Annotated in this window: 48 protein-coding genes and 2 pseudogenes (1 of these 50 cut by a window edge); 25 read left to right on the plus strand and 25 right to left on the minus strand. The window is 67.3% G+C overall.

Annotated features, from left to right (window positions below; translation table 11 throughout):
• A pseudogene (locus tag CAL13_RS11485) lies at positions 1–1,049 on the plus strand (cryptochrome/photolyase family protein) (it extends 348 nt beyond the left edge of the window).
• Between the two features lie 33 nt (positions 1,050–1,082).
• On the opposite strand, the gene CAL13_RS11490 reads toward CAL13_RS11485, so the two are convergent.
• Positions 1,083–1,850 carry a CerR family C-terminal domain-containing protein gene (locus CAL13_RS11490; protein ID WP_086072459.1) on the minus strand — a complete coding sequence of 256 codons (768 nt, stop codon included), beginning with the start codon at positions 1,848–1,850 and terminating at the stop codon, positions 1,083–1,085.
• Between the two features lie 84 nt (positions 1,851–1,934).
• On the opposite strand from CAL13_RS11490, the gene CAL13_RS11495 reads away from it, so the two are divergent.
• From CAL13_RS11495 to CAL13_RS11510, 4 genes are read left to right on the plus strand one after another with little or no spacing between them, the layout of a single operon-like run.
• Entirely contained in the window at positions 1,935–3,092 is a 1,158-nt protein-coding gene (locus tag CAL13_RS11495; protein WP_086072460.1) for an HlyD family secretion protein, read from the plus strand.
• Positions 3,085–4,653, plus strand: a complete 1,569-nt coding sequence (locus CAL13_RS11500; RefSeq protein WP_086057517.1) for an MDR family MFS transporter — start codon at positions 3,085–3,087, stop codon at positions 4,651–4,653. The genes CAL13_RS11495 and CAL13_RS11500 overlap by 8 nt, the downstream gene beginning before the upstream one ends.
• 8 nt (positions 4,654–4,661) lie before the next feature.
• Complete coding sequence (locus tag CAL13_RS11505; protein WP_086072461.1) at positions 4,662–6,161, plus strand: efflux transporter outer membrane subunit; 1,500 nt, start codon at positions 4,662–4,664, stop codon at positions 6,159–6,161.
• Positions 6,162–6,185: 24 nt separating this feature from the next.
• A complete protein-coding gene (locus CAL13_RS11510; RefSeq protein WP_269768165.1) occupies positions 6,186–7,334 on the plus strand; it encodes a DUF1615 domain-containing protein in 1,149 nt (382 codons plus the stop codon).
• Positions 7,335–7,338: 4 nt separating this feature from the next.
• Here the strand turns inward: CAL13_RS11510 and CAL13_RS11515 are convergent, their stop codons facing one another.
• From CAL13_RS11515 to CAL13_RS11530, 4 genes are all read right to left on the minus strand, one after another.
• Entirely contained in the window at positions 7,339–8,715 is a 1,377-nt protein-coding gene (locus CAL13_RS11515) for an MATE family efflux transporter (protein WP_086057520.1), read from the minus strand.
• A 108-nt stretch (positions 8,716–8,823) separates the two neighbouring features.
• Positions 8,824–10,368, minus strand: a complete 1,545-nt coding sequence (locus CAL13_RS11520) for an argininosuccinate lyase (protein WP_086072463.1) — start codon at positions 10,366–10,368, stop codon at positions 8,824–8,826.
• Positions 10,369–10,543: 175 nt separating this feature from the next.
• Positions 10,544–11,461, minus strand: coding sequence for a DMT family transporter (locus CAL13_RS11525; protein ID WP_086072464.1), 918 nt, complete (start codon positions 11,459–11,461; stop codon positions 10,544–10,546).
• Positions 11,462–11,828: 367 nt separating this feature from the next.
• The gene (locus CAL13_RS11530; RefSeq protein WP_086072465.1) at positions 11,829–12,809 is read right to left on the minus strand and encodes an NADP-dependent oxidoreductase; all 981 of its coding nucleotides are present in this window, start codon (positions 12,807–12,809) and stop codon (positions 11,829–11,831) included.
• Positions 12,810–13,040: 231 nt separating this feature from the next.
• On the opposite strand from CAL13_RS11530, the gene CAL13_RS11535 reads away from it, so the two are divergent.
• Complete coding sequence (locus CAL13_RS11535; protein WP_086072466.1) at positions 13,041–13,808, plus strand: SDR family oxidoreductase; 768 nt, start codon at positions 13,041–13,043, stop codon at positions 13,806–13,808.
• Between the two features lie 62 nt (positions 13,809–13,870).
• Here the strand turns inward: CAL13_RS11535 and CAL13_RS11540 are convergent, their stop codons facing one another.
• From CAL13_RS11540 to CAL13_RS11580, 9 genes are all read right to left on the minus strand, one after another.
• Positions 13,871–15,526, minus strand: coding sequence for a TRAP transporter large permease (locus CAL13_RS11540; protein WP_086072467.1), 1,656 nt, complete (start codon positions 15,524–15,526; stop codon positions 13,871–13,873).
• Between the two features lie 19 nt (positions 15,527–15,545).
• A complete protein-coding gene (locus CAL13_RS11545; protein ID WP_086073615.1) occupies positions 15,546–16,136 on the minus strand; it encodes a TRAP transporter small permease subunit in 591 nt (196 codons plus the stop codon).
• Positions 16,137–16,171: 35 nt separating this feature from the next.
• On the minus strand, positions 16,172–16,945 hold the full coding sequence (locus CAL13_RS11550; RefSeq protein ID WP_086073616.1) for an ABC transporter permease: 774 nt from the start codon (positions 16,943–16,945) through the stop codon (positions 16,172–16,174).
• The gene (locus CAL13_RS11555; protein ID WP_086057523.1) at positions 16,938–17,783 is read right to left on the minus strand and encodes an ABC transporter ATP-binding protein; all 846 of its coding nucleotides are present in this window, start codon (positions 17,781–17,783) and stop codon (positions 16,938–16,940) included. Before CAL13_RS11555 ends, CAL13_RS11550 begins: the two co-directional genes overlap by 8 nt.
• On the minus strand, positions 17,780–18,832 hold the full coding sequence (locus CAL13_RS11560) for an ABC transporter substrate-binding protein (protein WP_232467645.1): 1,053 nt from the start codon (positions 18,830–18,832) through the stop codon (positions 17,780–17,782). Before CAL13_RS11560 ends, CAL13_RS11555 begins: the two co-directional genes overlap by 4 nt.
• A 64-nt stretch (positions 18,833–18,896) precedes the next feature.
• Positions 18,897–20,138 (minus strand): xanthine dehydrogenase family Fe-S subunit, encoded by a 1,242-nt coding sequence (locus CAL13_RS11565; RefSeq protein WP_086072468.1) that lies wholly within the window; start codon positions 20,136–20,138, stop codon positions 18,897–18,899.
• Positions 20,135–20,977 (minus strand): FAD binding domain-containing protein, encoded by an 843-nt coding sequence (locus CAL13_RS11570; protein ID WP_086072469.1) that lies wholly within the window; start codon positions 20,975–20,977, stop codon positions 20,135–20,137. Before CAL13_RS11570 ends, CAL13_RS11565 begins: the two co-directional genes overlap by 4 nt.
• Positions 20,978–20,984: 7 nt before the next feature.
• Complete coding sequence (locus tag CAL13_RS11575) at positions 20,985–23,411, minus strand: xanthine dehydrogenase family protein molybdopterin-binding subunit (RefSeq protein ID WP_086072470.1); 2,427 nt, start codon at positions 23,409–23,411, stop codon at positions 20,985–20,987.
• A 20-nt stretch (positions 23,412–23,431) separates the two neighbouring features.
• Positions 23,432–24,535 carry a TRAP transporter substrate-binding protein gene (locus tag CAL13_RS11580; RefSeq protein WP_086072471.1) on the minus strand — a complete coding sequence of 368 codons (1,104 nt, stop codon included), beginning with the start codon at positions 24,533–24,535 and terminating at the stop codon, positions 23,432–23,434.
• Between the two features lie 374 nt (positions 24,536–24,909).
• Here CAL13_RS11580 and CAL13_RS11585 point away from each other — a divergent pair, with 374 nt between their 5' ends.
• Genes CAL13_RS11585 through CAL13_RS11600 form a run of 4 tightly spaced genes read left to right on the plus strand, consistent with a single transcriptional unit; the run spans position 24,910 to position 28,368 of the window.
• Entirely contained in the window at positions 24,910–25,221 is a 312-nt protein-coding gene (locus CAL13_RS11585) for a non-heme iron oxygenase ferredoxin subunit (protein ID WP_086057527.1), read from the plus strand.
• A gap of 4 nt (positions 25,222–25,225) precedes the next feature.
• Entirely contained in the window at positions 25,226–26,506 is a 1,281-nt protein-coding gene (locus tag CAL13_RS11590; RefSeq protein WP_086072472.1) for an NAD(P)/FAD-dependent oxidoreductase, read from the plus strand.
• A 40-nt stretch (positions 26,507–26,546) separates the two neighbouring features.
• A complete protein-coding gene (locus tag CAL13_RS11595) occupies positions 26,547–27,836 on the plus strand; it encodes an aromatic ring-hydroxylating dioxygenase subunit alpha (RefSeq protein ID WP_086072473.1) in 1,290 nt (429 codons plus the stop codon).
• Positions 27,837–27,852: 16 nt separating this feature from the next.
• Complete coding sequence (locus tag CAL13_RS11600) at positions 27,853–28,368, plus strand: aromatic-ring-hydroxylating dioxygenase subunit beta (protein ID WP_086072474.1); 516 nt, start codon at positions 27,853–27,855, stop codon at positions 28,366–28,368.
• A gap of 5 nt (positions 28,369–28,373) precedes the next feature.
• Here CAL13_RS11600 and CAL13_RS11605 read toward each other — a convergent pair whose 3' ends face one another.
• The 7 genes from CAL13_RS11605 to CAL13_RS11635 form a co-directional block, all read right to left on the minus strand.
• Positions 28,374–29,015 (minus strand): N-carbamoylsarcosine amidohydrolase, encoded by a 642-nt coding sequence (locus CAL13_RS11605; protein WP_086057531.1) that lies wholly within the window; start codon positions 29,013–29,015, stop codon positions 28,374–28,376.
• Between the two features lie 20 nt (positions 29,016–29,035).
• Positions 29,036–30,079, minus strand: a complete 1,044-nt coding sequence (locus CAL13_RS11610; RefSeq protein WP_086057532.1) for a 2,5-dihydroxypyridine 5,6-dioxygenase — start codon at positions 30,077–30,079, stop codon at positions 29,036–29,038.
• Positions 30,070–30,891 carry an alpha/beta fold hydrolase gene (locus tag CAL13_RS11615; protein ID WP_086057533.1) on the minus strand — a complete coding sequence of 274 codons (822 nt, stop codon included), beginning with the start codon at positions 30,889–30,891 and terminating at the stop codon, positions 30,070–30,072. The genes CAL13_RS11610 and CAL13_RS11615 overlap by 10 nt, the downstream gene beginning before the upstream one ends.
• A gap of 3 nt (positions 30,892–30,894) precedes the next feature.
• Complete coding sequence (locus CAL13_RS11620; RefSeq protein ID WP_086072475.1) at positions 30,895–31,647, minus strand: maleate cis-trans isomerase family protein; 753 nt, start codon at positions 31,645–31,647, stop codon at positions 30,895–30,897.
• Positions 31,648–31,657: 10 nt separating this feature from the next.
• The gene (locus CAL13_RS11625; RefSeq protein WP_086072476.1) at positions 31,658–32,623 is read right to left on the minus strand and encodes an amidohydrolase family protein; all 966 of its coding nucleotides are present in this window, start codon (positions 32,621–32,623) and stop codon (positions 31,658–31,660) included.
• Positions 32,624–32,933: 310 nt separating this feature from the next.
• Positions 32,934–33,479 carry a MarR family winged helix-turn-helix transcriptional regulator gene (locus CAL13_RS11630; protein ID WP_086057536.1) on the minus strand — a complete coding sequence of 182 codons (546 nt, stop codon included), beginning with the start codon at positions 33,477–33,479 and terminating at the stop codon, positions 32,934–32,936.
• 85 nt (positions 33,480–33,564) lie between these two features.
• Entirely contained in the window at positions 33,565–34,878 is a 1,314-nt protein-coding gene (locus CAL13_RS11635) for a M20/M25/M40 family metallo-hydrolase (RefSeq protein ID WP_086072477.1), read from the minus strand.
• 139 nt (positions 34,879–35,017) lie between these two features.
• On the opposite strand from CAL13_RS11635, the gene CAL13_RS21235 reads away from it, so the two are divergent.
• A complete protein-coding gene (locus CAL13_RS21235) occupies positions 35,018–35,233 on the plus strand; it encodes a ribbon-helix-helix protein, CopG family (RefSeq protein ID WP_157664861.1) in 216 nt (71 codons plus the stop codon).
• A 119-nt stretch (positions 35,234–35,352) separates the two neighbouring features.
• On the plus strand, positions 35,353–36,288 hold the full coding sequence (locus CAL13_RS11645; protein WP_086072479.1) for an ornithine cyclodeaminase family protein: 936 nt from the start codon (positions 35,353–35,355) through the stop codon (positions 36,286–36,288).
• 22 nt (positions 36,289–36,310) lie between these two features.
• On the opposite strand, the gene CAL13_RS11650 is transcribed toward CAL13_RS11645, so the two are convergent.
• The gene (locus CAL13_RS11650) at positions 36,311–37,000 is read right to left on the minus strand and encodes a GntR family transcriptional regulator (protein WP_086072480.1); all 690 of its coding nucleotides are present in this window, start codon (positions 36,998–37,000) and stop codon (positions 36,311–36,313) included.
• Between the two features lie 255 nt (positions 37,001–37,255).
• Here CAL13_RS11650 and CAL13_RS11655 point away from each other — a divergent pair, with 255 nt between their 5' ends.
• The 13 genes and pseudogenes from CAL13_RS11655 to CAL13_RS11710 all read left to right on the plus strand — a co-directional run bounded on the left by CAL13_RS11655 (position 37,256) and on the right by CAL13_RS11710 (position 53,522).
• Positions 37,256–37,666 carry a RidA family protein gene (locus CAL13_RS11655; protein WP_086057540.1) on the plus strand — a complete coding sequence of 137 codons (411 nt, stop codon included), beginning with the start codon at positions 37,256–37,258 and terminating at the stop codon, positions 37,664–37,666.
• 84 nt (positions 37,667–37,750) lie between these two features.
• Positions 37,751–38,572, plus strand: coding sequence for an alpha/beta fold hydrolase (locus CAL13_RS11660; protein ID WP_232467646.1), 822 nt, complete (start codon positions 37,751–37,753; stop codon positions 38,570–38,572).
• A gap of 13 nt (positions 38,573–38,585) precedes the next feature.
• Positions 38,586–39,947 carry a metal-dependent hydrolase family protein gene (locus tag CAL13_RS11665; protein WP_086072482.1) on the plus strand — a complete coding sequence of 454 codons (1,362 nt, stop codon included), beginning with the start codon at positions 38,586–38,588 and terminating at the stop codon, positions 39,945–39,947.
• 30 nt (positions 39,948–39,977) lie between these two features.
• Positions 39,978–41,057, plus strand: coding sequence for a substrate-binding domain-containing protein (locus CAL13_RS11670; RefSeq protein ID WP_086072483.1), 1,080 nt, complete (start codon positions 39,978–39,980; stop codon positions 41,055–41,057).
• 19 nt (positions 41,058–41,076) lie between these two features.
• Positions 41,077–42,705, plus strand: a complete 1,629-nt coding sequence (locus CAL13_RS11675) for a sugar ABC transporter ATP-binding protein (protein WP_086072484.1) — start codon at positions 41,077–41,079, stop codon at positions 42,703–42,705.
• A 2-nt stretch (positions 42,706–42,707) separates the two neighbouring features.
• A complete protein-coding gene (locus tag CAL13_RS11680; RefSeq protein WP_232467647.1) occupies positions 42,708–43,682 on the plus strand; it encodes an ABC transporter permease in 975 nt (324 codons plus the stop codon).
• Between the two features lie 171 nt (positions 43,683–43,853).
• Entirely contained in the window at positions 43,854–46,145 is a 2,292-nt protein-coding gene (locus tag CAL13_RS11685) for an FdhF/YdeP family oxidoreductase (protein WP_086072486.1), read from the plus strand.
• A complete protein-coding gene (gene coxB, locus CAL13_RS11690) occupies positions 46,142–47,194 on the plus strand; it encodes a cytochrome c oxidase subunit II (RefSeq protein WP_232467648.1) in 1,053 nt (350 codons plus the stop codon). The genes CAL13_RS11685 and coxB overlap by 4 nt, the downstream gene beginning before the upstream one ends.
• Positions 47,191–49,119 carry a cytochrome c oxidase subunit I gene (gene ctaD / locus CAL13_RS11695; protein ID WP_086072487.1) on the plus strand — a complete coding sequence of 643 codons (1,929 nt, stop codon included), beginning with the start codon at positions 47,191–47,193 and terminating at the stop codon, positions 49,117–49,119. Before coxB ends, ctaD begins: the two co-directional genes overlap by 4 nt.
• A complete protein-coding gene (locus CAL13_RS11700) occupies positions 49,116–49,757 on the plus strand; it encodes a cytochrome c oxidase subunit 3 (protein WP_086057548.1) in 642 nt (213 codons plus the stop codon). Before ctaD ends, CAL13_RS11700 begins: the two co-directional genes overlap by 4 nt.
• Before the next feature lie 208 nt (positions 49,758–49,965).
• Positions 49,966–50,655: pseudogene (locus CAL13_RS21705) on the plus strand (cytochrome c oxidase assembly protein); the annotation flags it as partial.
• 117 nt (positions 50,656–50,772) lie between these two features.
• Complete coding sequence (locus CAL13_RS21710; protein ID WP_420042447.1) at positions 50,773–52,128, plus strand: c-type cytochrome; 1,356 nt, start codon at positions 50,773–50,775, stop codon at positions 52,126–52,128.
• A 65-nt stretch (positions 52,129–52,193) separates the two neighbouring features.
• Positions 52,194–53,522, plus strand: coding sequence for a cation:proton antiporter (locus tag CAL13_RS11710; protein ID WP_086072489.1), 1,329 nt, complete (start codon positions 52,194–52,196; stop codon positions 53,520–53,522).
• A 9-nt stretch (positions 53,523–53,531) separates the two neighbouring features.
• Here the strand turns inward: CAL13_RS11710 and tcuB are convergent, their stop codons facing one another.
• The 3 genes from tcuB to CAL13_RS11725 all read right to left on the minus strand — a co-directional run bounded on the left by tcuB (position 53,532) and on the right by CAL13_RS11725 (position 57,195).
• Positions 53,532–54,680, minus strand: coding sequence for a tricarballylate utilization 4Fe-4S protein TcuB (tcuB, locus tag CAL13_RS11715; RefSeq protein ID WP_232467837.1), 1,149 nt, complete (start codon positions 54,678–54,680; stop codon positions 53,532–53,534).
• Between the two features lie 88 nt (positions 54,681–54,768).
• Entirely contained in the window at positions 54,769–56,193 is a 1,425-nt protein-coding gene (gene tcuA, locus CAL13_RS11720; RefSeq protein ID WP_086057551.1) for an FAD-dependent tricarballylate dehydrogenase TcuA, read from the minus strand.
• 81 nt (positions 56,194–56,274) lie between these two features.
• Positions 56,275–57,195, minus strand: a complete 921-nt coding sequence (locus CAL13_RS11725) for a LysR family transcriptional regulator (RefSeq protein WP_086073620.1) — start codon at positions 57,193–57,195, stop codon at positions 56,275–56,277.
• Positions 57,196–57,302 lie beyond the last annotated feature (107 nt).

Below are 57,302 nucleotides of genomic sequence, written 5' to 3' on the forward strand. Positions count from 1 at the left end.
GTCGTCACGGGCAAGGGCGAGTGCTACAAGGTCTACACGCCCTTCGCAAGGATCTGCCGCGATCGGCTGGCAGCCGCCCTGCCGGCGCGGGCCGTGCCGCCCGCACCGCAACCGCCGATGTCCGTGCCCGCCGATCCGCTGCCCGGCCTGACCGCGATGCTGGCAGGCTTGGACCGGACGACAGCCGATGACGATGCACACGATGCCCGGCGCGCGCAGTGGCCGGCCGGCGAAGACGTGGCGGCGGATCGGCTGGCCGCATTCATCGACGAAAGGATCGATCACTATCCGGAGGAACGCGATTTCCCCGGCCGGAACGGCACCAGCCGGCTGTCTCCGTATCTGGCCGCGGGCGTGATTTCCGCCGGGGCCTGCCTACGCGCGGCCCTTGCGGCCAACCAGGGCGAATTGGACAGCGGCCGTGCCGGCATCCGGGCCTGGATCGCGCAATTGCTATGGCGCGAGTTCTACCTGCATCTGCTTGCCGCCCACCCTGCCCTGTCCATGCACCGGCCCATGCGGCCCGAAACCGACGCCGTGCCATGGCGCGATGCCGGCGACGACTTCCAGGCCTGGTGCGACGGGCGCACGGGGTTTCCCATCATCGACGCCGCGATGCGGCACTGCGCGCCACGGGCTGGATGCACAACCGGCTGCGGATGATGACGGCGATGTTCCTCAGCAAAAACCTGCTGCTGGATTGGCGCAAGGGGGAAGCCTGGTTCATGGCGCATCTGATCGACGGCGATCTGGCGCTGAACAACGGCGGCTGGCAGTGGAGCGCATCCACAGGCACGGACGCCGCGCCTTATTTCCGCGTTTTCAATCCCGAAACGCAGTCGCGCAAGTTCGACCCGTGCGGCCGGTTCCTGCGGCATTGGCTGCCCGAACTTGCCGGACTGGACGACGACGCGATCCACGCGCCCGCGGCGGCGCAGCGCGAGGCCCGGGGGTATCCCGAACGCATCGTGGATCTGCGCGAAAGCCGTCTGCGGGCCATCGAAGCGTACGCCGGCGCTTCGCGCCGCATGTTCCGGCCGCAACGGTGATGCCAGCGCCGGTGCGGCGCGGGCAGCGAGGCGTCACTGCCTGGGCCGGGGCGCCCGCTTGACGGCAACACCGGCGCCGCGTCGCGCCGAACCCCCACCCTGCGCGCCGGCCCACATGCGCAGCAAAGTGCGCGTTTGTTCGCGCACGGTTTCCTTGATGAGCTCGGCGCGCGATGCGTCGACATTCTGCCAACCGAGCAGCGATAGCGCGCCGCGCTTGATCGTATTGAAGATCAGCAGCTGGCCGTGCAGCGTGAATACGCGCACCACAGTCCTGGGATCGTTGGCGGCCGTACCGCAAATGCGCGCGACCAGGGCCGTACAGACCTCGTTCAGCGGCTTGCGCACCCGCTCCTGCAGGATGTCGCTGGCGATGGGCGGCTCGTGGCCCGCCTGCTCGCGGGCGAAGAACAGGCGCAGATCCGGACCGCCGCACGGATTGAACATGCGTTCGGCCATGGCGTCCTGGATGCCGGTGAAGGCGTCGATCAGCGCATCGGCGGGCGCATGGTCCGCCTGCAACTGCTGCCGGGCCCGCTCGATGGCGGGATCGAAAGTCCGCCGGACATCTTCCGCGATGTGTTCGGCGCAGGCGCGGTACAGGCCTTCCTTGCTCTGGAAGTAGTACTGCAGCGCGGGCGCGTTCACCCCCGCCCGCGCCGCGATATCGCGGGTGGAGGCGCCATCGAAACCGGCTTCGCCAAAACGCTCGATGGCGGCCTCGATGATCCTGAGTCTGGTTTCGTCGCCCCGGGCATAACCGCTGCCAGCCGGCCGGCGCGCGCGCTTGGCTTCCGTCATGGTGTTCTCCGCCCGAAAATATAACACTTGATAAATTTCTAGCGCTCGATAAAAATATTCCGATCGCTAAAAATCCAACGCCACATGTCCGCCTCTCCTGGTTCCCTTTCCTCATCTTCCCCTTCCGCAACGGGCGCCGCCGCGTCCGCCGTTACCCATCCGGGCGCGGTTCCGGGCAAGCCGGCCGGCCCGGCCTCGGCCGGCACGCCCCGCTCACGCAGGCGGCTGTTTGTGCTGGGCGCAGGCCTTGCCGCCCTGATCGCCGCGCTGGCGTGGGGCGCGCACTGGTGGCTGGTGGGACGCTTCATCGAAAGCACGGACGACGCCTATCTGCAGGCCGATAGCGTCACCGTCGCTCCCAAGGTCAGCGGCTATGTGACGCAGGTCTACGTGGCCGACAACCAGGCGGTCCAGCCCGGCGATCCGTTGGTGCGCCTGGACGACCGGCAGTATCGGGCCGCGCTGGACCAGGCCCAGGCCACGATCGCGGCGCGCGAGGCCGACATCGCGCGCGCCCGGGCGGAGATCGAACAGCAGAACGCCAACGTGGCCCAGGCCGAGGCGCAGGCCCGCGTGGCGCGGCTGAACGCCCAGCACGCGCAGGCCGAGGTGCAGCGCTATCGGCCGCTGGCGGCGACCGGCGCCGAAACCAGCGAGCGGCTGGCCAACCTCACCAATCAGCGCGACCAGGCGCTGGCGACCCAGGCGGCCAACGAAGCGGCGGTGCGCGCCGCGCGGGCGCAGATCGCCGTCAGCACCGCGCAGATCGCACAGGCCGAGGCCCAATTGGCCGCCGCACGCGCCAGCGCCCGTCAGGCCAGCCTTGATCTGCAAGACACGGTGGTGCGCGCCACGCTGGCCGGCACTGTCGGCGACCGCACCGTACGCGTCGGCCAGTTCGTGCAGCCGGGCACGCGCATGATGACGCTGGTGCCGGTGCAGGACGTCTATCTGGAAGCCAACTTCAAGGAAACGCAGATCGGCCGCATGCGGGCCGGACAGCCCGTCACGCTGCATGTGGACGCCCTGCCCGGCGCCGACCTGCACGGTGTGGTCGACAGCTTCGCCCCGGGAACCGGCGCGCAATTCGCGCTGCTGCCGCCGGAGAACGCCACGGGCAACTTCACCAAGATCGTGCAGCGCGTGCCCGTCCGCATCCGCGTGCAGGCGGACGCCCGCACGCGCGCCCTGCTCCTGCCCGGGCTTTCCGTAACGGCGGAAGTCGACACGCGCAATGGCTGATTCCTCACCGCAGGCGGAACGCGCGAGCGCCGCGGACTGGATTGCCGTTACCGGCGGCGCATTGGGCGCGCTGATGGCGACGCTCGACATCTCGATCACCAATTCGGCTTTGCCGCAGATCCAGGGGTCGATCGGCGCGACCGGTACGGAAGGGACCTGGATCTCCACCGGCTACCTGATGTCGGAGATCGTGATGATCCCCCTGGCGGCCTGGCTGACGCGCGTCTTCGGCCTGCGCAATTTCCTGCTCGGCAATGCCGTGCTGTTTGCGCTTTTCTCGGTGATGTGCGGCCTGTCGCACAGCCTGACGCAAATGATCGTGGGCCGCATCGGCCAGGGCTTTACCGGCGGCGCGATGATCCCCACCGCGCAGACCATCATCCGCACGCGCCTGCCGCGCTCCCAGCTGCCGGTCGGCATGACGATGTTCGGCCTGATCGTGCTGCTTGGCCCTTTGCTGGGGCCGGTGCTGGGCGGGTGGCTTGCGGAAAACGTCAGCTGGAGCTGGTGCTTTCTCGTCAACCTGCCGGTATGCGTGGCGCTGGTCGCGCTGCTGCTGGGCGGGCTGCCCGCGGAAAAACCGCGCTGGATGGATTTCCTCAAGGCCGACTGGGTCGGCATCGCGGGCTTGTCCATCGGCTTGAGCAGCCTGACAGTGGTGCTGGAGGAAGGCCAGCGCGAGCGCTGGTTCGACTCCCACATGATCGTGACCCTGACCGCGGTCACCCTGGCGGGCTTCGCCCTGATCGCGATATCGCAGTTCACGGCGCCCAAACCCATCCTGCGCCTGAGCCTGCTGCGCAATCTGCGCTACGCCAGCGTGATACTGATCGTATTCGCCGTGGGCGCCGGGCTGTACGGCGTTTCCTACCTGGTGCCGCAGTTCCTCAGCCTGATCGCCGGCTACAACGCCGAGCAGTCGGGAGCCGTAATGCTGGTATCCGGCGTGCCCGCCTTCCTGATGATGCCGATATTGCCGCGCCTGCTCGGCAAGGTCGACTTCCGCATCCTGGTCATCGCCGGACTGCTCATGTTCACCGGTAGCTGCCTGTTGGACATCGGGCTGACGGCGCAAAGCGTGGGACACGATTTCTACGGCTCGCAGTTCCTGCGCGGCGTCGGCCAGATGCTGGCGATGATGCCGCTGAACCAGGCCTCGATGGCGGCGGTCTCGCGCGAGGAGTCCGGCGATGCCGCCGGCCTGTACAACATGGCGCGCAACCTGGGCGGATCGGTCGGCCTGGCCATCATCGGCATCGTCATCGACCGGCGCAACACCTTTCATACGGACGTGCTGCGCGAATCGCTCAGCGCCAATTCGGTGCTCGGCCAGGAACGCATCGCGGCCAGCGCGGCGAACTGGTTCGCGCAGACCGGCGACATGGCCTATTCGCAAATGCGCGCGCTGGCGCAGCTCGCGCGCCAGATCCAGCAGCAGGCCGCCGTCATGACGTATTCCGAGACCTTCTATCTGCTGGCGCTGGCCCTGCTGGCCTGCGTGCCGCTGGCGCTGCTGCTGCGCACGCCGCGCGGCGCCGATACGCCCAGCGCTGGCCATTGATCCAAACCATGTACAAGCCATTCCGCCGCCTGTCCTTTCTGCTTTGCGCCGCCGCGGCCGGCGGACTCATTCTGCCCGGTTGCACGGTCGGCCCGGACTACCGCGGCGCCCCTGAGGTCGCGCCGGACGCGGCGCGGCAGCCCGCGTTCGTACGCGCGCCCCAGGATGCCGTCGCGCCCGGACATGCCCCCAGTCAATGGTGGCGGGCGTTGAACGATCCCCAATTGAACGCCCTGGTCGACGCGGCGCTTGCGCACAATCCCGATCTGCACGCGGCGCAGGCGCGGCTGCGAGCCTCGCGGGCGCAACTGCAGCAGGCCAACGCCAACGGCATGCCGACCAGTTCGGCCACGCTGGCCGCCATCCGCACGCGCTCGCCCAATACATCGGTGCTGTCGCAAGGCGGTTCCGGCGGCGATGCCTCCGGACAAGGCGACCCGGCCGGACAAGGCGGCGGCTCGTCCGGCCGGGGGCCGGTGCAGTTCTACAGCGCCGGCTTCGATGCATCCTGGGAGCTGGACCTGTTCGGCGGCACCCGCCGCGCTGTGGAGGCCGCAGCGGCCGAAGCCGAGGCCGTACAGGCCGATCTGGCCGACGCCCAGGTCTCGCTGGCCGCCGAGGTGGCGCAGGCCTATATCAGCCTGCGCGACCAGCAGCAGCGCCTGCGCCTGGCGCAGCGCTCCGCCGAGCTGCAACAGCGCATGCTGGACCTGACCCAGCAGCGCCGGCAGCATGGCACCGCGGCCGATGTGGACGTGGAACGGCTGTCCACGCAGGTGGCCACCACGCGCGCCACGCTGGTGCCGCTGGATGCGCAGATCGCGGAATCGCTGGATCGGCTGGCCGTGCTCACCGGACGCGAGCCCGGCGCGCTGGACAAGGAGCTGGGCGCCGCGGGGCCGCTGCCTGCCCTGCCGGCCCAGGTTCGCGTCGGCGATCCCGCCTCGCTATTGAAACAGCGGCCCGATATCCGCGGCGCGGAACGGCGGCTGGCATCGGCCAACGCGCAGATCGGCGAGCGCACGGCCGATCTCTTCCCCAAGGTCACCCTGTTCGGCGATATCGGCTTCAGCGGTTCGGAACTGGGCCATCTGGTTCGCAAGGAGAACTTCACCTGGATCGGCATTCCGTACCTGCAGTGGAACGTGCTCGACTTCGGCCGCACCCGCAGCGGCATACGCGCGGCCGAAGCGGCGCGCGACGAGGCCCAGGCCAAGTATGCGCACACCGTGCTGGCGGCGCTGCAGGACGCCAACACTGCGCTGTCCCGCTACGGCCATCAACGCGAGCATCTGGTGCGCCTGCGGCAGGTACAGGACTTCGCCGCCCGTTCCGCGGAATTGACCCGCCAACGCTACGCCGCCGGCGTCGCCACGCTGATCGACCTGCTGGACACGCAGCGCGCCGAATTCGCGGCGCAGCAGGACGTGGTGGCCGGCCAGGCCGAGTTGCTGCAAGATTTCGTATCGCTGCAGAAAAGCCTCGGCCTGGGCTGGCAGCCCGGCTGACACGAACCCGTCGAAGGAACCCGCATGACGCCAACGATGCCCGCACCGATGCTGCTGCCAAACGCTCGCCTCCCATGGCGGCGCGCCGCCGGCATCGCCTTGCTGCTGGCCCTGGCGGGCTGCGCCACCCGCGCGCCGCAGCCCGAAGCGCCCACCAGTCCGCAGGCCATCCGCGCCGACATCGTGCGCCGCCTGCCGCCGGGCGTCGGCGATGCGGAGGGCTGGGCGCGCGATATCCAGGTAGCCGTCACCACGCAGGAGATCCTGGCGACGCCCGAGAACCTGTGCGCCATCATCGCCGTGACCGAGCAGGAATCGGGCTTTCGCGCCGACCCCGCCGTGCCGGGGCTGCCGCGGATCGCTCGCGCCGAGATCGACCGGCGCGCCGCATCGTTGCACATCCCCGGAATGCTGGTCGACGCCGCGTTGCGCATCGAGTCGCCCAATGGCAAAAGCTACGGCGCGCGCCTGGATGCCGTACGCACCGAGCGCGAGCTGAGCGATATGTTCGAAGACTTCATCGGCATGGTGCCCATGGGACGCCAGCTCTTTGGGGGCCTGAACCCCGTGCACACCGCCGGCCCAATGCAGGTCAGCGTGGACTTCGCGCAGTCCCACGCCCAGGGTTACCCCTATCCGGTGGGCCAGAGCCTGCGCAAAGAAGTCTTTACCCGCCGCGGCGGGCTGTACTTCGGCGCCATGCATCTGCTGGGCTATCCCGCCCGCTACGATGCCATGCTGTATCGCTTCGCCGACTACAACGCGGGCTGGTACGCCAGCCGCAACGCCGCCTTCCAGGACGCGGTGAGCCAGGCCACCGGAATCAAGCTGGCTTTGGATGGCGACGTGTTGAACGAAACGTCCGCCGAACCGGGCGAAACCGAGCGCGCGATCCGTGCCTTGCGCTCGCGCCTGCGCATGAGCGAGGAAGCCATCCGGCGGGACCTGCGCGCGGGCGATCGTCCGGATTTCGAGGAGACGACGCTGTACCGGCGCGTGTTCGAGATTGCAGACGCCGCCGCCGGGCACGCCTTGCCGCGTGCCGTGCTGCCCCGCATCCGGCTGCAGAGCCCGAAAATCACCCGCCCCCTGACGACGGCCTGGTTTGCCGAACGCGTGAACGGGCGCTGGAAGCAGTGCCTGGCGCGGGGCGGATCGTCGCCGGCCCGCTGATCGCTCACTGCCCCGGATGCGTCATGCGCGCAAAGCGCAGCGTCATCCATAACGCGACGCTCGCCAGGCCGGCGGCCAGCCCCCACCAGGCCCCCGGCGCTCCCAGGCCCGCGTGGAAAGCCAGCGCATAACCCGTGGGAAAGCCGATACACCAGTAGCCGCACACGGCGGCGAGCATGGGCGCGCGGGTGTCCCGCAAGCCCCGCAGGCAGCCCGCGCATACGGCCTGCATGCCGTCCACCAATTGGAAAACGGCCGCGACCCCCAGCAGCGAAGCCGCGATCGCGATCGTCGCCGCGTTTGCCGGATCGTCCAGCGCAAGATACAGGCCGACAACGGCGCGCGGCACGGTGGCATACACCAGCCCGGTCACCGCCATGACGGCGGCGCCCAGCCCCATCGCGACGAAGCCCGCATGCCGTGCGGCCTGGGTGTGCCCCGCTCCCATCCAATAACCGACCCGTACGTTGGCGGCCTGGCCCAGGGCCAGCGGCACCATGAACGTCATGGAGGTCACGCTCAGCGCGATCTGGTGCGCCGCCAGCGGCGTTGCGCCCAGCAGGCCGATCATCAACCCGGTGGCGAGGAACAGCCCGGCTTCCACGCCGTAGGTAATGGCCACGGGCCAGCCCAGGCGGAAAAGCTCGCCCATCAGGCGCCAATCCACGCGAGCGGCGCGCACGGCATCGCGATGACGGCGGCTGCCGTGCAGCGTGCCTAGCAACGCGATCGCCATGATCCATACCGTGATCGCGGTGGCCGCTGCTGAGCCTGTAAGACCCATGGCCGGCAGGCCGAAGGCGCCGAAAATCAGGCCGTAATTCAGCAAGGCGTTGACGCCCACGCTGCCCAGCGAAAACCACAGCAGGCGCCTGGCCCCGCCGATCGCCGGCAGGAAGGCCCGCATCATTCCCACGCCGATCAGGCTGGCGAACGCGCCCCAGCGCACGACATTCGTATAGACGCCGACGTCGCGTGCCAGCTCGGCCGGCTCTCCCAGACGCAACAGGATGGCTTCCGTAAAGGATAAAAGCACGAAGGCCGGCACGGCCAGCAGCACCGATAGCAGCAGTCCGGTCCAGTAGATGCGCGGCACGCGGCCGCCGTCGCGTGCGCCCAGGGCGTGCGCCACCGTGATGCTTACCGAAGACAGCACGCCCTCGAGCAGGGTGACGATGACGAAGTAGAACTGGGCGCCCAGGCCGCCGGCGGCCAGCGGCGCGGGGCCCAGCATGCCGAGCATCAGCGTGTCGGTGACGCCCATCGCCATTTGCGACAGCTGGGCGACGGCAAGCGGAGCGGCGAGTTTTACGGTATCGGCGGCGTGCCGGGATAACGTTGGAGGGGCCGGCAGGCCCGGCGAAAGTGCGGTAGCGGACATGAAAGCTTGGGTAAGGCAAAAAAGCGCAAAAGCGCCGCTTCGTTCGAAACGGCGCCTTGCGTTGAGTGACAGCGGCGGCGCTTGCCCGCGCCATCCGCTTGCAGGGATTTACTTCTTGGGCGGCGGATTTGCGATGTTGTCGAACGCCCGGTCCAGGTTGTCCTGGGCCGCATTCAACCGATCGCGCGCCGATTGCAGCCAGGCCTGGTCGCCCGCCAGCTTTTCCCTGGCGCCGGCCAGCATGCGCGCCACCTCGGCCGGCTGCGGACCGCCCAGGCCTTTGCTGGACGCGATCATATTCTGGGCCGTCAGCACCTGGCGGAAGCGCGCCTCGTCCAGCGGCAGCTTGGCGTCGTTGATATTGGACGCCTTGGCCGCTTGCGTGTAGATGCGCTGCGCATCGGGATAGGGAATGTCGGCCGGCTTCAGGTTGTTCTTGCGCCCGAAGTTGACCAGCTCGGACGCGAAATGATGGCCGACGCGGAAAGGAACGTCGGCATCCCGCTGCAACACGTCCGCCAGTTCCGTCGAGGTCGAGTAATCGGCGTCGACCTCGGCCAGCGCGCGATCGCGGTCCAGGGACAGGCCGCTCAACACCGCATCGAGCTTGCGATACATCTCCGTAGCCGCGTCCACCGCGTCCTGCGCCTGTTCGCGCTTGTAGTCCGGCATGCCAGGCGGCACGTTGTGCGCGGCCACCAGGGCCGTCATTGCCTCGCCCACCGTCTGGCTGGCTTGCAGCCGCAGGTCGTTCAGCGCGGACGGATTGCGCTTTTGCGGCATGATGCTGCTGGTGCCGGTCAGCGCGCCTTCCTGCAGCGTCAGCCACGGCTTGGTCTGCTGATATTGCGTGTGGATGTCCTGCACGAAGGCCCCCACGCTGAGCGCCATGGTGCTGGCCAGGCTGGCTGCCTCCGCGCCGACGTCCAGCGGCGAGAACTGCGCGGCGTCGTAGGCGTTTTCGACCACGCCATCGAAGCCCAGCAGATCGGCCAGCCGTTTGCGGTCGACCGGGAAACTGGACGTGCCCAGCGCCGCGGCGCCGAGCGGGCTCAGGTTGACGCGGCCGTAGGTCTCGCGCAGGCGCGCGGCGTCCCGGTCCAGGACGCTGGAAAACGCGAGCAGGTAGTGGCCGTAGGTGGTGGGCTGGGCCTGCACGCCGTTGGTATAGGCTGGCACGATTGCGTCGGCATACTTCTCGGCGAGCGCATTCACGGTGGCATGGGCCTGGTTCAGCGCGGCGTACAGATCCAGCAGCCGGTCACGCAGCATGACGCGGCGCGTGGCGGCAAGAATGTCCTGCCGGCTGCGGCCGGAATGCATGCGGGTCGCGTCGGGGCCGGCAATGCGCGTGATCAGCGGTTCCAGTTGCAGGTAGTCGCCCGGGCGCTTGCCGCCCGGCTTGTCGCCTTCCGCAATGACCTGCGCCACTGCACGGGCGGTCTTCTGGCCCAGATCCCGGGGCACGATGCCTTGTTCCACGGTCATCACGAGCGATGCCTTGTTGAACTGGCCCAGCCAGAAGAAATTGTCGTGCAGCGCGGCCGCCCCGCCTGCATCGGCGGCATTGGCGTGCGCGCATACCAGGGCCAGCGCGAGCAGACCGGCGGCAGCGGTGCGGCGGGCACGGCCGCGGAAACGGGCGACTATCATCGTGTTCTCCTTGTATGCATGCATCCGGGGCAATGGAAATAGCGATGTATCCCCGCACCGCGCCTGGGCTCGCAAATGTCCCAGGGCTTTTCCGTCCCGGAAAAGGAGGATGATACCGTCGCGGCGGGGCGCGCGTTCAGCCGTTGCGGGCAAGGCCGGGGTCCGCGCCGTTCGGTTACCGTCTTTCGCGGGAGCAGGCCAGCCCCACCAGGATCAGGGCGATGCCGACCGCATGGTACGCATGCAGGGATTCGCCCAAAAACAGCACGGAAAGCACGGCCCCGTAGACCGGCACCAGGTGTATGAAGAGCCCCGCGCGCGCCGCGCCGGCGCGCGCCACGCCCTGCATGTACAGCAGGTAGGCCAGCACCGACGGCACGACACCCACGTAAAGCAAGGCCAGCAGCGATCCCGTGCTCCAGGTGGGACGCAAACCGCTGGCCGCTTCCCAGGCGCACAGCGGAAGCAGCGCGCACACCGCGATGAAGATCTGCGCCCCCATCAATCCCAGCCGGTTGATGTCGGCGGGAAACCCGCGTATCCACAGGGTATAAAGCGCCCAGCACGCCATGGCCGTGAAGACGATCAGGTCTCCGCCGGAAAACTGCAGCGCCATCAAACGGGCCCATTCGCCATGCACGATGATCGTCAGGACGCCGACGCAGGAAACGGCCAGCCCGACGCCCTGCAGCAGGCGCAGCCGATGGCCGTAGAACACAGCCCCGAACAACACGATCAGGACCGGGACGACGGAATTCAGCAGCAGCCCATTGGCGGCCGTGGTGGTGTGCAGTCCCTGATACACCAGCGTATTGAAGGCCGCCACGCCGACCAGCGACACGCGCAGCAGCAGCCAGCGATGCTCCCAATAGCGCCGCAGGTCGCGCCGCATCGGGCCCCATGAGAACGGCAGCAGAAGCAGGAAGGCGATCGCCCAGCGGCCGAAGGACAGCGCCATGGGCGGGATCTCGCCGCGAGCGGCGCGTCCCACCACAAAGTTGCCCGCCCAGAACAGCGGCGGCAAGGCAAGGATGGCAAGTTCGATGAAGTCGGTACGTGACGAGCGGGATGTCACTGCGGCGGTTTTGTCCATGCGTGATTATCCCACCCCCGAAGCGCTTCGCGCTTCCCCCTCAAGGGGGCGACGCAGCGGACCGGCGAAGCCGGATCCGCGGTGGAATGTCCCACCCCCGAAGCGCTTCGCGCTTCCCCCTCAAGGGGGCGACGCAGCGGACCGGCGGAGCCGGATCCGCGGTGGAATGTCCCACCCCCGAAGCGCTTCGCGCTTCCCCCTCAAGGGGGCGACGCAGCGGACCGGCGGAGCCGGATCCGCGCGTCCCCGATCCCGCAGGTCGGCTTCATGCGGCTGCCTTGCTTCTTCTTGCTTTTTGCTTCTTTTCCTACTTTCCCTTCCTTCCCTTCTTCCCTTCTTTCCCCCCGTCTTCCTTCTGGACGCGGGGCTACGGATTCGTATCGTCCGTCTTGGCGCTGTCGTCTGACGCAGGGTCTGGCAGGGTGACGACGAGTTTGCCGCGGTGGTGGCCGGACTGCAGTTGGCGTTGGGCCTGCTCCATATCGGCGAAGTTGAATGTCTGGACTACCCGGACGCGGACCTTGCCGATGTCGATGAGGTCGGCGATTTCGGCGAGCTGGCGGCGGTCCGGGCGGGCGGTGTAGCGGGCGGCGCGTACGTTGCGTTCCCTTGCCCGATCCTGCGCTGGCTCGGTCAGGGTGGAGATCAGCGCCCCGCCCTCCTTCACCACGTTCCAGGATCGCGCCTGGGTCTCGCCGCCGATCAGGTCGAACACCAGATCCACGTCGCGCGCTTCGCGCGTGAAGTCCTGCGACTTGTAGTCGATGACACGGTCGGCGCCCAGGCCTGCAAGAAACTCGGCGGCGTCGCCCGATGCCGTGACCAGCACTTCGGCTTGCGCGGCCTTGGCGAACTGGACGGCAAGGTGACCGACGCCGCCGGACGCGCCGTGAATCAGCACGCGTTGCCCCGCCTGCAGGCCGCCATGGTCGAACAACCCTTGCCATGCCGTCAGGCCTGCCAAAGGCACAGCGGCCGCCTCGGTGAAGTCGAGCGATGCCGGCTTGCGGGCGATTCCTTTGAGCGGCACGGCCGCATATTGGGCGTAGGCGCCCTGCCCTTGCCCCACGAAGGCGTAGACTTCGTCGCCAGGCCGCAGCTCGGGGTGGCGTTGAACACTTTCCTCGAGAATGCCGGCGCAGTCCCGGCCCAGGGTATAAGGCAGGCGGTCCAGGCCAACCAACGGGTACTTGCCTTCGCGGGTCTTGAAGTCGACGGGATTCAGGCTGGCCGCCCGCACGCGGATCAGGCCCTCGTCAGGCCCCGGGTCGGGTATGTCGATCCATTCCTCTTCCAATACCCCCGGCCCGCCGAAACGATGGATGCGATAGGCTTGCATCAGGCTCATATCGATCTCCTTGGAAACGTCCCCCTGCACGCGCCGCCGCAAACGGTATGCCTTCGGGATACGCGCTGGCGCCGATGCCCGGCCGCGCAACACCGGTGCGCCGATTGAACCGACGCAAGACGCCCGGCAGCTTCCTGCGCGAAGCCGGCGCTGCCCAGCCGCGGCATGCGGTTTGCCGGCCCCGGCCGGCGACGCGGCCCCACGGCCGCCGCACTGCAAGGGAGCGACAGCATGAGACTGCAAGGAAAGACCGCCTGGGTCACGGGGTCCGATAGCGGCATCGGCCGGGCCGTCGCCGGCACTTTTGCGCGCGAAGGCGCAGACGTGCTGGTGCACTACCGCAGCGACGAACAGGGCGCCAGGGAGACGGCCGCGGCGGTGACGGCGGCCGGCCGCCGCGCGGAGGTTCTGCAGGCGGATTTCTCCCGGCCGGAAAACGTGACCGCCTTCATCGAACAGGCGCGGCAGCGGCTGGGCCCGCCCGATATCCTTGTCAACGACGCCGGCATGGGGGCGTCGCAAAGCGAATCGCTGGACACCCCCCTTGAGGAATTCCTGGCCATCCTGCATGTGGACGTAGTCGCGCCGTGGCTGTTGTGCCAGGCCGTGGCCCGCGACATGATCGCGTCGGGCGGCGGCGCCATCGTCAACATCACGTCCGTGCACGAGGAAATTTCGCTGCCTGGCAGCGCCGCCTATGACGCCGCCAAGGCGGCGCTGCGCTCGGTCACGCGCACGCTTGCGCTGGAACTGGCAGGCAAAGGCGTGCGCATCAACAATGTGGCGCCCGGCATGATCTCCACGCCCATGACGCAGGCCCGGCTATCCGATCCCGCGCAGGCCCAGGCATCAGCCCGGCAGATACCGATGGGCCGGCCCGGTCAGCCCCAGGAGGTCGCCAACGTCGTGCTGTTCCTGGCCTCCGACGAAGCCGCCTATGTGACCGGCAGCAGCTACTTCGTCGACGGCGGGCTGGTGCGCAACCTGGGCGGAACGTAGGCGCCCGCCCGCGATCGTGCGTGGCGGCCATTCCGTTTGCGAAGGCGGGACGGCTCCCGCCCCTATTTGAACGGCGACGCCTCTTGACCATATGCGTCGCCGCCATACCCGCCCTGGACATCGATCTTCACCGAGGACGGGTCGATCTGCGATTGGTCTCCCTTGTAGTGCATCACCATGGCGGGCATCAGCATCACCGCGGCCACCATCAGCAGCTGGATGACGATGAACGGCACCGACCCCCAGTAGATCTGGCCGGTGGTGACCGGCGCGATCGTGCGGCCCGTCACCCTGTCGCGGTAAGGATCCTTGGGCGCGACCGAGCGCAGGTAGAACAGCGCGAAGCCGAAGGGCGGATGCATGAACGAGGTCTGCATGTTCACCGCCAGGATCACGCCGAACCAGATCAGGTCGATGCCCATCTTGTCGGCCACCGGCCCGAGCAGCGGCACGATGATGAAGGCCAGTTCGAAGAAGTCCAGAAAGAAGGCCAGCACGAAGGTCAGCACGCTGACCACGATCAGAAAGCCCCACTGACCGCCCGGCAGGCCGGTCAGCAGATGCTCCACCCACAGGTCGCCGTTCACGCCGCGGAAGGTCAGGCCGAACACCGTCGAACCGACCAGGATGAACACCACGAAGCACGACAGCTTGGTGGTGGTGTCCATGGCCTGCTTGAGCAGATCCAGCGACAGGCGCCGGCGGATCAGCGCCATCACGATGGCGCCCACCGCGCCCATCGCCCCGCCCTCGGTGGGCGTGGCCACGCCGATGAAGATGGTCCCCAGCACCAGGAAGATCAGGAACAGCGGCGGGATCATCACGAAGGTGACCCGCTCGGCCAGCGCCGACAGCAGCCCCAGCTTGAGCACCTTGTTCACGATGGCGATGACAAAGGCGGTCAGACCCCACAGCAGCAGGCTCACCACGATCCGTTCGTCCATCGGCGCCGCATCGTTCTCCAGCCAGCGGCCCATCAGCCACGCCGCGGCCACCGAGATCGCCATCAGCACCAGCAGCGAGCGCCCGCCGCGCGTGCCGTTGGCCTCGCGAAAGCGCCGCGCCTCCTCGGGCAGCGCCGGCGCGCAGGACGGCTTGATCAGGCACATGATGGCCACATACACAATGTAGGCGCCGGCCAGCAGAAACCCCGGCACCATCGCGGCGCGGTACATGTCGCCGATGGACCGGCCCAGCTGGTCGGCCAGGATGATCAGCACCAGCGACGGCGGAATGATCTGCGACAAGGTGCCCGAGGCGGCGATCACCCCGCTGGCAAGCCGCCGGTCATAGCCGTAGCGCAGCATGATCGGCAGCGAGATCAGCCCCATCGAGATCACCGAAGCCGACACCACCCCGGTGGTGGCCGCCAGCATGGCGCCCACGAACACCACCGCGAAGGCCAGCCCCCCGCGCACGGTGCCGAACAACTGCCCGATGGTCTCCAGCAGGTCCTCGGCCATGCCCGAGCGTTCCAGCACCAGCCCCATCAACGTGAAAAACGGCACCGCGAGCAAGGTGTCGTTGGAGATGATGCCGAACACCCGCTGCGGCAGCGCCTGGAACAGCGCCGGCGTCAGCAGCCCCAGCTCGATTCCGATCAATCCATACAGAATGCCGTTGGCCGCCAGCGCAAAGGCCACCGGAAACCCCAGCAGCAGAAACACCACGAGCGTGGCGAACATGATGGGCGCCAGATTGGCGATGAAGAATTCCATTTTTCAGTTATCCATGGTGCTACACAGTGCCCTGCGCCGAGCGGGCGATTTCCTCCGCCAGCTCTTCCTCGGCCGATTTCGCCGCATCGCGCCGCATCGGATCGTCGCAACGTCCGAGCAGATAGCCAACGCACTTGATCAAATGCGAGATCCCGGCCAGCACCAGCAGCGTGAAGCCGACCGGAATCAGCAGCTTGACCGGCCAGCGCACCAGGCCGCCGGAATTCGACGACTGTTCGTTGGTCAGCCACGACTCGGTGAACACCGGCCAGGACAGCACCAGAATCAGCACGCAGGCGGGCAGCAGGAAAAACAGCACGCCGAAAATCTCGATCCAGATCTGCTTGCGGCGCGACAGGCGCGCGGACAGGATGTCCACCCGCACGTGCTCGTTTTTCAGCAGGGTATAGCCCGAGGCCAGCAGGAACATGGCCCCGAACATGTACCACTGCAGCTCCAGCCAGGCGTTCGAACTGGTGTGCAATACCTTGCGCACCACCGCGTTGCCCGCGCTGACCAGCACTACCAGCAGCGTCATCCATGTCACCGCGCGGCCCACGCGCAGGTTTATCGCGTCGATCAGACGCGATAAGGCAAGCAGTTGCCCCATCTGCATTCCCCTTTCGTTTATGTTGAATACTTGGCTCAGCGCGGCGATTCATGTCGGCGCCACGGCATGGCCACCCGCTCGAGCCACACGATCGCGCCGAACAGGGCCAGACCGATCAGGGCCAGCACGAACAGCGCCGCGAACACCCGCACCGTGTCGAACGTGCCCTGCGCCGTCATGATCACGTAGCCCAGGCCGCGCTGGGACGACACGAACTCGCCGACGATCGCCCCCACCAGGGACAGCGAAATGGCGACCTTCATGCCCGCCAGGATGGAGGGCAATGCGCACGGCAAACGCACCTTGAAAAAGAAGTGCCGCGACGACCCCCTGAGTACCCGGCCCAGGTCGAGCACGTCGGCCGGCACGGCGCGCAGACCATGCACCGTATCGACGATGACCGCGAATACCGCGATCAGGAAGGCGATTGCAATCTTCGGCTCGGCGCCCGTGCCGAGCCAGATGACGAACAGCGGCGCAACCGCCACCTTCGGCACGCTGTTCAGCGCCACGATGAGCGGATACAGAAGGCTTCCGAACCAACGAGAGCCGACCAGCAATACGGCGATCGCGACGCCGCCGAACACCGACAATGCGAAACCGGCCAGGGTGGTCATCACCGTGTAGAAGGCCTGGCTCGCATACCAGCCGGCATCGCTGACCAGCTCCTTGCCGATCATCGACGGCAAAGGCAGCATGACCGGCTTCACGTGCAGGAGCCGCCCCAGCAGCTCCCAAAGCAGCAGGAATGCCAGTATGGAAACCGCGCCGGCCGCGCCATGCACGAGGCCGCGCCATGACTTATTCATGCGCATCGCTTACCTCGGCTCGCATGCCATCGCGCCGTGCGTTCGCCGGACCGCCGTCCGCGCCGCCTTCGTCGATCAATCCCATGTCCTGGAAGAGGCGCCGGATGCGGCGGACGTACGCGCCGAAGGCGGGCGACTCGCGCACCGACAAGGGCCGCGGACGTGGCAAGTCGATATGCAATGTTTCGACGATGCGGCCGGGGCGCGGCGAGAACACGACCACCGTATCGGCCAGGAAGACCGCCTCGGAAATCCCATGCGTGACGAACAGCACGGTATTGCGGGTTTCCAGCCAGATGCGCTGGAGCTCCACGTTCATCTGGTCGCGCGTCAAGGCGTCCAGCGCGCCGAACGGTTCGTCCATCAGCAGCAGGCGCGGCGAGTCTATCAGGGCGCGGCAGATGGCCGCGCGCTGCCGCATGCCGCCGGACAGCTGGTGCGGATAGCTGTCGGCGAACTCGCTCAGGCCGGTCAGGGCGAGCAGATCGCGCGCCTTGGCGGCATAGTCGTCCACGCGCTTGCGCGCGAACTCGATGGGCAACAGGACGTTGCGCCGGACCGTGCGCCAATCCAGCAAGGCGTCGCGCTGGAACACCATTCCGATGCCATCGGGCGGTCCCTTGACCGGCCGGCCCTCGACCCGCAAATCGCCGGCGCTGATCGTCTCGAGCCCCGCCACGCAGCGCAGGAAGGTGCTCTTTCCGCAGCCGCTCGGTCCCAGGATGCTGACGAAACGGCCGGCCTGCATGCCGATGGAAACGCCGTCCAGCGCCCGCACGCACCGCTCGCCCGCGTACTGTTTGACGACGCCGGCGGCCGATACGGCATAGGTTGTCATTGGGACACCATGCCGTCGAAGCGCTCCGGATGCACCAGGCCGGGAACGTAAAAACTGGAGGGATCCGCTTCGGCGGGGATCAACCCCACCGAGGACAACGTCCTTACCGCCTGGCCCCAGTCGCTGGCCTCGGGCGGGCCGATCCGGCCGCCCTGTCCGGGCGGAACGATATACGCCTTCAGCGCCCCGACCTGGCCGCGAAGTACGGCTTTGTCCAGGCGCGCCTGCGGCCGCTGCGCGAGGATGGCGGCGACGGCTTCGTCCTCGTGTCCGTCATAGATGTACTGCCAGGCGCGCGCAGTGACGCTGGCGAAGCGCGCGATCGCGTCCCGGCGCGTCTTCAGCTTTTCCTCGCTGGCGAACAGGCCGAAACTGGGCGTATTCAGGCCGAAGTCGGCAAAGCGCACCGCGGCCGATGGCCGTTTCTGCGATACGACGGGAAGAAAGAACGGAATCGTGGAAAAAGCCGCATCCGCCCGTCCGACCGCGTAGGTGGACGCCTTGCTCGCGGCGTCCACATTGACCAGCTCCACATCGCTGCGCTTCAGCTTCCCGGAGGCCAGAAACGCATCGATGAAAGGCGCCTCCAGCGACCCCGCCGTGTAGGCCACTTTGCGGCCTTTCAAGGCGGCAGGGCCGGTGATGCCGGAGTCGGCGGGGACCAGCAGCCCGATATCGCTCTGGCCGGCGAAGACGGCCACGGCCTTTACCGGCAAGCCCTTTTCGCGCGCGATCATCATGGAAGCCAGCGCGGCATGGCCCACATCGAAGGTATCGCCCGCGCCGACGATCTGCACCGTTGTGACCGAACCGTTTCCATCCTCCAGCGCGACGTCCAAGCCGGCCTGCTTGTACCAGCCCTTTTCCTGCGCCAGATGAAACGGCGCCTGCACGCCCCAGGGGGTCCAGTCCAGCCTTACCTTCAGCGGCGCGCGCTCCTGCGCGGCCGCCGCCGGCCCCAGGCACGCCATCAGCAACGCCGCCAGGCCGGCCGCGCAGCGGCGCCGCAATCGATGGATCACGGCGGCGACTCCCATGTTCGTGTGCATGATGTTCCCCTTGTGCGCTTGCGCCGCGCCGGACCGGCGCAGGCGCATCCCGCGCGCGTTATCGTCAGCGGCCGCCAAACAGGCGCTTTATGCGTGCCCACAGTACGTCCAGGAAAATCCTTGTGGCGTTGATCGAAGCGGCGGGCGGCGCGGCTTCGGCCGACGGACCATCGCCCCCCTGCCCCAACCGCATGGCAACGTTCCTGCCGAAATCCGCGATCATGCGGCGCACGAAATCCTGCACCAGGCCCGAACGGGAGAATTGCGCCAGGGGACCTTGCAAGCTGTACGCCAGCTCCACCAACACGCGGCACGCCCGCTCCCCGGTGGCCTCGACGCGGTAGGCAATGTCGCCGTTCGCCCGCGACCGGCTCAGGGTGTCCTGTCCCGCGCCGCGAAATACGGCGCGCATGGCGGCATCGTCGCGGTCCAGGCGGGCGGCGCCGCTGAACGCGGCGCGCATGGGACCGAACTTCACGGCGATGGCGCCCTTGACCCGGTCGCCTTCCTGTGCCTCGATGCGCGCGCCCGGCAGGCAGGCCGCCACCGCCGGCAGATCGGTCATGAAGGCCCATGCCTGCTCGGCTGGAAAGGGAAGCTCGAAACTGCCGTCGATCCGGTTCGTCCTGCCGCCCGCGGCAGTCTGGCTGGGGACGTCCTCGGACACGGCCGCGGCCGTCACGGCCGTCGCGCCGGCCGCCGCACCGGAAGAGGCAACCGGCGCTGACGACGCTGCCGGGACGAAAGCCTGGAAGACCGTCTGCGCCGGCGCAAGCGGCGCCGCCTCGCCCGGCACGCCGGCGGCGCCCGAGCGCAACGCGTCGACCTGCGCATCCGGCGTGTGCCGCAGCTCGGCCAGCACCGACATCACGGCGGCCACGATGCCCATGTAGCCGGTGCACCTGCAAAGATTGCCAGACAGCTCCAGGCGGACGCGCGCCTCGTCGGCATCGGGCAGCCGCAGCACGATATCCCGCGCCGTGGCCAGCATGCCCGGCGTGCAATAACCGCACTGCAGCGCGTGGTGCCGATGGAAGGCTTCGCGCAGGCGGCGCATCACCGGATCGCCATCGTAGCCTTCGATCGTCGTCACACGCCGCCCCTCGCATGCGACGGCATAAGAGATGCATGCGCGGACAGGCGCACCGTCGAGCAGCACCGTGCAGGCGCCGCACACGCCATGCTCGCAACCCAGGTGCGTGCCGGTCAGCCTGAGCCGGTCACGCAGAAAGTCGCCCAGGTGCATGCGAGGCGGCGCATCATCCGTCACGCGTGCGCCGTTCACTTCCATCGTTACCTGCGTCATTGTGCCTGTCCTTTTCCCACGGCTTGCGCCAGGCAGCGCTGCACCGCCGCAACGTGCAACTGGCGATGTGATTCGTCCTTGTCCGGCATGGCTCGCGCCACTTCCGCGGCGATCGCGTCGGCGTCCAGCGCTGCGCCGGCGTCGCGCGCGACCCGCCCGGCAAGCGCCATGAGCAGACGCGGTGCGCCGTCCAGCGCCCCCAAGGCGATCCGCGCCGTGCCGCTGCGCGGATCGAACCACGCGGCGCAACTGGCCTCGGCGAACTCGCCGGTCTTGCGGCAGAACTTGTAGTACCCCCAGCGGGCATGCTCGCTGCCGGCCGGCACGTGCACCGCCTGTATCAGTTCGTCCTCGCCGATCTCGGTGGTATAGGCGCCCTGCATCCAGACGTCGGCATCCACCTGGCGGACGCCGGCGCCGCCGGCGATTTCGATGCGGGCGCCCAGGGCCGCCATGGCCACCACCCAATCGGCCGCAGGGTCGGCGTGCGCCAGGCTGCCGCCCAGGGTGCCGCGGTTGCGCACGGCGCGATACGCGATACCCGCGGCCACCCGCCGCAACGGCGACTCGCGCAGGGGCGCGTGGATTCCGTCCTCGATCTCGGCGTGCGTGACGGCGGCGCCAACGCGTACGCTGTCGCCTTCCCGCGTCACCGCTCGCAAGGCATCGATACCCGAGATATCGACGACGGCGGCGGGACGCGACAGCCGCAGGTTGAGCATCGGGCCGAGCGACTGCCCCCCGGCCATCAGCTTGGCGCGACCGTCGTGGTCGCGCAGCGCGCTCAACGCGTGCGCCACGGAAGTGGCGCGGATATAGTCGAACTTCGCGGCTTTCATAGTCTCCTCAGATCGCCGGTGCCGGCTCCGCCTGATGCCCAGCTGCGAGGGCCGCCTCGTTTCCGCCGCCCCGGCGCCCCTGTGCGATGGCCTGCAGCACGCGATGGGGCGTCAATGGCGTCTCGGCCAATTCAGCGGCCCCGAGGCTGCGCAGCGCGTCATTGACTGCGTTGAAGAGCACCGCCGGCGGCGCGATGGCGCCGCCTTCGCCCATGCCTTTGGCGCCGAATTCGGTATGCGGCGATGGCGTTTCGAAATGGTGCATCCGGATATGCGGCACCTCGGTCGCGCCCGGCAGCATGTAGTCGGCAAGCGTGGACGCCAGCGGCTGGCCGTTGGCGTCGTACGGCGTTTCCTCGTAGAACGCCGTGCCGATGCCCTGCGCGATGCCCCCGATGGTCTGGCCCTCGACCACCATCGGATTGATCATGGTTCCGCAATCCTCGACCACGACGTAATCCAGAATCTCGACGCCGCCGGTAGCCGGGTCCACCGCCACGGTCGCCGCGTGGCTGGCATAGGTGAAGCAGCCTGTATCGACCTTGGGCTTGTAGCCGACGGTGACTTCCAGCCCAGCCGGATCCACGTCAGCCGGCAAGCGATGCGGCCGCAGATACCAGGCGTCGGCCACGTCCTTGATGGAAACGGTCTGGCCGCCGGCCGCGAAGCCGTCCTCTCGCAGCGACAACTGGTCGGCTTCCGCGCCCAGCAAATGTCCCGCGATGTGAACCACGCGCGGCAGCAGCCGCTTGCAAGCCTGCGACACGGCGCCGCCCGACATCACCAGCGAGCGCGACGCGTAGGTCCCGGTGGAGAACGGGGTTTGCCCCGTGTCGCCGTGCAGCACCTTGATCCGGTTGATCGGAATGCCCAGGATCTCGTTGGCGATCTGCGCAAAGGTGGTTTCCATGCCCTGTCCGTGCGAGTGCACACCGACGCGGATCTCCAGCCCGCCGTCCGGCGTGATCCGCACGGTGGCCTGGTCGAAGCCGGGAATCACGGGCGTACCCCAGGCCGCGAACACGGAAGTGCCGTGCGCGGCCTGCTCGGTATAGGTGGCCACGCCCAGGCCGATCCGCCGCCCATCCGGTTCGCCGAGCCGCTGCCGCGCGCGGACCGCCGGCGCATCGATCATCTCCAGCGCCTTGCGCAGGCTGGCGGGGTAATCGCCGCTGTCCAGATGTTTGTTCGTGACGTTGACATACGGCATCTGCTCGGGCTTCACCAGGTTTTCCAGGCGGACCTCCCAGGGTTCGCGCCCGACTTCCCTGGCGATGGCGTCCATCATCAATTCCATGGCGAAACACACGCCGGTTCGCGCCACGCCGCGGTACGGCACGAAGCCGGGCTTGTTCGTGGCGACGGCCTGGGTGACGCAGCGATAGCCGCGGAAGGCGTACGGCCCCGGCAGGTTGCCAACGGCCTGCCCGGGCTCGAGCCCGATGGTGAAGGGCCACACCGAGTACGCGCCGCCGTCGATGGCGATGCGCGCGTCCAGGGCGAGCAGCTTGCCGCGCCTGTCGGCGTACGCCGTCAACTCGTAATGGTGCTCGCGGGAATTGGCTCCCGCCGTCAGGTGTTCGCGGCGGTCCTCGATGAAGCGGAAAGGCCGCCGATAGGTTTTGGCGAGCCATGCCACGCAAAGCTCCTCCTGCTGGAGCACGCACTTGTACCCGAAGGCGCCGCCCACATCCGGCGAGATGACTCGCACACGGCCCTGGTCCAGCCCCAGGCACTCGGCCAGGATCGTGCGGATCATGTGCGGCACCTGCGTGGCGCTGTAGACGACCAATTGATCGGCCTGATGATCCCAGTACGCCAGCACGGCTTTGCCTTCCATCGGCACCATGCACTGCCGCGCCAGGCGCATCCGCCGATGCACCACGACATCGGCCTGTGCCGCAAGCGCATCGAAATCGCGGTCGGCGTTCAGCGTGACGAATACGTTGTTTTTCCAGCCGGGATGCACGAACTCCCCGGTGGCAGCCTGCGCCGCGGCCACGTCCGCATACACAGGCAGGTCCTCGTAATCCACCTCGATCGCCTCGGCGTAATCCTCGGCCTCGGCCCGGGTAGCCGCGAAAACCATGGCTACCGGCTCGCCGACGAAGCGCACCTTGCCGCACGCCAATGGGGGCTGGGCCGACGACTGGTAGGTGGGAAGGGTCGAGTCCGCCACGATATCGCTGGCATCGGCCATGTCGGCGCGCAGCACGGTGAAGGCCCTTACGCTATCGTCAACCCGCACGGCCGCGATGCGCGCGTGTGCGAGCGGGCTGCGGAGGAACGCCACCTCGGACAGCCCTGGCATCGCCATGTCCGCCACGAAGTGGCCCTTGCCATGCAGATGCCGGATATCCTCCTTGCGGGGCACGCGCGCGCCCACGCCCTCGGGCTTCGCCGGTGCCTGCCCGTGCTCGCCGGAATGCGTCATCTCGTTTCCTCCCGCCATCTCTATTTGGATTGGCTGCGCGCCACTTCGGCAAACGTATAGTTGTCCAGCGCGCTTTCGGCCAGCCGGAACCAGCCTGCCTCGTCCTGCTGGAACTTCTTCCAGCCCGGATACAGCGCATGGAAGTCCGGATTCTTGGCGGCCAGTTCCTCCCATAGCTCCTGGGATGCCTTATAGACGGCGTCCATGACTTCCTTGGGGAAGTAGCGCACCTTGGCGCCGTTGGCGATCAGTTGACGAAGTGCCGCGGGGTTGCGCGCGTCGTAGTTGGCCAGCATGCGCATCGTCTGCTCGCCGGCCGCGCATTCGAAGGCCGCCTTGTACGCTGGCGGCAGCGACTCCCATGCCTTATCGTGAACCATCGCCGTGATCGACGCGCTACCCTCGAACCAGCCCGGCGAATAGTAGTAAGGGGCGACCTTGTTGAAGCCCAGCTTGGCGTCGTCATAGGGACCGATCCACTCGGCCGCGTCGATCGTGCCCTTTTCCAGCGCGGGATAGATATCGCCGGGCGGGATCTGTTGCGGAATCACGCCAAGCTTGGTCAGCACCATGCCGCCGATTCCACCGATGCGCATGTTCATGCCGTTCAAGTCCGCAACGGACTTGATCTCCTTGCGGTACCAGCCGCCCATCTGCACGCCGACGTTGCCGCATACGTGATTGACGACGTTGTACTTCCTGTACAGCGCCCGCAGTTGCTCAAGCCCGCCGCCATAATGGATCCACGCATTGTGCTGCCGCGCGTTCAAGCCGAACGACAGGCCCGTGTCGAACGTGAACGCCGTGTTCTTGCCGATATAGGCCGTACTCAGCACATGGTTGCATTCCACCGTCCCGTTGCTGACCGCGTCCATGTTCTGGGCCGGCGGCACCAGCTCGCCGCCTGGAAATGGGCGAATCTCGAATTTGCCTTCGGTCAATTGTGCGACACGCTTGCAGAGTTCCTCCGCGGATCCGTAGATCGTATCGAGGCTCTTCGGCCAACTGGTGGACATGCGCCAGCGAACCGCGGGATTGGATTGCGCGATTGCCGGCGCGGCGACGCCGGCAAGGCCAGCGCCCGCGGCGCCCGCGGCATGTGCGAGGAATCGTCGTCGTTGCATAACAGCCCCCTTGAGAATTCGGGATGTCCGCAGGCTCCCGATAATGGCCGAAAAAAACGTAAGTACACTGACCTGTTAGTCAGCATACTGACGGAGTTGTGGAGTGTCAACGAGGATTACCCGTGGTATTTCGCGGCGGCGGCAGCATGCGGAAATCATGCGCCAGAATCGCTCCGGATACGCTTCGTTATGGCGCACCGTGCACCATAAGAAGCCTTGCATAGGGAGATCTTTCTTATGCAGCATGCAGGACGGGCCCTATTCTCCCGGCTGGGCGGCGGTCCGTTTGCAACACCCGGGAAATCCCTAGCACCCTCTCCCTTTTTTTGGGCAGTACACTGAACATTAATACTCAGCATACTGATGGAAACGCCATGAAATGGATAAGAATCGCGCCTGCGGACGCACTCGATAACGATGAAGTCATGGCCGTCGATGCCGGCGGCAAGCAACTGGCCCTGTACCGCAGCGAAGACGCGTTTTTCCTTTCCGACAACGTCTGTACCCACGCCTATGCCCTGTTGTCGGACGGCTATCTGGAAGACGGTTGCATCGAATGCCCCCTGCACCAGGCTCGTTTCGACATCCGGACGGGCAAGGCGCTATGCGCGCCGGCAACGGCCGACATCCGGGTTTATCCCGTGAAGGTCGAGGACGGCCAGGTGCTGGCCGACATCTCGGGCTGACCCCATGGCCGTCCCAGCCAGCATCGTTATCGTCGGAGCGGGCCAAAGCGGCGCCATGGCGGCCGCCACGCTGCGCCACCTCGGCTATGCCGGCCGCCTCACGCTGGTCGGCCGCGAGCCCCACCTTCCCTACGAGCGGCCGCCACTCTCCAAAGCCGTGCTGGGCGATGCCGGCGCGGAAGGATCGGCGGCCATCCATCCGCCCGGCTTCTATGCCGAAAACGGCATCGCGCTTGTCCGCGGAACGGAAGCCCTGGCGTTGGACCGGGGGCGGCGCGAAGTGCGGCTGTCCGACGGCACGGCGCTGTCTTACGACCGGTGCGTGCTGGCCACGGGCGGCCACCCACGCGAACTGCCCATCCTTGCGCGAGGTACGTCCAAAGTGCACTACCTGCGCACCATGGACGACGCCCGCTCGATGCGGTCATGCCTGACGTCCGCGGCGCGCGTCATCGTGATCGGCGGCGGATTCCTGGGGCTCGAAGTCGCATCGACCGCGCTGGACAAGCATGCGCGCGTGACGATTGTGGAAAGCGCCGGCCGGCTGCTGCCCAACGCCCTGCCGGCGGAATTCGCGCAGTGGCTCGCCGCGCGCGCCCGTGCGGCGGGCGCCGCGCTGAGGCTAGGCGCCCGCATCGCGGGCGTCAGGCTGGAAGCGGATGGCCGCACCCCTGCCGGCCTGGAGTTGGAAGGCGGAGAAACCTTGGACGCGGACGCCATCGTGGTGGCCATCGGTCTGCAGCCGGAGGTCGACCTGGCGCGTGCCGCGGGCCTGGGGATTGATCCCCGCAACGGCGGCGTCAAGGTCGATGCATGCTGCCGCACCATCGACCCCAATATCTACGCCATCGGCGATTGCGCCAGCCAGCACCGCCCTGCCCTGGGACGCGATGCCCGCCTGGAATCCTGGCAGAACGCCAACGAACAGGCGCGCGTGGCGGCCGCCGCGATTCTGGGCGCCGATCCGCCCCCTGCGCCCTATCCATGGTTCTGGACGGACCAGTTCGGCTGCAATATCCAGATGCTCGGTATGCCGGCGCCGGACATCGCCTATGTATGCCGCGGCAGCGCTGAACCGGATGCCGAGGCGCCGCGCCTCTTGTGGCTCGGACATCGCGACGGCGTTCCCGTGCACGGCCTGGCGGTCAACGCGGCGGCCGACCTGCGCCAGATGCGGGTGTTGTTCGAGCGCGCCATTCGCGGCGATGTCCGCGGCTTCACCGACCCGTCAGTCCCGTTGAAATCCTGGACCAAGGCCTGCCAGCAGGCTGCCATGACGGCCTGATCGCGGCGGCGTTCAGGCATACCCGTAGGAGTACTGCACCATGTACCAATCGCAAACCGTTATCGGCCGAACCGGCGCCGATAAGGATCCCGAGCTGGCGCAATGCGTCTGGCCGGAAGACGCACTGCACGCCATCCCGGACTGGGTCTACACCAGCAACGCCATCTACGAGCGCGAGATGGAGCGCATATTCCGCGGGCGCAGCTGGAACTATGTCGCCCTGGAAGCGGAGATACCGGCTGCTGGCGACTACAAGCGGTCCTACGTCGGCGCGACGCCCGTTGTCGTATCCCGCGCCGAGGACGGCTCCATCCATGTTTTCGAAAACCGCTGCGCGCACCGCGGCGCCGAGTTTTGCCGCAACGGCCATGGAAACACCAAGGAGTTCGTCTGCCCCTATCACCAATGGTCGTACGACCTGAAGGGCAACCTGCAGGGCATTCCCTTCAAGCGGGGCGTGAACAAGGAAGGCGGCATGCCCAAGGACTTCCGCAATGACGACCATGGCCTGCGCCGGCTGCACGTCACCACCCGGCACGGCGTCGTCTTCGCGTCCTATCGCGACGACGTGGAACCCATCGAGGAGTACCTGACGCCCGAAATCCTGGCGGACTTCGATGTCGTCTTTCCCGGCAAGCCGCTGCGGATCCTTGGCTACTACCGCAATGAACTGCCGTGCAACTGGAAGATGTATCACGAGAACCTGAAGGACCCCTACCACGCCACGCTTCTGCACTCCTTCCTGGTGGTGTTCGGCCTGCTCGTGGCGGGCAACAGATCGGCCATGCTCGTCGATGGCGTGCACGGCCGCCACGGCACCATGGCGTCGGCCAAAAGCGAAGACAAGTACGCGAACGTCAGCGAAGAGAACAAAAAGGAGATGCGCTCCTTCCACGATGGGCTTCGCCTGCGGGACGACCGCTTCCTGGAGTTCGTCAAGGAATTCGATTCGCCATGGTCGGTGACGATGCAGACGATCTGGCCGAACCTTGTGGTGCAGCGGGAGATGAACACACTGGGCGTCAGGCACATTGTGCCGAACGGCCCGGACAGCATGATCATGCAATGGACCATGTTCGGCTATGCGGACGACACGCCGGAGATGACGCGCCATCGCCTGCGGCAGGGCAATCTCATGGGCCCCGCCGGTTTCCTCGGGCTTGAAGACAATGAAGCCATGAAGTTCGTACAGGAAGGCGTGCGCCGCTCGACCACCGACATCAATGTGTTGAAGCTGGAGTCCAACAAACTCGGCACATCGAACAGCCTGATTTCGGAAGCCGCCATCCGGTCGATGTACCGCTATTACCGCCAAGTGATGGGTCTCTGACGACAGGATACGTTCGATGAAAACCGATTTCGCCTACGTTGCCCGCCGGATCGATCCGGCCCGCGCCGCATTGCTGCGCCAGGAGATTGAAGAGTTCCACGCCGACTACTGCGCCGTCCTGGACGCCAACCTGATCGAAAGCTGGCCAGGGTTTTTCACCGATGACGCGGTTTATCGCATCACCTCGCGGGAAAACGCCGAACGGGGCCTGCCCGTGGGGCTCGTGTATGCCGAGGGCCGCGACATGATGCAGGACCGCGCCGTCGCCATCGCCAGGACGCAAATGTTCGCCCCCCGGTACATGCGTCACCTGGTGACCAATACCCGGGTGCTTTGCGAGTCGGATTCCGGCATCGAATCGCAGTCTTCCTTCCTGCTGATGCAGACCCTGGTCGAGGGGCCGACGACCCTGCATCTGGCCGGGTACTATCACGATGTCTTCACGCGTGCAGGGACCGCATTGAAGCTGAAAGAGCGCCAGGTCGTTTACGACACGGAAATTCTCGCGAACGACCTGGTATATCCGGTCTAGCCCGTTCAGCCCATGTCGCGCGCCGGCGATGCCAGCGCGCGCAGCGCCTCGTCGCGCGTCATGACCGCGGCATACTTCTGCCGCATGTCGAAAAGATTGGCCTCGTGCGGGCCGATCGCGCGGTCGCCCACGCAGTCGCTGGCCACCAGGGGCTTGAAGCCGTGCGACATCGCGTCCACGACGCTGGCGCGCACGCAGCCGCTGGTGGTGCACCCGGCCACGACGAGGGTACGCACGCCGCGCTGCGTCAGCCACGGCGCCAGGCCGGTGCCGAAGAAGGCCGAAGGCAGCGTCTTGCGCACCACCAGTTCGCCCGCGCGCGGGGCCAGCACGTCCACCACGGCGCTGGCCGGGTCGTGCTCTTTCAGTGTGAGCATGCCGGGCACTTTCAGGGTGAACACGTTGGCGTCGCCATCGTCGTCGGCGAACACGATACGGGTGTGCGCCACCGGCCAGCGGCGATCGCGCGCGTGCGCCAGCAGCGCAATGGTCGCTTCGATGGCCGCGGGGATATTGCCGCCGCCGAAGCGCGCGGGGTCGGCGAACCCGTTGACGAAATCGACGATGAGCAGGCCCGCCGGACCGCTCAGGTCCATGTCGGCGCCAAAGCCCTGCTGCCGGTAGACGGCTTCTTCCTGGTGAGTCATGGGGTGTGCTTTCCGTGGTGCTAGGGTTGCGCTGCGTCGATGACCTTGCCCTGGCGGACCACTTCCTGGCCGTCCAGGCTGACGGTGCAGGCCCGCAGCGGAATGTCGATATGGCAGGCCGTGGTGCGCGCGCCGCCCGCCTCGTTGTTCGGCCCCAGCGAGAACAGGAAGTTGCCCTCGTAGGCGCGCGCGTCCATGCCGATGCTCGCTTCGCGGTCGTAGAGCGACAGCGTGGTCCAGTGCGCGCGCGGCTGCAGGCCCCAGCCGATATGCGAGATCGCATACGCTTCCGGGTCGTTGAAGCTGCGCATGTATTCGCGCAGCAGCTCGGCGTCCACGCCGCCTTCGATGCGCGTGGCGTAGCCGTTTTCCACCGTCAGCGTGATGCGGTCGTTCGCGTACGACTTCTGCGGCAGCAGGATGTCGCCGCGGTCGATGACGATGGTGCCGTTGGCCCCCCCTTCGTTGGGCCAGGTCAGCACGAAGCCGCTGGGCCAGTGGTCCCAGCGGCCTGGCTCATCGACGAAGCCGTACTCGCTGATGGCGGGGAATTCGCCCAGCGGGCAGCTCAGGTCGGTGCCGGCGGCGGAGGTCACGCGCATCTCGCGCGCGGCCGAGATGCGGGCGGCGGCCGCGGTCACGCGCGCCTTGTCCTGCGCGGTCGGCACCAGGCGGGCGAGCACTTCGGGCGGCTCCACGGCCAGCAGGATCTTCGTGCCGCTTTGCAGGATGTCGTGCTGCTCGGGCGAGAACAGCAAAGTCATCAGGTCCAGCACCAGGTCGCTGGCCTTCAGCGCCGCGATGGCGGCGCGGTTGCCGGTCAGCGGCGTGGTGCCCAGGTAGGCCAGCGCGTCGCGGCTCAGGGATTTCTCGCCGTTGACCGGCGGCAGGTCCAGCCGGTTCACGATTGCGCCCATGTCCTGGCAGGCGATCAGGGCCGTGGACAAGGTCTGCGGGTGTGTGCCGGCGCTGGTCAGGATCGTCACCGTCTGGCCGCGCTGCAGGCGGGAAAGTTCAAGCACCTGTTTCCAGGCACGCACCATTTCGAAGTCGCTTATCGCCATGTCGAAGCTCCCAGAAAATCGCCGAAGGCCGCGTAGAAGCCGGCCTCGTTGTCCCAGGGGATCATGTGCCCGGCGTCGGGCACGCGCACGTGCTCGGTGCCGGGCTTGAGCGCCTGGATTTCCGCCACGTCCTCGTCCTTGACCACGTCGCCGCGCGCGGCGGTCATCAAAAGCAGCGGCGCCTGCACCGCGGGCAGATTCGCGTGGATGTCCTGCGTATGGAATTCCTCGAAGCTCTGGCGGATGGCCCGCTCGTCGCAGGTGTGCAGCCATTGCGCGCGCAGCCGCAGCTGGGCCTCGGTCCAGGTCGGGCAGAACTTGCGCATTTCTTCCACGCCCATGCCGTGGCGGGCCTGGGCGATGGAATCGACGTACCAGGGCAGTTGCGCCGGATACGCGCGCCGTCCCGGCCCAGAGACGGGCGGGTCGACGGCGACGATGCGCGCCAGCCCCGGCGGATGCGCGCTGGCCGCGCGGATGGCGATCCGCCCGCCCATGGAGTGGCCCACCACGCTGTAGCGCGTCAGCCCCAGCGCCTGCGCGAAAGCGTTCAGGTCGGCCGCCTGCGCGTCCAGGCCGTAGTCAAGATCGTCGCCCGCCTGCGACAGGCCGCGACCGCGCACGTCCAGAATGTAGGTGTCGAAGACCTGGCCGAAGCGCTCGCCCACGAATCCCCAGGTGACCGCCGGGCTGGTGATGCCCGGCACGATGATCACCGGATCCATGCCAGGGCGCTGGCCGCCGTAGCGCAGATAGTGCTGGCGGATGCCGTTGGCGTGCACGTGCGCGCCATACAGGAATGTGCTTTGCATGGCTCAGTAGGCTCCCGACAGCAAGGCCCCCGCGCCCGGCACGATGCGATCCAGGTCCAGGGCCTTCAACATGGCGTAGGTGGTCGCGATGGCCGCCGTGATCACCGGCTTGCCCGTCATCGCTTCGACCTGCGCGACCACCGGCAGCGACGGCATCTGCACGCAGGCCGACAGCACGATGGCGTCGGCCTTGGACAGGTCCATGCCGGCGACGATGCCGGGCAGGCGCGCCGGGTCGTGGCGGCCCACCTCCAGGTTGTCGGGAATCTCCAGCGCGCGCGAGTCCACCACCTCGTAGCCCTCGCTGGCGATGTAGTCGATCACCAGCTGGGTGAGCGGCTTCATGTACGGCGCCACCACGGCGATGCGGCGCGCGCCGATCACCTTCAGGCCTTCGATCAGCGCGCCGGCGCTGGTGATGACCGGCGCATCCGCGCCGTTGGCGGCGGTGTGGGCCTGCAAACGGCTTTCGGACTGGCGGTGATAGCCCGGCCCCATCGCCATGATCGCCACCAGGCAGGCATAACCCAGCACGTCCACGCGCGCATCGCTCAGCTCCACCGCACAGCGATCCGACTCCGCATCCATGGCCGCCAGTTCTTCCTTCACCACCTTCTTCATGCGCATGCGGCTGGAATGGAAGGTGAAGCGCTCGGGCCGGATCTGCTGGCGCGCCAGCAGCATCGCCGGAATCTCCGTCTCCATCGTGGTGTTCGAACTCGGCACGATCTGGCCGATACGGTAGGTCTTCTGCATCGCAACTCCCCTACAGGTTGAACAGGCGCTTGGCGTTGCCGTAGCAAACCTTTTCGCGCACGGACTCGTCCATCGGCGCCTGCTCGATGAAACGGGCGGCGACCTGTGTCGATTCGTACGGGTAGTCCACCGAGAACATGACCGCGTCCTCGCCCATCTCGGCGATGGCGCCCGCCAGCGCATGCGCGGAACACACGCCGGACGTCGTGATGACGATATTGCTGCCGATGTATTCGGACGGCGCCCGGCGCAGCTTGATTCCATGCGAATAGACGGCAAAGCGGCTATCGAAGCGCCAACGCTGGAACGGCAACCCCTCTCCCATATGGCCCAGGATCAGCTTCAACCGGGGGAAGCGGTCGAAGACGCCGCCAAAAAGAAGGCGCAGCGCATGCGACGCCGTTTCCACCCCCCATCCCCAGGAGGCGCCCACCAGTTCCGGATGGCCGCCGTAGGCGTGCGGCACGACATAGGGATCCGCGGGATGCAGGTACATCGGCACGTCCAGCGCCTGCATGCGTTCCCAGAACACGTCATAGGCAGGGTCGTCGTAATACCGGCCATTGGTATGTCCATTGACCAGCGAGCCCTTGAAGCCGAGCTGCCCCACGCACCGCTCCAGTTCAGCGGCCGCGGTCTTCGGGTCGTGCATGGGAAGCACCGCGAAACCGCCGTAACGATCGGGATGCCGGGCGATCTGCTGCGCCAGAAAATCGTTGTTTTCGCGTGCGCGCCGCACTGCCACCGCGGCGTCGGGCTCGGCCTGCACCCCGGGCCCCGTCTGCGACAGGATCACGTAGTCGATTCCCGCCTCGTCCATTTCGCGCAAGCGCACCTCGTCGAAGTCCTGCAGCCGCGCGGCCAGGTCCGCGAACACGGCGGGATCGATATGCTGGGAAAAGCTCTTCGTATAGTCTTTGAAACCCACCGCGGTGTAGTGCTCTTCAAACGCGATCTTGCGCACCTTGGCTGCCATGCACCTGCTCCTCTTCCGGTCAACGAGCCAAGCCAGCGACGGCCGGCTATTTCGTCAGCATACTGACTATTGATGCGCGCCTTGCCTTCTTGGCAGCGGGCGCACGGGGGCTGCGCGCCGCGCGCCAGCCTTCTGACATGTCAGTATACTGAAGTTATAGTCAGCGTACTGACGAATTAGGGAAATCCTGTATATGGCGTGCCCGGCCCCCGCGGACCGCGGCAGCGGAACGGACTGTCAGCGGCCGGCAAGAGCCGCGGCGGTATCGCTGGAAAGCGGAATGGCGCCGGCGCGAATGCCGGCGCGGAAATCAGAACGCGCGCAGCTGCGCCCGGCCGTACTGGTTATTGGCTTCGACGAGCGTCGACAGCAGCTTCATGAATATCTGGCGGTTCCGCGGAGACAGCGGCTCGAGCAGCCGCTCTTGCGCCCGAGCCATGCCGGCCTGGAGCAGGCCCATGATCCGCAGCCCCTCTTCCGTGATGACGGCCTGCCGGGAACGCTTGTCGTTGGGATTGACACGCCGCTGCACCAGCCCCCGCTCCTGCAGGCGCTTGATGACGTCCGCCGTGGTGGTTCGATCCAGCCCCAACTCCATCCCGATGGCCGTCTGGTCCATCCACGGATTGAGCGAAAGCGCGGTAAGCACGCCATATTGCACCGGTGTCACGTTCTGCGTTTTGCATTCTTCGAAGAACATGGCGTAGTGGATCTGATTCAGGCGCCGGATGAGGTAGCCAGGGCGGGCCCAAAGCACTTGCTTCGCCGGGGCGAATACCGTGTCGTCCGGCGCCGACGCTGCCCGCGAGCGCCGTCTTGTTGCAGCTTTTCTGGTCGGTGTGTCCGCGTCTGGCATAAGAAGCGACTGCGAAGTGGCGAGAGTTGTTAGTACACTGAATATTACACTACGCCGCCGGGGCGCCTATGGCGCCCGGCCCTTCCTATTTCACCTTGCCCTGCGCCACGTCCATGATCAGCCGCGCGGCCAGATACATGCGCGGCGCGATGGTTTTCACTTCGATGTATTCGGCGGAATTGGAATGGGCGCCGAAGCCGTTCACCCCCATGCCCTCGATCACGGGGCCGCGCGCCTTCAGGGCGGCGAACGCCGCGTCGGTGCCGCCGCCGGTGGCGCGGTCCAGCACATTCAGCGACATGCCGATCTCCTCGTAGATCGCCTTGCCATGCTCGGCCAGCGCGCGGGATGCGGGCGTGGCTTCCAGCGGAGGGCGCCGCACCTCGAACTTCATGCTTACCGTCGACTCCGGCAGCAGCTTGTTGCGGATGCGTTCCTGCAGGGTCTTTTCCAGATTGTCGAAATCGGCCACGCGCAGGGCGCGTGCATCCGCCTGCGCGGTGGCGTTGCCCGGTATCACATTGCGGTTCGTGCCCGCCTGGGCCACCGTCCAGTTCAGTTTCAGGCCGTCCTCCGGACGCGACAGGTCGTCCATCTGCAGCACCTGATGCGCCAGTTCGTACAAGGCGTTCACGCCGCCTTCCGGCCGTGCGCCGGCGTGCGACGTCCGTCCCTGTACCGTCAGATAGGCGGCGCCGATGCCGCTGGTCGCCAGCCGCAGGTCGCCGTGCGAGCCGCCGCTTTCGAAGGAAAACACCGCGTCCTGATCCGAGCCCAGGCGCGTGATCGTGCTGCGCGCGCCCGGCGAGCTGATCTCTTCATCGCCGTTGATCAGGACGGTCAGCGTGCCGAAGTCCTCGAACTTCAGCTTCTGCAGCAAGGCGATGGTGTGGATGATGGCGGCGACCCCTTGCTTGTCGTCCGAAATGCCAAGGCCATAGGCGCGATCGCCGTCGATGCGGAACGGCTGATCCTTCAGCATGCCGTTGCGATACACGGTGTCCATGTGGGCGATCAGCATGATCCTGCCCTGCCCCTTGCCCTTGAACTCCGCATGCACCATGGGGCCGATCACTTCCGGCGTATCGCCCATGCGGAAGACGTCGGTGGGGTCGATGATATGTACCGAGCCGCCCAGCGCCTTGAGCTTGTCGGCGACCAGGCCGGCGATCTTTCGCACGCCTTCCACGTCCTTGCTGCCGGACTCGATCTCGACCAGCTCGCGCAGCGTATCGAGCATCGGCTGCTGTTCGGCCTTGGCGGCGTCCAGCACCGCCGCCGCCGGCTGGGCCTGCGCCGCGGCGGCTGCGAGCACGCCGATGCTCAGCAAAGCGCCGGCGGCGGCGCGTCGCAGCAGGCGCACATGCGGCAGGACGGTGTGCGAAATGACGTTCGGCATGATGTCTCTTCCTCGGGTGTGGTGGTCTCCGGATGATATAGGACGCCACGGCTCCGGCGGGGGCTTGACGCAGGTCAACACGCGCCGGCCCGCCCTATGTCACGGTAGTGGCGCCGACTTTCCACTCGGGAGAAAGGCCGTGGACACCCAGACGATCACGCTGCGCCTGCCGGCTTCGCTGGTCGAACGCATCGAAGAGACCGCGCGCCGCCGCGGACGGTCGCGTTCGGCCCTCTTTGAAGAAGCCCTGCGGCAGTACCTTGCCGGCGACCAACTGTCGCGCAGCGAGGCGGACATGACGGTGGCCCGCGACGCCGGCACGGACGAACCGCTGTACAAGCTGAACGAAGGCTAGCGCGCGCCGGCGCCGGCCAGCCGCTGCACCCTTGTCACAGGCCCGCGGGCCCTCGGCTTTCAGCCCGGCATGGCAGAATCCCGGACGCAACCCGCCGGGGTCCCATCGGAGGAATGTCCATGCTGCACGTCGACGCCCAACGCGCCGAAAGCCTGTTGCCGTTCGAATCGCTCGTTCCCGCCCTGCGCGAGGCATTCGCGTCCAGGATATCCGTGCCGCCGCGGCAGATTCTGTCGTTGCCCGACGAAGGCGCCCCCGTTGGAACGTCGCTGCTGATGCCGGCTTGGGACGACCGCGGCTACTACGGCGTCAAGCTGGTGAACATATTCCCAGGCAATTCGGCGCGCGGCCTGCCCGGGCTGCATTCCGTCTACGTTCTGTTCGACGCCAACACCGGCGTGCCGCTGGCGACGCTGGACGGCGATGTGATCACGTCCCGCCGGACCGCCGCGGCTTCGGCCTTGGGCGTGTCCTTCCTGGCCCGGCCCGACGCGTCGCGGCTGCTCGTGGTGGGCGCGGGACGCGTGGCGCGCCTGCTCGCGCCGGCCATCGCCAGCGTGCGGCGGCTGGAATCGGTGAAGGTATGGAATGTGCGGCCGGAAAGCGCACTGGCCTGCGCCGAACGATGGCGCGGGTGCGGCATCGACGCCGTCGCGGTCACCGATCTGGAGACGGCCGTCCGCGAGGCCGATATCGTCAGTTGCGCGACGCTGGCCCAGTCCCCGCTGATCCAGGCCGAATGGATGGCCCCGGGCAGCCATCTCGATCTGGTCGGCAGTTTTTCCCCCGTCATGACCGAGGCCGCGCCGGCCTGCTTTGCGCAGGCCGCGGTTTGGACCGACACGCCGGAAGCGCTGCGCAAGTCCGGGGACATCCTGAACGCCATCGCCGCGGGCTGCCTGCGCGAGACGGACATACAGGGGAACCTCTACGGCCTCTGCCGCGGCGAAAGCCAGGGCCGGACCTCACCCTCGCAGCGCACGCTGTTCAAAGCGGTCGGCAACGCGCTGGAAGATCTGGCGGCCGCCCGCATGGTGTACGAGAACCTGCGCTGACCCGCCGGCGTGCGCCTTGCAGTCAGGCCGGGTCCGGTTTCGGCAGACCGGCCAGCAGCCGCCGCCGGGTGTGTTCCGAATGTTCGCGCGTCAGCGTGACGAATTTTTCGGCGTCGCCCAGCACGAAGGCCTGGGCAAGCTGAATGTGCTCCTGCTGCGCCTCTGTCAAATCGCCCGTCAGGCGCGTTTCCGTGCGGATATAGGCTTCGATCAGGTTGCGCGAGTGGTCGAGCGCGCGCAGGTGATGCGGGCAATCCGCCGGACTGAGCAGCGCCGTGTGAAAGCGCATGTTCAGGTCGAACCATTTCGCCCGGCTTTCGTCGTCGGCGCGTTCGGCTAGCGTGGCCATTTCCGATGCGATGCCATAGACGGCGGCGATGTCGGCTTCCGTCCGCCTGGCGATGGCGCGACGCGCCAGTTCCGTCTCCAGCAGGCAACGCAGGTCGAAAACTTCTGTGATCTGCTTGGGATCGAGACTGGCCACGGCGTAGCCGCGGCGCGGATGCAGGATCACGATGCCGTCCGCTTCCAGCCGGGGCAGCGCCTCGCGCAGCGGGCTGCGGCTGACGCCCAGCCTTGCGGCCACTTCGTCCTGGCGCAGCATTTGTCCCGGCCGGAAGATGCCGTTCAGGATGGCGTCCCGCAGCTTCTGATAGACCATGCTGGGCAAGGTCTGGCTGGGCGCGGGGTCGGAAAGCTGTTCGATGGGCATGATTGGAAGGGTGTGGCCGTGTCAGCCTCAGATTGTATAAAAAAACGTGATGCGCCGGAATCTTCGTGAAAATCCGCAAAACTGGCTGCCAAGGCGGCCCCATACCGCTTGCTGACTCGCATAGCGATTTACCCTTGATCCCTTGTGGATTCGGGGTTATTCCCAATTTGCCCGCCTCAAGGAAGGGCTAGACTGAGCCCGCATTTTATTTTTTATACAACTTTGCCCCTGGGGCCGCCCTTCCAAGGAGATCGCATGACCACGCAAGTGAAATACGTCAACCCCGAGGGAAGCTGCCCGGCGCAAGGCCTGTATTCCCACATCGGCACGGCCGACGGCAAACTGCTCTTCGTCGCCGGCCAGCTTTCAGTGGGCGCGGACGGCAGCGTGGTGGGCAAACACGACTTCGACGCGCAGTTCAAGCAGGTGTTCCGCAACCTGGGAGACGTACTGAAAGGCGTGGGCGCCGACTTCAACAACGTGGTCAAGTTCACCACCTACCTGGTGCATTCCCAGGACATCGAGAAGTTCATGAGGCTGCGCGCGGAGTACTTCCCGCAGATTTTCCGCGGCAAGGATTACCCGCCCAATACGCTGCTCATCGTCGACCGCCTGGTCAAGGAGGACTTCCAGATCGAGGTCGAGGCGATCGTGCACGCCGGCTGACCGCTCCCGGCGCGGGCAGGGCTTGACGGCCTGGCGCCATCCGGCAATCGCAGGGACATGGCATTGCGTCAACGAGGATGGATCTTGGATACGGGCACTTTTGACTTCGAAGGCGTTCAGGCCGGCTACTACCGGGCGGGCCAGGGCCAGCCCCTATTGCTGCTGCACGGATCGGGCCCCGGCGCCTCCAGCATCGGCAATTGGAAGGCAGTGCTGCCGCGGCTCGCGGAACGGTACACCGTCTACGCGATGGACCTGGTCGGCTTCGGCCGCAGCGGCCGCAAACCGGAGCCTCCGTACTTCGATTACGACATGTGGGTGCGGCAGGCCGGCGCCATGCTGGCGCGCATTCCGGGTGACCGCGTGGGAGTCGTCGCGCACTCGCTGTCGGCCTCCATCGCCTTGACCATGGCGGCGAGCGATCGCCGGGCCGCCGCCATCATGACCACCGGCGCCATGGGCGCCCCGTTCGATCTGAACGAGGACACCGTCCGCACCTGGACCTGCCCGCGCAACCGGCAGCAGCTCGTGCAGGCGCTGTCGGGCCTGATTCACGACACCTCGGGCATCGACGAAGCGTATTTGCAGGCGCGCGAACAGGTCATCTTCGCCGATGGCTATGCCGACTACTTCGACGACATGTTTCGCGGGGACAAGCAGCAGTACATCGACGCCGCCGTGCTCTCCGGCTCCACGCTGGCCCGGGTGACGCAGCCGGTGCTGATGCTGCACGGCCTGCAGGACCAGGCCTTCCCGGCGTCCTCCACCCGGGAAGTGGCCGCACGTTTGGCCGACGTCGACGTCGCGCTGCTGGGCCGCTGTTCGCATTCGGTGGCCGTGGAACGGGCCGACACCTTTATCGCCCTGGCCTTCGATTTCTTCGGACGCCACCTGGGCGGCGCCTGAACCGGAGCGCGCAATGAACCGAAAAGGCTATCTGCTGAAGGGAAAAGTGATCGACGGCACGCTGAACGCGCCGCTCGAGCAAGGCGCGGTCGTCACGGACGGGCAATACATTGCCTGGGCGGGCGCGGCGCGCGACCTGCCGCCCCAGTACAACGCCGACGAATACACGCTGATCGACCTGCCGGGGCGCACGATCATGCCAGGGCTGATCGACGGCCACACCCACATCTCGTTCGGCGAGTCGCGGTCGGAAGAAGAGAATGCGCTGTACACGCCGGTGGAGTTCCGTACCGCCAAGGCGCTGTACTACGCGCGCAAGATCCTTCAGGCCGGCGTCACCAGCGCGTTCGACGCCGCCACCACCTATGCCGTGGCCCAGGCCGTGCGCGACGCCATCGATACCGGCATGTTCCCGGGCCCGCGCTATACGGTCTCCGGCAGGCAGATCACCAATCACCAGGGCCTGGAAGATTCCTTCCCCAGCGAAATGGCCTTTCCCGTGGGACAGGCTGCGGTACTGGTCAGGAACCCGGACGATCTTGTGGAAGCGGTACGCCTGCAGGTCAAGGACGGCGTGGACGCCATCAAGGTGTCCGGGTCCAACGACAACCTGATCACGCCAGACGCGCAGGACATATCGGCCTTTACGCTCGACGAATTGCGGTGCATCGCCGATGAGACGCACCGCCTGGGCAAGCTTTGCAGCATTCATGCCCGGTCCACGGTGTCGTCGCGCGATGCCGCGCTGGCGGGGTTCGACAACATTTTCCATGCGTCGTACATCGACGATGCGGGCATCGAAGCCTGTTTGAAGAACGGCTGCGTCATCACGCCCACGCTGACGCTGCTGGTCAACCTGATCGAGGCCAACCGTGCCATGGCGGGCGCGTCCGGCGTCGAGGCCTTCGAGCGTGAGGTGGCCGCCGCGCGCGTCAACCTTCGCAAGGCGTACGACGCCGGCGTGCCGCTGATCGCCGGCAGCGAGAGCGGGTGGTCGCCGGTGCCCTATGGACATTGGCATGCCCGCGAAATGGAAATCTTCGTCAAGCTGCTGGAGCTGACGCCGCTGCAGGCCATCCATGCGAATACGCTGGCCGCCACGCGCCTGCTGTCCCCGCGCTACCGCGACAAAGTGGGCAAGCTGGAGGCCGGGCGATATGCCGACATTCTGGTGGTGCCGGGCGATCCCATCCAGGACATCGCCCTGCTCCAGCGGCCCAGCCGCTTCGATTACATCTTCCAGGGCGGCGCGCCGATCGACCGCACCCCGCCTGCTCCGCGCCGGCGCATGTGGTACGAGCGCACCAAGACCTTCCTGTCCGGTTTGTACGTCTACGACGAAGCGAACGGGCAAGGCAGCTTCCTTCCCGAATGACAACGAGAGCCCCGCTTACCGGAGGTTGTTATGAAGCGCTTCGAATTCCAGGCAAGACGCCTGGCCAAGACGGTCGGCGCCGCCGCCTGTGCCGCCGCGGCCGTCCTGGCCGCGGCGGCGATTCCCGCAGCGGCCGCCGAGGCGGACCGGTTCAAGGGCCTGGTCGAACCGATCCAGGCCGAGAAACCCTTCACCATCGGGGTCACGCTGGTGCACCTGCAGGACGACTTCTGGAAAGGCATCGCTTACGGCATCCAGGACGAAGCCAGGCGCAGCGGCGTGCAGGTCATGCAGGTGGCCGTGGCCGGCGCGTATGGCAATGTGCGCGAGCAGTTCGCCCAGCTGGAGGCCTTGAAGACACGGGGCGCCAACTACGTCGTGGTGGGCGCGGCCAGTTTCGACGGCTACGACGCGGTGTTCAAGGGCTTGCAGAGCGCCGGCAGCAAGGTGCTGGCCGTGGGCATTCCGGTCAACAGTCCCAACGTGACGTTCGGCGTGGGCCAGGATGAGGGCGCCATCGGAACGGCCTTGGCGAAAGCCATCTGCGCGCACAAGCCGGCTTCGACCACATTGACCATACCGGGACCGGCGGGCGCCGAGTGGACGCGCCTGCGCTACGAGGCCTTCCGCAAGGAAGCGGGCCAGTGCCCCGGGATGAAGGTCGTTCCGGGCGCCTTCGGCGGCGGCGTGGACCTGGCCTACGGCATGTCGCAGGCGTCGGACCTGTTGCTGCGCGACCCCAATGCCGACTTCATCTACACGCCCGTCATTCCACTGGGCATGGGCGCCGTGCAGGCGGTCCGCCAACAGCGCCGCAACGTAAAGGTGGTTTCCAGCGCCGTGGTGCGCGAGGCCATACCGATGATCAAGGACGGCCGCTTCCTGGCGGTGGCGTCCGAGCCGGGCATCCTGATGGGCCGCCTGATCGTCCAGTACGCGATCCGCGACCACGAAGGCAAACCCATGCCGAACATGAAGAAGGACGCCGCCCTGCCCTACCCGTATGTGCTGACGCCGCCCGTGGTCATCACGCCCGAGAACGCGTCCACCTACCCCTTCGACGTGTACGAGATTCCGCCGCAAGGCTGGAGCGTCACCGCGATGAAATGAAGCGGCGGGACTTCGAACCATGCTCACATCGAACCTTGCCCGCGAAACGGCGTCGCCCGAGCCCGGCAGCGCCGGGGACGCGCCTGCGCGCACCACGGGCGACGAGCCCCTGCTGGCGCTGCGCGACGTATCCAAGCGTTTTGGCGCGACGGTGGCACTGAGCGGCGTATCGCTGGACTTTCGGCGCGGCGAAATCCACTGCATCCTGGGCGAGAACGGCGCGGGCAAGTCCACCATCGGCAAAATCATGGGCGGGCTGCACGAGCCCGATGAAGGACGTCTGTTCTGGGATGGCGAGCCCGTTTCGCTGCGCGGCGTCAATGCCTCGCGGGCGCAGGGAATCGCGATGGTGTTCCAGGAACTGTCCCTGGCGCCCGATCTGACGGTACGCGCCAACCTGCTTCTGGGCGCCGCGCAGGCCGGCGGCCCGTTTGCCCGTCTGCGGCACGGCCGGGAAGCCGAGGCGGTGCGCGCCATCCTGGACCGGCTGGACTGCCGTGTGGACATCGAGGAACCGGTAAAGCGCCTGCCCGTCGCCACACAGCAGATGATCGAGATCGCCAAGGCGCTGATGCAGTCGCCGCGATTGGTTGTGCTGGACGAACCCACCGCCATGCTGGGCGCCGTGGAAAAGCGCAAGCTGTTCGAGGTGCTGCGCAAGCTGCGCGACGAGGGCCGCGCCCTGGTGCTGATCACCCACCACATCGACGATGTCATGGCGCTGGCCGACCGCGTCAGCGTCATGCGCAATGGCCAGCTTGTCGATTCCTTTGCCATGGACCGCGAACTGGACGCCGACGACGTGCTGGCGCGCGCCACCGGAGGCAAGCTGCGCAGCCCCGCCCCGCGCGCGGATCGCCGGTCCGATGGGGCCGCGATCCTGCGGATCGAACACCTGGCCCGGGCGGATGGTTCCGCGATGCCGCTGGACGTCGCACGCGGCGAGATCGTCGGCCTGTACGGCGTGGTCGGCTGCGGCGCCGAGGCCATCGTTCACGCGTTGGCCGGCCTGCGCGGCGCCGGACGGCTGTCCTTTCTGCTGGACGGCCGGCCGTTCCGGCCGCGCAGTCCCGCCGAAGCCGTACGGGCGGGCGTTGCCTATCTGCCGTCCGGGCGGGCCAGCAACGGCGTGTTCGGCTCGCTGTCGGTGCGGGAGAACCTGTGCCTGGGCATGCTCGGCGAGCTGAGCCGGTTCGGCGTGGTTTCCGCGCGTGCCGAGACGCAGGCGGCGCGCGCCCTCCTCGACCGGTTCGGCGTCAAATGCCAGGACATGGACGACCGCATCACCAGCCTGAGCGGGGGCAATCAGCAGAAGGTGCTGATGGCGCGCGCCATGTCGCGCGCGCGCCGCGTGCTGCTGCTGGAGGAGCCCACCGCCGGGATCGACGTGAACGCCAAGGCCAATCTGCACGATTGCATCCGGCGCCTCGCGGCCAGCGGCGTGGGGGTGGTCCTGCTGTCCAGCGACCTGCCGGAGACCATCGCCCTGTGCGACACCGTCCATACCTTCTACGAAGGCCAGGCGGTGCGCTGCTATGACAACCCCACGCCAGCGGACCAGGCCGATATCGTGCGCGACGTACTGGGCACCCCATCGGCGCGCGGCGCCGGCGAACATGCGCAAAGGTGGAACGGATGCAACCCATGAGGATGGAATGGCGTAAAGGCAGCGGCAGCTCCGCATCGCGACGCAGGCGCTATGGCTCGGGCACCATGCTGCCCTTGGTGATCGTGGCGATGGCCGTGATCACGACCCTCATCGAGCCGAAGTTCGCCTCGCTCGACAACCTCCTGAACCTGGCCCGGCAGATGATGCCCCTGCTTATCGTGGCGGTGGGCCAGGCCTTCGCCATCATCAGCGGCGGGCTGGATCTTTCGCTGGCGGCGGTCATGTCGCTGGCCGGCGTGGCCGGCGTTTTGACCATGACGCAGTACGGCCCGGCCGCCGGCATCGCCGTCATGCTGCTGACCGGCCTGTCCATCGGCGCCGTGTCAGGCTCCATCATCGCGTGGTTCCGCGTCAGCCCGCTGGTCGTTACGCTCGGCATGCTATCGGTGGCGCAGGCCCTGGCGCTGATTCTTTCCGGCGGCGTGCCGATCTACGGCATCGATGCCGGCTACGCCGACGTGGTGGGCTTCGGCGATTGGCTCGGCATCCCGACGACGGTATGGATAGGCGTGGGCTGCGCCGCGGCGGCCGGCTTCATCCTGCGACACACGGTTTTCGGGCGGCACGTATACGCCATCGGCTCCAGCCTGTCGGCCGCTTCGAAGTCGGGCGTGAATGTCGGGCGCAATACCGTGCTGGTCTACGCCGCCAGCGGACTGTGCGCGGCCATCGCCAGCGTGGTGCTGACCGCCTGGGTCGGCTCGGCGCAGCCCATCGCCGCACCCAACCTGACGCTGGAATCGCTGGCCGCCGTGGTGCTGGGCGGCGTCGCTCTGACGGGCGGCGCCGGCGGCATCCGCCAGGTCGCCTATGGCGTCATCGTTCTGAGCATGCTGTCGAACGTCATGAACATGATCGGCGTGTCCGCCTATTACCAGACCCTGGTCATCGGCGTCGTGATCATTCTTGCCGTCATCCTGGACCGCCTCCGTTCCCGCGCGGGCGCGCCGGTGTAGCGCCGCACGGGCCGGCCCCTGCGCCGCCGCCCGTGGGCACGCGTTTTGCTATGCGCCCTCACCTGGGTCCGTCCGCCTGCGCGCGCGGGCCCATTACAAACGACTCCGGCCGTCGCCCTCCGCTCAGGCAGCGTCAGGCAAGGCAGCCGGGCGTACAAAGGGCACGAGCAAATGGCGAAAGAACACACCGGCAAGGGGCCGCACACCAATCCGGCTGGCGGTTGGGGATCGGCTCGCGCCGTCGGGTCGATCCTGGTCAAGGAACACCGGCTCCTGCATGGAAGCCGGGTACTGACCCACCAGAACAAGCCCGACGGCTATATGTGCGTCAGCTGTTCCTGGGCCAAACCCGCGAATCCGCATCCCTTCGAATTCTGCGAAAACGGCGCCAAGGCGACAGCCTGGGATATCACCACGAAGCGCGCGCCGCCCGGTTTTTTCGCGGAGCACACCTGTACAGAGCTGGAGTCCTGGTCCGATCACGAGCTGGAAGCGGTCGGCCGGCTGACCGCTCCCATGCGGTGGGATCCGCAGACGGACAAGTATGTGGAAATCCCGTGGCAGCAGGCCTTCGATGAAATCGGCGCCCTGTTGCGCGGCCGCGATCCGGATGCCGCCGTGTTCTATACCTCGGGCCGGGCATCGCTGGAAACCTCGTACATGTTCGCTTTGCTGGCGCGCATGTACGGCACCAACAACCTGCCGGACAGCTCCAACATGTGCCACGAAAGCACATCGGTCGGATTGCCCAAGGCCATCGGCGTGCCGGTCGGGACGGTGACGCTGGAAGACTTCGAGCATACCGATTGCATGCTGTTCTTCGGCCACAACACGGGCACGAACGCGCCCCGCATGCTGCACCAGCTGCAGGAAGCCCGCAAGCGCGGCGTTCCGATCATCACCTTCAATCCCTTGCGCGAACCGGGGCTGGTCAGCTTCACCAACCCGCAGTCGCCGGTGGAGATGCTGACGGGCAAGGAAACGCGGATCAGCACGCAGTACCTGCAACTGCGCCTGGGCGGCGACACCGCGGCGCTGGCGGGCCTGTGCAAATGGCTGATCGAGGCGGACGACGCGGCGCGGGCCAGCGGCGGCTCCCCCATCCTCGACCATGCCTTCATCGCCGAACACACGCACGGTTTCGAAGCTTTTGCCGATGCGATGCGCAAAACGGACTGGCAGGAAATCGAGCGCGAATCCGGTCTGACGCGCGCCGACCTGAGCCAGGCGGCCGCCACCTATGCCGGCGCGCGGGCCGCCATGCTGCTGTATGGCATGGGCCTGACGCAGCACCGCAACGGCGTGCAGAGCGTGCAGATGGTGACCAATCTGCTGCTGCTGCGGGGCAATATCGGCAAACCGGGCGCCGGCGTCTGCCCCATCCGCGGACACTCGAACGTGCAGGGCCAACGCACCGTCGGCATCACCGAAAACCCCGACAAGGTTCCCGCGGACAAACTGCGCGAGCTCTACCACTTCGAGCCGCCCGCCAAAAAGGGCATGAATACCGTGGAGGCCTGCGAGGCCATTCTGGAAGGCAGGGTGTCCGCCTTCATTGCGCTGGGCGGCAATTTCGCACGGGCAACGCCGGATCATTACCGGATGGAGCCCGCCTGGCGCAACCTGGACCTGACGGTGAACGTGGCCACGCGCCTGAATCGCAGCCATCTGCTGCATGGCAGGCATGCCTATCTGCTGCCCTGCCTGAGCCGGATCGAGATCGACCGCCAGGCCACCGGCGAGCAGGCGGTGTCGATGGAAGACAGCACCGGCTGCTTCCACGGCTCGCGCGGCATACAGGAGCCGGCCAGCGGCACGCTGCTGTCGGAACCGGCCATCGTGGCGGGTATCGCCAAAGCCACGCTACCGCCGAATCCGCACGTCGATTGGGACCGCTGGGTGGGCGACTACTCGCTGATCCGCGATGCCATCGAGGCCACCTATCCGAAGATATTCAAGGATTTCAACCGCCGCATGTGGAACCCCGGCGGCTTCCACCGGCCCCTGGGCGCGTGCGAAAGGAAATGGGAAACCGAAACGGGGAAGGCGAATTTCATCGTGCCGGAAACGCTGGACGACGATCCGGATATGCCCGAGACCGGCGCAGACGTCATCCGCCTGATGACCACCCGCGGCGACAACCAGTTCAATACCACGGTGTATGCGCTGGACGACCGCTTCCGGGGCGTCTACGGCACGCGCAAGGTCATCATGCTCAACCCCGACGACATGGCGCGGCTGGGCCTGCGCGAGAACGACGTGGTGGTCGCCAGCACCGTGGCGCACGACGGCTTCAGGCGCGAAGTGGGCGGGCTGACGGTGCGGCCCTACAACATCCCGGCGGGCTGCGCGTGGGGCTACTACCCGGAATGCAACCCCCTGATCCCGCTTTGGCACCACGCCAAGGAGAGCAAGGTGCCGGCCGCCAAGTCGATCCCCATTACGCTGCGCAAGGAAGCGTGACGAAACCCATGGGCGGCCGCGCGCGAGGATGGCTGTTGTGGATGTGGAGCGGCGCGGCCGCGGCCGCGCCGCAACAGGACGCGCTGCGGCCCGCGGGCATCCAGGCCGAACGGATACTGTCGCTGTGGCACCTGACCCTGACCGTCTGCACGGCGGTGTTCGTAGCCGTGCTGGCGGCGCTGATCGTCGCCATCTGGCGAGGCTCGCGCGGCGGCGAGACGCATCCGCGCAATAGCAAGGACAGCGGCGTGGACCTTGCCGCCGCCTCGCGCGCCGACCGCCGCTCGCGCCGCATGGTGGCGGCAGCAACGTGGGTATCCGTGGTCCTGCTCTGCGGGCTCGTGACGGCCGATTTCCTCACCGACCGGGCTTTGTCGCGTCTGCCCATGGACAAGCCCTTGCGGGTGGAGATGGTCGGCCACCAATGGTGGTGGGAAACCCGCTACGAGGCAGAGGACGGACGCCCGGCATTCGTCACGGCGAACCAGCTGCAGGTGCCGGTGGGCCGGCCCGTGCGCGTCACGCTGAAGACATCCGATGTCATCCACACCTTCTGGGTGCCCAATCTGCACGGCAAGCGCGACATGATCCCGGGCCGGGACGCCGCCATCATGCTGCGGGCCGACGAACCGGGCGAATACCGCGGCCAGTGCGCCGAATTCTGCGGCGCCGAACATGCCTTGATGGCGTTTTCCCTGCGCGCCACGTCCTCGGAGGACTACGCCGCGTGGGCCGACCGCGAAAGCCGGGATGCCGGCACGCCGCGGGATGCCGAGCTGCGGCGCGGGCTGGGCGTATTCCTGGGCAATGCCTGCGCGCAATGCCACACGATACGCGGCACGTCGGCCAGTGGAACGCTGGGTCCGGACCTGACTCATCTGGCCAGCCGCCCGCTGATCGCCGCCGGCACCGTCGCCAACACCCCTGAAAACCTGGCGCGCTGGATCGCCGAGCCGGGCGCGATGAAACCCGCCACCAACATGCCCGCCACGCGCCTGCAGGACGAAGACCTGCAGGCCCTGGTGCGCTATCTGGGATCGCTGCAATGACCGCCACCCCCACCGCCCGGCCGCTGGACGGCCCCGACGCCGCGCCAGCGGTGCGCGCGGCTTTGGCCGATACCTGGCGTGATCCGTCCGGCTGGCGCGGCTGGCTGTGCGCCGTCAACCACAAGACCATCGCACGCCGCTTCATGCTGGCGACCTTTGCATTCTTCCTGCTGGGCGGCCTGCTGGCGCTGGCCATGCGGATGCAGCTGATCCGGCCGGACAACCGCCTGGTCAGCCCCACCCTGTACAACCAGCTGTTCACGATGCATGGCACGACGATGATGTTCCTGTTCGCCGTGCCGGTCATGCAGGCGATCGCGGGCTACCTGGTGCCCTTGATGATCGGCGCGCGCAGCGTCGCGTTCCCGCGCCTGAACGCCTACGCGTACTGGGTTTTCGTGTTCGGCGGGCTGTTCCTGTTCGGCGGATTCTTCGCGGGCGCGGGGCCGGACGCGGGCTGGTTCGCCTACGTGCCGCTGTCCGGTCCCGACTATGCGCCCGGCAAGGGCGTGGATATCTGGGCCCAGATGATCACCTTCACCGAACTGGCGGCGCTGCTCGAAGCCATCGTGCTGATCACCACGATCTTCAAGCTGCGCGCGCCCGGCATGACGCTGAACCGCATGCCGCTGTTCGTGTGGGCCACGCTGGTCACGCAGTTCATGGTGCTCTTTGCCATGCCGTCGGTGATGTTCGGCAGCACGGCGCTGATCCTGGACCGCCTGGTGGGCACGCATTTCTACAACCCAGCGCGCGGCGGCGATGTGCTGCTCTGGCAGCACCTGTTCTGGTTCTTCGGGCATCCCGAGGTCTACCTGATCTTCATCCCGCCGCTGGGGTTCATCTCCACCATTGTCGCGACCTTCGCGCGCCGGCCCGTGTTCGGCTATCCCGCGATGGTGTTGGCCTTGATCGCCACCGCGTTCCTTGCATTCGGGCTGTGGGCGCATCACATGTACGCCACCAGCATGCCGGAGCTGGGCAAGCGGTTCTTCACCGCCTCCAGCCTTTCCATCGCGATTCCATCGGGCGTCCAGATTTTCTGCTGGCTCGTGACGCTGGCGACCGGGCGGCTTCAGTGGAAGACTCCGCTGTACTTCGTGCTGGCCTTCTTTTTCATTCTGGTGCTGGGGGGCATGACCGGCATCATGCTGGGTTCGGTATCGCTGGATATGCAGGTCCACGACACCTACTTCGTGGTCGCGCATCTGCACTACGTGCTGTTCGGCGGCGCGGTGTTTCCCCTGTTCGGCGCGTTCTACTACTGGTTCCCCAAGTTCACCGGCCGGCTCCTGAACGAAACGCTGGGCCGCTGGCACTTCTGGCTGTTCTTCATCGGCTTCAACCTGACGTTCTTTCCCATGCATCTGCTGGGGCTGCAAGGCATGCCGCGGCGCGTCTGGACCTATCCGGAAGACATGGGCTGGCACGGGATGAACCTGGGCGCCACCATCGGCGCCTGGATGCTGGCCGCCGGGGTCGCGGTTTTCATCGTCAACGTGCTGCGCTGCCGCCGCCACGGCGTCGCGGCGGGGCCCGACCCGTGGGCCGCCGGCACGCTGGAATGGCGAGCGGACAGCCCGCCCGCGCCGCACAACTTCGATGCCGTGCCGGTGGTGGATAGCCGTGAGCCGCTTTGGACGGGCGGACCGAAGGGGGACGTGGCCGGCCTGGCCGCCGATGCGCGCGAAGTCCTGGTGACCACGGCCGTCGACGCCCGGCCCGACCTGCGCGTGCTGTTCCCCTCGCCCTCGATCTGGCCTTTCCTGAGCGCCGTGCTGACGTCCATTCTGTTCGTCGGCTCCGTTTTCACGCCGTGGGCGGTGGTGTGGCTGTCCGCGCCGGTGGCCATCGCAATGATCTTCTGGTTCTGGCCACGCCGCTCGGCCACGGCGCAGGCCCTGCGGCTGGAGCGCACGCGATGACGACGCCGTCCGGCCACGGGGCGGGCGACGCACCGGCGAACGACCGCGGCGCGGTGATCGACGTGTCCGGCCTGCCCACCTTCGGCTTCAGTCACCGCAGCCTGATGTGGTGGGGCACGCTGGGCCTGATGCTGATCGAAGGCACCGTGTTCGCCATCGGCGTCATGACGTATTTCTATCTGCGCGCCCTGGCGCCTGCGTGGCCGATCAGTGCGGCCCCCCCAGCCCTGCTCTGGGGGACGGCGAACACCGTCATCCTGCTGCTGAGCCTTTGGCCGAACCACCTGGCCAAGCGCGCCGCCGAACGGCTGGACCGCAAGCGGGCCGCCTTGTGGGTGTGGGTCTGCCTGCTGCTGGCGGCAGTCTTCCTGGTGCTGCGGGCGCTGGAGTTCACCACGCTCAACATCCTGTGGAACGAGAACGCCTACGGCGCCGTGGTGTGGTTCCTGCTGGGCCTGCACACCACGCATCTGATCACCGACACGGTGGACACGGCGGTGCTCGGCGTGCTGCTGCTGACGGGCCCCTTCGACGGCCGGCGGCACGTCGACGTCAGCGAGAACGCGATGTACTGGTACTTCGTCGTGTTCAGCTGGATACCGATCTACGCCGTCATCTACCTGGCGCCCCGCTTCTAGGCTACGAAGACAACACAGCATGACAGGCATGACCGGAACGGAAACCGCAATGGCACGACCCCCGCTGGCGCGCAGGGCGCGGTGGCGCGCCGTCATGGCCGGCGCCTGGGCATGCGCGCCCGTCGCGGCGAACGCGCACGTCGCCTCGCCTGACGCATCGGGCTTGCCGGACCTGGGGCTGACGCCGGAACCCTGGGTCGTCGCGCCCATGCTGCTCAGCCTGGCGCTGTACCTGACCGGCTACCGGCGCCTGCAGGCAAGACGGACGGCAGGCGATTTGGAGGCGCGCCGCGGCCGGTTCCGGCAATTGATGGCGTTCCTGTGCGGCTGGGCGGCGCTGGCGATTGCGCTGCTGTCCCCGCTCGACACGCTGGGCAACGTGCTTTTCTCCGCCCACATGGTGCAACACGAAATGCTGATGATCGTGGCAGCGCCGCTGCTGGTCATGAGCCGCCCCCTGGCCGTGTGGCTGTGGGCGTTCCCGCACGCCTGGCGCCGGCCCGTCGCGCATGCGTGGCGCTGGGCGCCGCTGCTGCGCCTGTGGCATGTGCTCACCGGCGCGATCGCCGCATGGATGCTGCACGCCGCCGCGCTGTGGCTGTGGCACGTCCCGCGCTTCTTCCAGGCCGCCCTGGCGGATCCGGCGCTGCACGCCTGGCAGCACTTCAGTTTCCTGGCGACGGCGCTGCTGTTCTGGTGGCCGATCTTCGGCACGCCGCGCCGCGGCGCCCCGGGCGCCTACGCGATGCTGTCGCTGTTCACCACCATGGTCCATACCGGCGCCCTGGGCGCGCTGCTGACGCTGGCGCCCGGGCTCTGGTATCCCGCCTACCTGGAGCCGGCGTCGGCGCTGGGCATCGACGCCTTGCGCGACCAGCAGCTGGGAGGACTGGTGATGTGGGTGCCCGGCGGCGCGGCCTACCTGATCGGAGGGCTGTTCGTCGCCTGGCGCTGGCTGTCGCGGCCCGCGCTGCCGGCGGCACACCCGCTGGCGCCGGCGCTGGCCATCGGCGCTGTGCTGGCGCTATGTCTGCCGCATGGCGACGCGAAAGCGGAGGCATCGCGCGCCAGCCCGGACGCGCAGGCGGCCTCGGATGCGACGCCTGCCGGCGGCAAGCAGCGCGCCGATGTTGCGCGGCCCGCCGATGCGCCGCCCGCCGAGGCCGGCTCCTTGATTGCCCGAGGCGCCTATGTCGCGGCCGCGGCCGATTGCTACGGGTGCCACACGAACCCCAAGGGCGGCGCCCCCTACGCCGGCGGCCGCGAGCTGTGGTCGCCATTCGGCACCATTGTCACGACCAACATCACGCCGGACCGCGACCACGGCATCGGCGCGTACGGCTACGACGATTTCGCCCGCGCCCTGCGCGAAGGGGTGGCCCGCGGCAAACCGCTCTACCCGGCCATGCCCTACACCGGCTTCGCGAAGATGAGCGAAGAGGACATGCGCGCCCTCTATGCCTACATGATGCAGGGCGTAAAACCCGTCGCCATATCGCCGCCGCCGACGAAAGTGCCCTTCCCCTTCAACCAGCGCTGGATGCTGCGGCTGTGGCAGGCGGCGTTCGTGCCGGACCGGGTCTACCAGCCCCGGCCCGACCGGGACGCCCAGTGGAACCGGGGCGCCTATCTTGTGCAGGCCCTGGGCCATTGCGGCGCCTGTCACACGCCGCGCGGCCCAGCCTTCCAGGAACGCGGCGACGACGAATCCTCGCGTCACTTCCTGACCGGCGGCGTGAACGACCATTGGTTCGCGCCCAACCTGAACAGCGGCATGGGGTCGGGTCTGGGCCGGGTCAGCGTGGACGAACTGGTTTCCTTCATGAAGACCGGCCACGCCAACGGCAACATGGCCTTCGGCAGCATGGTGGAAACCATCGAGACCAGTCTGCAGCATTTGAACGAAGACGATTTGCGCGCCATCGCGGTATACCTGAAGAGCCTGCCGCCGAACGCGGATTCCGGACGCTTCCATCCGGACCGGCAGAACGTCACGGAGGCCACCGCTGACCAGGGCAACCGCACGATGGATGTCGAGTCGGTAGGCGCATCGGTCTACAAGAGCTTCTGCGCCAAATGCCATCAGGCCGACGGCATGGGCATTCCCGGCGTTTATCCGAGGCTCGCAGGCAACCCCAGCGTGCTGGCGAAGGACAAGACCGGCCTGATGCGGATCATCATGGAAGGCGGCCACAGCGCGCGCACGGAAACCGGCCCCGCGCCGCAGCAGATGCCGCCCTTCGACACGATCCTGACCGACGCGCAGATCGCCCAGGTCCTGACCTACGTGCGAAGTTCCTGGGGCAACGATGCGCCGCCGGCCTCGGGCACAGAGGTCGGCAACTTGCGCAAGGCATTGAAGAAGCAATGAAGCGGCGATATGCGCTGGAAGGTGTATGCGAATGAAGGGAGCAAGCCAATGACGGGAGGACGCGAATGACGGGATCGGAAACGACGGAGGCCGTTTGGTACATGCTGGTCGGGGTCCTGCTGATTGCCGTCGCGCTGGCGCGCAGCGTGATCGCGCGGCTGCCCATGACCGGCGCGATGATCTACCTGGTCGTCGGATTCGTGATCGGCCCTGCCGGCTTCGGGCTGCTCGATGTCAGCATCCACGAGAATACCCGCGTGCTCCGGGTGATCACCGAGACCGGCCTGATCGTTTCCCTGTTCGCCATCGGCCTGCACCTGCGCGCGCCGCTCGAAAACAATCTGTGGTCGCCGCCCTTCCGGCTGGCTTTGCCCGCCATGTTCATCACCATCGCGATCATGGCCGTCGCCGCCCATGTCGGTCTGGGATTCAGCGTGGGCGCCGCCCTGCTGCTGGGCGCGGCGCTGGCGCCCACCGATCCCGTACTGGCCAGCGAACTGCGTCCGCGCGAGGCCGGCGACGACGACCCGCTGCGATTCTCGCTGTCCGGAGAAGGCGGCGCCAACGATGGCGCGGCCTATCCCTTCGCCCTGCTGGGTGTCCTGCTATGCCTGCGCGACACGCAGGCGCTGTCGCACCCCTTGCTGCTCACGGCGCAACTGGTCTGGGGCGTGGTGGCGGCCGTGGGTATCGGCTGGGGCATGGGCACCCTGACGGAGACCCTGGTTGCGAAGCTGCGCATCCGTTACGCCAAGGCCATGGGTTTCGAAGGCTTTCTGGCGCTGGGCCTGATGGCGGCGTGCTATGGCGTGACCATCCTGGTGCACGGCTACGGCTTCCTTGCCGTGTTCTGCGCGGGCGTGGCATTGCGCCGGCGCGAAATGCGCGCCACCGGCGAGGAAAAACCGCGCGAAGCGCTGCGCGACGTATCGCATGGCGAACGCCGCGCGGCGGCAAAGGACCCCAACCTGGCCCATGCCTATCTGGCCGAATCGATGATGGCGTTCTCGGTGGAGATGGAACGCATCGTGGAACTGGCGCTGATGCTGCTGATCGGGGCGGTGATCTCGGCCCATTGGCGCGAACTGCTGGGGTGGGCGCCGCTGGCCATGATGCTGCTGCTGTTCTTCGTGGCCCGCCCGCTGGCCGTGTATGCCGCGATGGCGGGCACCGGAACGCGGTGGCGCCAGCGGCTGGTGTCAGCATGGCTAGGGTTTCGTGGCGTGGGCACGTTCTACTACCTGTTGTTCGCGCTGGAACGCGCGCCCGAACAGGCGCGCGCCCTGATGCCCATCGCGCTTGGCGTTCTCGTCGCGTCGGTGTTCGTGCACGGCGTGTCGGCGTCGCCCGTACTCAACTGGTACTACGCGCGCCGACCGCCCGCGCCCGAATAGCGCTTCCGGTCAGTCCGAACCCAGTTGCAGCGAGTTCGGCTGCCGCTTCTCGATGTTCCACTTCAGCAGGGCCGCGCTGCGGTAGATGCCGTGCGCGAACTTGCTGTACGGCAGGGTCAGGAACAGCGCCATCACCGTCCCCAGGTGCACGGACAGCAGCAGGCCCATGGCGCCCGTATCGCGGCCGGCCAGCAGCGCCAGGCCCGTCAGCGAAATCAGGAACAGCAGCACGATGAAGCCGCGGTCCATGGGCCGCTGCGCGGCATCCCCCTGCAGCGGATGGCGCCGCAGGTTCAGCCACAGCAGGCCCGCCGGGCCGATCAGTAAGCCGATACCCCCCAGCGTCCCCAGCACGACCGGCACGCTGAAGAACGGATACGGCGCGTGATAGTCGAGCAGGTAGTGGTACAGCGTGGCCACGCAGGTGGCCGCGAAACAGAGCATGAAGCCGTAGAACGTGAAGTGGTGGAACCGGCGCCGCGCCAGCGTAAACGCATCGTCCGATTCGTTGCAGCCCTTGCCATGGCCGCCGTCCAGATAGCGCAGCCGCAAGGCATCGTGCGCCGCCTCCGCCGCCGCGGGGCCGGTCGCCTGCCCGCCCGACACATTGCGCCAGAACCGGGTGACGCCGATGCCCAGCGCCAGGATGGCGAACAGGAAAACGACGCCGAACATCAGGGCCAGCGTGTTGTGCGGGAAGATGGCGTAGAAGTTGCCCGCCAGCGGCTGGTGCAGCAACGAGCCGGCCGACATCATGGCCAGGACCAGGAAGAACGCCAGCGCGGCGGCCGTCGCCAGCGACAGCGTCAAACCGTTGCGCTTGTACAGCGCGCCCAGCGCCGCGGGCCACGCGTAATCGGTATAGGTCTGCACCCGCACCTTGGCCATGGCTTGCGGTACGTTGACGGCGAACTCGTGCGGCGGCGCGTACTGGCAGGCATGCAGACAGGCGCCGCAGTTGTGGCACAGGTTCGCCAAATAGTTGACGTCCGCCTTGCCGAACTCCAAGCGCCGCGTCATCGCGGGGAAAACCGCGCAAAAACCTTCGCAATAGCGGCAGGCATTGCATATCTGCATGATGCGCGCCACTTCGGCTTCGTTTTCGGTGGTGGGCGCGTGCGCGCCATGGCGCACGAACTTCACCGACGTTTCCTTCATGGAGGTATGACCCTCGGCCGTACGGGCCGGGGTGACCGGGACGTCGGGCGTCACGCCGTTCATGGCGCTGGCCTGCTCGACGAGGGCTTCAAGCTGTTTCAAGGGCAGCTCCCATAGACGAATTCTTTCCTGAGGCCAGCGCGTAGCGCGCGGCCTGCGTACCGGCGATGCGGCCGAATGCGGTGCCGATCGACATGCCGACGCCCGCCGTGTATCCCTTGCCCAGCACGTTGCCCGCCATCATTTCGCCGGCTACGTACAGGTTGTCGCTGGGCACGCCGCCGAAATGCACGGCAGCCTGGTCGTTCACCTTCAGGCCCAGGTAGGTGAAGGTGATGCCCGGGCGCAACGGATAGCCGAAGAACGGCGCGCGCTCGATGGGGCGCGCCCAGTGCGTCTTGGCCGGCGCAATCCCTTCGGTGTGGCAATCGTCCAGCTTGGTGTGGTCGAAGGTGCCGACACGGCAGGCCGCGTTGTATTCGCGCATGGTCCGCATGAAGCGTTCTTCGTCCAGGCCCAGCTTGCGCGCCAGCTCTTCCAGCGTATCGGCCTGCGTGCCCGGAAACACCGGCGGCATGAAGCGGCCCACCGCCTTGGCATCGATGATCGAATAGGCGATCTGCCCGGGCTGTCCCGCCACCAGCCGGCCCCAGATCGCATAGCGCTTGGGCCAGAAGTCTTCGCCTTCATCGTAGAAGCGTTCCGCATCGCGGTTGACCACCACGCCCAGCGACACGCAATCGATGCGGGTGCAAATGCCGCCGTCGTACAGGGGCGCGCGCGCGTCGATGGCCACGCAATGCGACTGCGACGGATCGCCGATGATGTCGGCGCCCTCATTCATCATGAACTTCAGCAGCACGCCCTTGTTGAAGCGCGTGCCGCGGATCAGGAAGTTGTCCGCCGGCCATTCGCCGCGCTCGTTCTGCCCCCAGGCCTCGCGCAGCCACTCGCGATTCGATTCGAAACCGCCGGCGGCCAGCACGCAGGCTTTCGCTTCGATGCGCTCGTTGCCCACGAAGGCGGCGACGAAGCGGCCGTTGCGCAACTCCAGGCGCTCGACCGGCGCCTCGTAGCGCACCTGCACGCCCAGCGCTTCGGCGCTGCGGTAATAGGCATTGACCAGCGCCTTGCCGCCGCCCATGAAGAAGGCGTTGGTGCGGGCCACGTGCAGCGCGCCCGACAGCGGCGGCTGGAAGTTCACGCCATGGCGGCGCATCCAGTCGCGACAGGACGACGACGCGCGGATGGTCAGGCGCGCCAGGTGTTCGTTCGTCAGGCCGCCCGTTACCTTCAACAGGTCCTGCCAATACTCTTCTTCCGGATACGCGTCGACCAGCACATCCTGCGGCGCGTCGTGCATGCAGCGCAGATTGCGCGTGTGCTGCGAATTGCCCCCGCGCCATGCCTTCGGCGCGGCTTCCAGCAGCAGAACGCTGGCGCCGGCCTCGCGGGCCATCAGCGCAGCGCAAAGGGCGGCGTTGCCGCCGCCGATAACCAATACATCCCACATGGCTTGTCAGCCCTCCTTGGACAGGTGCGGACTGTAGACCAGACGGCGTCGCGCCGTAAGGGCATTCCCTTCAACGGGTATTCACATTTTCTGAAGGCGTGCGCCGGGCCAGCCACCCTCTTCCACCAGCGCCCGCACGACGTCGCCCAGAACGACCCGAGCCGCGAGGCCCGCAGGAGACAACTCGTCTTCAGGCAAACTGACGAGGAGGTTCTTGCGATGCAGATCCGGCTCCGCCAGCCAGATGCGCCCCAGCGCCGGGTCGGCGGCCAGCGCCGCGCCCGGCTGGATCGTCGCGACATGCCCAACCCGCACCATCGCCATCAAGGTCGCCAGCCCATCGACCTCGGCGGCGATGTTCGGCTCGGCCCCGATGCGCGAAAACGCGGCGTCCACAAGATTGCGCAGGCCGTGCGCGGCGCTGGGCAGCACCAGCGGCACGCCTGCGATGTCCCGCAGACTGGCGGTCTCCGCGGCGGGCCACCGCGGCGTGGTCGGCTGCCCGATCAGCACCAGTTGTTCGTCCAGCAGCGGCCGCACGGTCCAGCGCTGGGCGGCGTCCGTATGGAAGACGATGGCCAGGTCGAGCTGCCGGGCATTGAGCATGGCGGCCAGATGCCCGGACAGGCTTTCCGTCATGCGCAGCCGCACGTCGGGATAGCGTTCCTGCATTGCGTGGATGAAGCGCGGCGCGAGCACCGTAGCGGTGGTGGACGCCAGCCCCACGCTGACCTGTCCCGTCAGGCGGGCTTCGCGGGCGGCCATGGCCGCCGCGTCGGCATGGCGGATGGCGAGCTGCGCCTGGCGCAGAAAGGCGCGGCCGGCATCGGTCGGCACCACGCCGGTCGACGTGCGCTGCAGCAGACGCGTCGCCAATTCGCCCTCCAGGCGGCTGATCTGCTGGCTGAGCGCCGAGGTGACCACGCCCAGCTCTGCGGCCGCGCGCCCCATGCTGCCCAGTTCCACGATCCGCGCGAAGGCGCGCAATTGCCGCAATTCCATCGAAAGTCCGCGTTCGATTTCCAGAAAACGAATTGTGGCATGCGCCGCGCCCGACTTCAGTTCCGCTGAAGAGGTGTTGAGCCGAAGGCCCTTACGGAAGCCCGCCG

Origin of the sequence: Bordetella genomosp. 9 (assembly GCF_002119725.1) — a bacterium.
Lineage (GTDB): Bacteria > Pseudomonadota > Gammaproteobacteria > Burkholderiales > Burkholderiaceae_B > Bordetella_C.

What these genes read in the sequence shown, in the direction of transcription:
- CAL13_RS11490 (WP_086072459.1), bottom strand. Translation starts at nt 1,850, where the DNA reads ATGACGGAAGCCAAGCGCGCGCGCCGGCCGGCTGGCAGCGGTTATGCC.
- CAL13_RS11495 (WP_086072460.1), top strand. Translation starts at nt 1,935, where the DNA reads ATGTCCGCCTCTCCTGGTTCCCTTTCCTCATCTTCCCCTTCCGCAACG.
- CAL13_RS11500 (WP_086057517.1), top strand. Translation starts at nt 3,085, where the DNA reads ATGGCTGATTCCTCACCGCAGGCGGAACGCGCGAGCGCCGCGGACTGG.
- CAL13_RS11505 (WP_086072461.1), top strand. Translation starts at nt 4,662, where the DNA reads ATGTACAAGCCATTCCGCCGCCTGTCCTTTCTGCTTTGCGCCGCCGCG.
- CAL13_RS11510 (WP_269768165.1), top strand. Translation starts at nt 6,186, where the DNA reads ATGACGCCAACGATGCCCGCACCGATGCTGCTGCCAAACGCTCGCCTC.
- CAL13_RS11515 (WP_086057520.1), bottom strand. Translation starts at nt 8,715, where the DNA reads ATGTCCGCTACCGCACTTTCGCCGGGCCTGCCGGCCCCTCCAACGTTA.
- CAL13_RS11520 (WP_086072463.1), bottom strand. Translation starts at nt 10,368, where the DNA reads ATGATAGTCGCCCGTTTCCGCGGCCGTGCCCGCCGCACCGCTGCCGCC.
- CAL13_RS11525 (WP_086072464.1), bottom strand. Translation starts at nt 11,461, where the DNA reads ATGGACAAAACCGCCGCAGTGACATCCCGCTCGTCACGTACCGACTTC.
- CAL13_RS11530 (WP_086072465.1), bottom strand. Translation starts at nt 12,809, where the DNA reads ATGAGCCTGATGCAAGCCTATCGCATCCATCGTTTCGGCGGGCCGGGG.
- CAL13_RS11535 (WP_086072466.1), top strand. Translation starts at nt 13,041, where the DNA reads ATGAGACTGCAAGGAAAGACCGCCTGGGTCACGGGGTCCGATAGCGGC.
- CAL13_RS11540 (WP_086072467.1), bottom strand. Translation starts at nt 15,526, where the DNA reads ATGGAATTCTTCATCGCCAATCTGGCGCCCATCATGTTCGCCACGCTC.
- CAL13_RS11545 (WP_086073615.1), bottom strand. Translation starts at nt 16,136, where the DNA reads ATGGGGCAACTGCTTGCCTTATCGCGTCTGATCGACGCGATAAACCTG.
- CAL13_RS11550 (WP_086073616.1), bottom strand. Translation starts at nt 16,945, where the DNA reads ATGAATAAGTCATGGCGCGGCCTCGTGCATGGCGCGGCCGGCGCGGTT.
- CAL13_RS11555 (WP_086057523.1), bottom strand. Translation starts at nt 17,783, where the DNA reads ATGACAACCTATGCCGTATCGGCCGCCGGCGTCGTCAAACAGTACGCG.
- CAL13_RS11560 (WP_232467645.1), bottom strand. Translation starts at nt 18,832, where the DNA reads ATGCACACGAACATGGGAGTCGCCGCCGTGATCCATCGATTGCGGCGC.
- CAL13_RS11565 (WP_086072468.1), bottom strand. Translation starts at nt 20,138, where the DNA reads ATGACGCAGGTAACGATGGAAGTGAACGGCGCACGCGTGACGGATGAT.
- CAL13_RS11570 (WP_086072469.1), bottom strand. Translation starts at nt 20,977, where the DNA reads ATGAAAGCCGCGAAGTTCGACTATATCCGCGCCACTTCCGTGGCGCAC.
- CAL13_RS11575 (WP_086072470.1), bottom strand. Translation starts at nt 23,411, where the DNA reads ATGACGCATTCCGGCGAGCACGGGCAGGCACCGGCGAAGCCCGAGGGC.
- CAL13_RS11580 (WP_086072471.1), bottom strand. Translation starts at nt 24,535, where the DNA reads ATGCAACGACGACGATTCCTCGCACATGCCGCGGGCGCCGCGGGCGCT.
- CAL13_RS11585 (WP_086057527.1), top strand. Translation starts at nt 24,910, where the DNA reads ATGAAATGGATAAGAATCGCGCCTGCGGACGCACTCGATAACGATGAA.
- CAL13_RS11590 (WP_086072472.1), top strand. Translation starts at nt 25,226, where the DNA reads ATGGCCGTCCCAGCCAGCATCGTTATCGTCGGAGCGGGCCAAAGCGGC.
- CAL13_RS11595 (WP_086072473.1), top strand. Translation starts at nt 26,547, where the DNA reads ATGTACCAATCGCAAACCGTTATCGGCCGAACCGGCGCCGATAAGGAT.
- CAL13_RS11600 (WP_086072474.1), top strand. Translation starts at nt 27,853, where the DNA reads ATGAAAACCGATTTCGCCTACGTTGCCCGCCGGATCGATCCGGCCCGC.
- CAL13_RS11605 (WP_086057531.1), bottom strand. Translation starts at nt 29,015, where the DNA reads ATGACTCACCAGGAAGAAGCCGTCTACCGGCAGCAGGGCTTTGGCGCC.
- CAL13_RS11610 (WP_086057532.1), bottom strand. Translation starts at nt 30,079, where the DNA reads ATGGCGATAAGCGACTTCGAAATGGTGCGTGCCTGGAAACAGGTGCTT.
- CAL13_RS11615 (WP_086057533.1), bottom strand. Translation starts at nt 30,891, where the DNA reads ATGCAAAGCACATTCCTGTATGGCGCGCACGTGCACGCCAACGGCATC.
- CAL13_RS11620 (WP_086072475.1), bottom strand. Translation starts at nt 31,647, where the DNA reads ATGCAGAAGACCTACCGTATCGGCCAGATCGTGCCGAGTTCGAACACC.
- CAL13_RS11625 (WP_086072476.1), bottom strand. Translation starts at nt 32,623, where the DNA reads ATGGCAGCCAAGGTGCGCAAGATCGCGTTTGAAGAGCACTACACCGCG.
- CAL13_RS11630 (WP_086057536.1), bottom strand. Translation starts at nt 33,479, where the DNA reads ATGCCAGACGCGGACACACCGACCAGAAAAGCTGCAACAAGACGGCGC.
- CAL13_RS11635 (WP_086072477.1), bottom strand. Translation starts at nt 34,878, where the DNA reads ATGCCGAACGTCATTTCGCACACCGTCCTGCCGCATGTGCGCCTGCTG.
- CAL13_RS11645 (WP_086072479.1), top strand. Translation starts at nt 35,353, where the DNA reads ATGCTGCACGTCGACGCCCAACGCGCCGAAAGCCTGTTGCCGTTCGAA.
- CAL13_RS11650 (WP_086072480.1), bottom strand. Translation starts at nt 37,000, where the DNA reads ATGCCCATCGAACAGCTTTCCGACCCCGCGCCCAGCCAGACCTTGCCC.
- CAL13_RS11655 (WP_086057540.1), top strand. Translation starts at nt 37,256, where the DNA reads ATGACCACGCAAGTGAAATACGTCAACCCCGAGGGAAGCTGCCCGGCG.
- CAL13_RS11665 (WP_086072482.1), top strand. Translation starts at nt 38,586, where the DNA reads ATGAACCGAAAAGGCTATCTGCTGAAGGGAAAAGTGATCGACGGCACG.
- CAL13_RS11670 (WP_086072483.1), top strand. Translation starts at nt 39,978, where the DNA reads ATGAAGCGCTTCGAATTCCAGGCAAGACGCCTGGCCAAGACGGTCGGC.
- CAL13_RS11675 (WP_086072484.1), top strand. Translation starts at nt 41,077, where the DNA reads ATGCTCACATCGAACCTTGCCCGCGAAACGGCGTCGCCCGAGCCCGGC.
- CAL13_RS11680 (WP_232467647.1), top strand. Translation starts at nt 42,708, where the DNA reads ATGGAATGGCGTAAAGGCAGCGGCAGCTCCGCATCGCGACGCAGGCGC.
- CAL13_RS11685 (WP_086072486.1), top strand. Translation starts at nt 43,854, where the DNA reads ATGGCGAAAGAACACACCGGCAAGGGGCCGCACACCAATCCGGCTGGC.
- ctaD (WP_086072487.1), top strand. Translation starts at nt 47,191, where the DNA reads ATGACCGCCACCCCCACCGCCCGGCCGCTGGACGGCCCCGACGCCGCG.
- CAL13_RS11700 (WP_086057548.1), top strand. Translation starts at nt 49,116, where the DNA reads ATGACGACGCCGTCCGGCCACGGGGCGGGCGACGCACCGGCGAACGAC.
- CAL13_RS11710 (WP_086072489.1), top strand. Translation starts at nt 52,194, where the DNA reads ATGACGGGATCGGAAACGACGGAGGCCGTTTGGTACATGCTGGTCGGG.
- tcuB (WP_232467837.1), bottom strand. Translation starts at nt 54,680, where the DNA reads ATGAAGGAAACGTCGGTGAAGTTCGTGCGCCATGGCGCGCACGCGCCC.
- tcuA (WP_086057551.1), bottom strand. Translation starts at nt 56,193, where the DNA reads ATGTGGGATGTATTGGTTATCGGCGGCGGCAACGCCGCCCTTTGCGCT.
- CAL13_RS11725 (WP_086073620.1), bottom strand. Translation starts at nt 57,195, where the DNA reads ATGGAATTGCGGCAATTGCGCGCCTTCGCGCGGATCGTGGAACTGGGC.